This is a genomic window from Legionella sp. 39-23 (assembly GCF_001897665.1).
Taxonomy (GTDB): Bacteria; Pseudomonadota; Gammaproteobacteria; order Legionellales; family Legionellaceae; genus Legionella; species Legionella steelei.
Genome location: NZ_MKTO01000033.1, coordinates 1 through 57,671, shown reverse-complemented (window position 1 = coordinate 57,671; position 57,671 = coordinate 1). Strand labels below are relative to the sequence as shown.

Genomic DNA, 57,671 nt, shown 5'->3' with positions numbered 1-57,671 from the left:
CAAGATATTAAAACCTTAGACACGGTAATAAAAAAGACTTAAATCATTGTATTTTGGATCTTATAGCCTGGGCTCCGCTGCGCGGCCAGGCTACAAAGCTATTTCGTTCGCGATGGCGTATTCTCTGCAAACAAACGTTGTTTTTGTTCTTTAGTGATGCGAATTTGTAACAACCAATCACCGTGCTCATCATGCGATTCATTTAAAACAGAACCTAATGCATAAAGTTGTGCGCGCAATTTTGCCTGTGTCGCTTTAAGCACTACATGCTCAATAAGAACAGCCCCATGTAATTGGGTGCTAATTGCTTCTTTGAGTAAATCCAGCCCCAGATTGGACGCAGCAGAGATCCATACTTTACATTTCTCTTCCTGATAATCCACCTTAGGCTCATACCCTTCTTTTAAGTCAATTTTATTGAATACCAGAATGACAGGAATATCATGTACTCCTAACTCATCTAAAACCTGTTGCACTGAAAAAACGTTGTCTCGCCAATGCGGATCAGAAATATCGATCACGTGCAGCAATAAATCCGCCTGCTGTGTCTCTTCCAAAGTTGCCCGAAATGCTTCGACCAATTGATGGGGCAAATCACGAATAAATCCCACGGTATCAGTTAAAATCACGGAGGAAGAACCCGGTAAATTAAGTTGGCGCATCGTAGGATCTAAAGTAGCAAACAACTGATCCGCCACATAAATGCTTTCACCAGTCAACACATTAAATAAAGTGGATTTCCCCGCATTGGTATAACCAACTAAAGACACCGTGAGCAAAGAGGCTTTGCGTCTCGCCTGGCGGTTTTGATCACGATTGCTACGTACTTTTTCCAAGCGTTTATTAATGTATTTGATGCGTTCTCGCAGTAAACGACGGTCTGTTTCCAATTGAGTTTCACCGGGGCCTCGTAGTCCAATCCCTCCTTTTTGGCGCTCCAAATGCGTCCAGCCTCGGATTAGGCGCGTTGATAAATGCTGCAATTGAGCCAACTCAACTTGCAATTTTCCCTCAAACGTACGTGCACGCTGGGCAAATATATCGAGAATCAAACCACTTCGGTCAACCACACGGCATTCAAATAAACGCTCCAGATTTCGTTCTTGTGAGGGGGATAATTCATGATTGACGAGAACCAACTCTGCATCAAGTGTTTTAACAAGCTGTGCAATCTCCTCTGCTTTACCTTTACCGAGATAATATTTAGCATCTGGGGTTGCACGTGTACCTAAAACACAATCCAAAATCTCCGCATTCGCGGAAAGCGCTAACTCTTCAAATTCTTGCAATGCTTTATCTGCATCAACTCCCGGTAGTGCTAATTGCACCAATACTGCACGCTCACCGCCTTGAGGACGTTCAAACACTAACTTATTCTCCGAAAAAATATGTTTTTATTAGAGCCTAATTACATTTCTACTATTCTGGCAAAACTGTACCCCGTCATCCCGAGCATAGCGAGGGATCTCGCATCACAACACAGTGTAAGCGCGTAGAAACCCCTATTTATAAGGCTAAAAACTACAGAAGCCAGTTTATGTCAAAAGAAGAAAAAAAAACACTATAGTTAGAATAGATGAGCCCCAAATGTTGGTCTGTTGAAACAAAAACGCGATGACCATTGAGGTGATTCTGAGAAAGATCTATTTCCATCCAGCCCAATTAACGCCTTCATCAATTTTGAGTCAATATGAACTATCTATGATGATTAATAGCTAGTATAGCCCATCGTGGTTCATGATGTGCTACCCTTCGGCAAAGACCACATAAACAAGCCCGAGTGCAGCAAAAAACAACGCCTATTGATTTTCTGCAAACCACACTCAGGCCTATAATAGAATTCCACTGCTTCTAACTCTCCACAGCTCCATCGTTTCCAGAGTTTTCGTCTTCAGCCGGCATTTTTATTGCACGTGATGGCACAACCGTAGAAATCGCATGCTTATAAACCATTTGTGTAATTGAGTTTTTCAGCATGACCACATACTGATCAAAAGAATCCACAATACCGTGCAATTTAATTCCATTGACCAAAAAAATTGATACAGGCACCTTTTCTTTGCGTAATTCATTTAAAAAGGGGTCTTGTAGTAAATGAGTTTTAGACATTGCCCACTCCTTATTGTTATTGTATTTTTTTAAGGCAAAACATGCATCTGATCAGTTATTCGACACTTTTTCGTAAAACTTTAGATTAATTTCATGACAGTTCGATTTTAATCCGTTAAAATAGTGTGCAAATTTAACTCTGTAGTCGATAAAAGGAATTTCGGTTATGCCGAAAGAGGACAAAGGAGATAATGCTTATATTTTTTGGGAGAAACTCCTTTGTATAATTGTTCAGTACCTTTCTCACCTTAATTAAGGAGGATTAAATGGTATTTACTTATGAAGAAATAATTGCACTAGAAAATCCCTATGAGCAGCTGAGCGACGGTGATGCCTTAGCTGAGAACGCAAAAGTGCTTAATGCATTAAGCACTAAAGAACAATTGGCGCTTGCAACTAAGATAATTGCTGCTTGTCCGGAATCAAAATTCAAACAATACAGTAACCACATTAAAGCTTTAGACAACTTCGCTAAAAATGGGGGAACGTTCCACGAGGTACTCCGCACAGCGCATTTGGTAAGACAGCATATCAATTCGTTACATGATTTGCGCAATAAATCACCACATGCTTTATTTCTAGCAAAAGAATTTGACCCTGCACCTTTTCATCGCTTTAGCGATCTGGCCACACAGGTATTAGAAAGTAATGAGTCAGCTATTGCCGAACGATTAGCCTTGTGTACGCCAGAAAAGGAACGCAGCAAAATCGCGCATACTCTAAGTACGGTATTTCCTAAGAGTATTCTCGCAGCAAAAATTCAGCTTGCGTTTACGTTGCGTCGAAATATAGAGACATTATTATTAAGTGACAATCCAGAGAAATTTTTTACCAGCCGCGATTATAAAGCTGAAACCTGCAAAACGTTCGTCAATATGTTCAGTACCTTATTACAAGGTCATGAAACATCCATTGCAGGAAAGTTGTCTACTTTAGAATCTACTCACCAAGCATCAATCCAACATGAATTAGAGCTCCTACACTCTGAAGCATTTGATGAAACCAATCCGTTTAGAGTTATTGCCGATTCTATTAGTGCCAAAGAAAGTACTGAGACAAAGAAAACCGGTTCTCAAGCCAGCAATCCAAGTGGCTTTTTATATAAAAAATCGCCAACACCTCTCCTACGTGTAAAATCGCTGCCTTTAGAAGAATTTGAATCAGGTAGTGATGCTGATGATGAGCTTTCTCAAGGTAAAACACCTAAGAATAAAGAGGAAGAAGAATATCTTGAAGACTCACCCTCTTTCACGCCACATTAAACTGAAACACACCCGCCCTTACTTTGTAAGGGCACTTTATTTTGATCCTTAATTTCAAGAGAGATATTAATGACGCATGAAAAACTTACTGTTGCATTAGTGCAAGAAAAATGGCATGAAAACCCCAAAGAACATCAAGACAAACTGGCGTCCGGAATTACTGCCGCGGCACAACAAGGAGCGGCCCTTGTTTGTTTGCAAGAGCTGACACTAAGCCCTTATTTCTGTACTCGCCCAGATGTTGATCCCACCCCATTTATGGAAGATATCCATACCGGCCCTACAACTCAGTTTGTCAGTAAAATGGCAAAAGCGTATAATGTGAGCATCACCGCTTCACTCTTTGAAAAAGCAGGTTACAATACTGCCGTGGCTTATAACAATAAAGGTGAGCTTATTGCCATAACCCGCAAACAGCACATTCCCAGCGGGGAAAAATACCATGAGAATTTCTACTTTAAACCTGGAGACTCTGATTACCCAGTCCACCAAATTGCAGGACATAAATTGGGTTTGCCTACCTGCTATGATCAATGGTTTTCAGAATTGTCACGAATTTATGGTTTAAAGGGCACCGAAATTTTGGTTTATCCCACTGCAATTGGCGGCGAACCAACTGCTCCTGAAGTCAATACACAACCCATGTGGCAAAAAGTTATGGTTGCCCAGGGAATCATGAGTAATACATTTATCATTGCAACCAACAGAATTGGTTGTGAAGACGGATTAGAGTTTTATGGTAGCAGCTTCATAAGTACACCTATGGGAGAAATTTTAGCACAAGCATCTCGAGACAAACCTGCCGTATTAGTCGCCGAATTAGACTTTGGGCAACGCGCATTATGGGGAAGATTGTTTCCTTTTGCACAGCAGCGAGAGCCTTCTACCTACCATGACCTTGTAAAACCACGTTAAGTCCTTTGGAATATCGATATATGAACAACAGTACACTACATGAAGAAAATTTATATAACATCAACAACTGGGGTGAGGGATACTTCAGTATTAACCCCCGAGGGAATATTGAAATAAGCAAAGCACCAGGTAAACCAGGTGTTGAGCTACAGGCTATTGTTAATGAGGCGAGCAGAACAGGACTCCATTTGCCGCTGCTCATTCGTTGTTCTGATATTTTACATGACCGCGTGCATCGCATTTACGAAGCATTCACGCAAGCCATAGCAGAAAATGACTATACAGGGCAATATAAGCTGGTTTACCCCATTAAAGTAAACCAAGAACAAAGTGTTGTGCGTGAACTATTGAAATCACCCAATCATACGATAGGGCTAGAAGCCGGTTCAAAACCCGAGCTCATGGCGGTAATTGGCATGCTGAGTAATCACCAACACGGCACCATTGTTTGTAATGGTTATAAAGACAGTTATTACATACGTACAGCCTTAATTGCCCAGCAAATGGGACATAAGGTCTTCATTGTTGTTGAAAAAATATCCGAGTTGGACATTATTTTAAAAGAGTCTGCGCGCTTAAAAGTAAAACCAACTCTAGGGGTTCGTATCCGTTTAATCACGAAAAGTGCCGGCAAATGGGAGCACACTGGTGGTGTCAAATCCAAGTTTGGTCTTACTGCAAAACAAGTGCTCGAGTTGGTGAATCAATTAAAAGCCCATAATATGCTCGATTGCCTACAACTCATGCATTGTCATTTGGGCTCACAAATTGCCAACATTCACGATATTCGCCATTGCATGCAGGAAGTATCTCGATACTATGTCGAGTTACGGCAATTAAATGCGCCCATAGATACCATTGACGTGGGTGGTGGACTCAGTGTGGATTATGAAGGAACGCATTCAAATCAAGGCTGCTCTATGAATTACAGCATCCATGAATATGCCACCCACATTCTTCTCGCCATTCAATATCTTTGCCAGGAAGCCAATGTTCCTGAGCCCAACATTATTTCAGAATCAGGAAGAGCATTAACGGCTCACCATGCGGTTTTAATTTCTGATATTAGTGATATAGAAATAATGAATAAATCACCGTCTCTTCCGGAAATTACTGAAGAAGACTCACATGTGATTCGTGATATATATGACACATATCACTCAATAACTGCAAGTGCACCTATTGAGATATACAACTATGCAGAACATTCTTTGAATGAAGCACATTCTTTGTTTAAGCATGGGGTTATTAGTTTGCAGGAGAAGGCGAAAGTAGAAGCATTCTATACCAATATATGTCTGGAACTTAAAGAACGCCTCAACGAGGAAAATCCCACTGAAGAAACTTTATTGGCAAAAATTAATGAAGATATGGCCGTTAAAGTATTTTGCAATATTTCATTTTTTCAATCGATTCCTGATGCTTGGGCTATAGGGCAAATCTTTCCGATCGCGCCGATTTCACAGCTTACACAAACACCGGCAATGCACAGTGTTTTGCAAGATTTAACCTGCGATTCAGATGGTACTATTAAAGAATATCTTGGTAGTTCTTGTGTGAACTCGACGCTAATGCTGCCACAGTATGATGATAACAAACCATATTCATTAGGATTTTTCTTGGTAGGTGCATACCAAGAGATCCTAGGTAATTTGCATAATTTATTTGGCGATACCAATTCCTTAGACGTCAAGCTCTCTGACGATGGGCAGTTTGAACTTAATGATTTGGTTAGTGGCGATACCGTGACTAACGTTCTGAATCTCGCTCATTTTGATACCAAAAAATTAGTGCAATCCTATGAGAAGCAATTAATCCATGCGGAATTACCTAAGGAAACTGCACTTTTGTATTTGAATGAATTAAGAAGCATTTTTTCTCAATTAACCTATTTAGATGAACATATTCGGAGATAATAAGATGACACCAAAACAAAGCGGATTTTTTATGCCTGCTGAGTGGCATCCTCATGAGCGCTGTTGGATGGCATGGCCTTGTCATCTCGACACTTGGTCTAAAGTCGGCCTGCAAAAAGCACGTGTAGCTTATGCGCGGGTTGCACATGCCATAGCGCAATATGAGCCGGTAACTATGTTAGTCAATCCCGGGGATGAAGAATCAGCCAAAAGCCTATGTGGTGATGAAATTTCATTGTTTACTCTGGCAATTAATGACTCATGGACCCGAGATACAGGGCCTACTTTTTTGTTAAACCAGCAGCAACAATTGGCTGGGGTTGATTGGATTCATAATGCTTGGGGTGGCAACTATAAAGATTGTGCGCTGGATAACCAAATTGCGGCAGCCATCTTGAAACGAACCCACGCCGTGGCCTTTTCAGCACCTTTAGTTATGGAAGGTGGCTCATTTCATGTAGATGGTGAAGGAACCGTGCTCACCTCACGCGAATGCTTGCTTAATGAGAATCGCAATCCCCAACTCAGTCAACAAGAAATTGAACATTATTTGTATGATTTTCTTGGTGCTCAAAAAATTATCTGGTTAAACAAGGGCTTATTAGGGGATGAAACAGATGGACATATTGATGAAATCGCCTGTTTTATTGCACCAGGAAAAGTACTTTGTCTTATCACTCATGATAAGGAAGACCCTAACTACGCAACCTTGCATGAAAACCTGGAAATTCTTAAATCAACAACTGATGCTAAAGGACGAAAGTTAGAGGTGTACACGGTAGAACAACCACCAGCAACCTATCTTGATGGAGAACGGTTGACCTTATCCTATATTAATTTTTATTTAGCAAATAAAGGAATTGTCATGCCTGCTTTTGGTTATGAACAGCATGACAAAGCTGCCTACCAATTATTCACGCAGCTATATCCTGATTATCATATTACACAAATTGATGCGCTGGATGTGTTTGCTGGAGGTGGTGGAATTCATTGCATTACACAACAGGAGCCTAAGACAACGCACGCTTCTCTTTGAGATATTTCTTACGCATTGTTGCTCTATCTGCGCAATGACAACAACAGCCAAAAGGCTATACTGTAACTCAAAGGGATGACACGGATTCGTCTGACAGGAAGTCAAACTAAGGGACAAGTACATGGGATGTACTTCGCTGCAAGGATGCAGCACACTAAACGCTTAATGTATCTTATTTCTCCATAAGAAAAAATCTCTCTTCCTGCCATGGCTGGTGCGAAGAGAGATCCCCTATTCTAAGCATTGTTGTGGCGTCCGAGAATTTGCAATTTATTACTTATTGCTAGGCCAAGGCTCAACCTACGATGCTCCCAAGAATAACAGCGTCTTGAAGGATTATGATAATTCTAAGCTCTCCTAGGGTTTAAACGGTGCGGTAATTTCTTCTGCTTCCCGTACAGAAAACTCCCGAACATATTTTCCTTTAAAATCCCCAAACACACCACTAAAATGCCCTTCAAATCTGCGTGGTTGAAATAAGGTTCCGGCAATAAGATGGCTTTTCGCGATGAGTTCTTGTGCATTGGGTGAAGGTTTTTTGTCCTCTAGCGAACCAACCTGTTGTGCCGCTAGTTTTTGATCGACTTCAACGATAATTTCATCAGCCGCAGCATCTAAAATAAGATATTGCCCATCTAATCCATCTCTATTTTCATTAATCACGTAGACATCTGCCCCCATAGAACTACTGGCGGTATATTTTAGGAAGCCAGGGCCAACATTTTTTTGTTCCTGCGCTGTACTCTCTTCACGCTTTCGTTCGCGCTCTTTCATATCGCGCTTGATACGACGCTCAATGATATCTAAATAATTGTCAGTTGCGACATTTGCGGTGACGACAGGCAGCTCAGATGACCAGTAGTGCTTATAGAAATATTGCGCAAATATCCCCTCTAGAATAATCACATCAGATGGATGCACCGTCTCTTCACCGATACGTTTGTTCGTTTTGAAATCAAAAATAGGTTTAGTGATTGATAGGCCCTCATGCAATGCAACAATATGCTGTTTTAATAAATCTAAGTGCAGCATATCCGGTGTATCAAAATTAGTTTTTTTACGAAATTCCGCAATATCAACACCTACTGGAATTTCACGATAATAATCATCCATATTTAATATTTGTGCGCTTGTTCCAGCTTGTTTTAATTTTGTTAATAAATGTTGGGATAACCCTGTCTTTCCGGAGCCTGATGCTCCACCAATAACTACAAAAATCATATTCGCCTCAAAGATATGTCAAATTTAGATTCACAAAGCGTGCGGATTATACATATATGTTGTTGGGCACTCAATCAAAAACTCGTACCGATTCAAGACATGTGTCATGGAAACGCCACAAAATGATTACAGCTTGTATCGAGTTAAAATAACGTTTTTAAGAAGAACAGCTTTTGGTTGAGTCTTAAGCTCAACCAAAAGTGGATTTACTTATTGAAGTGGTGGAATCTTTATCAGTTGGTAATTTGGTAAATCTGGGATCAAGCTACCAAGCTCTGGAGAGCCTAAACCTGTTACATAATCATAGCCATCTTGTGCTGTACAGTAATAACCACAAGTTCCATTACTTCCAGTATTAATGTCGTTAAAATTATAATAGTAATTTCCAGTACTTGGATTACCCGCAGCATAAACTAAGTTAGCGAAGCTACCGCCGTAGACGACAGCATTCATGGAGTTAGCCACTGCAACAATTGCTGCCCACTGTGGTGCCCCTGCGCTAGTGCCCCCTACCACCGACCAACCCACACCGCCATCACCTGGAACTGAACTGTACACTGAAAATCCAGTCTCTGGATCAGCATTATATGCTACATCAGGAACTCCGCGCATGTTGTTGGCTTGAGGAATAGGCAGATTTTTTTGACTATCTGGCCAAGCTTCCACCGTACTTACTCCACCACCACTTCCCGACCATGCAGCTTCACCCTGATAATTCCCGTATGAGTCCACATATAAAGTAGTTCCCCCAACAGCCAAAACATATGGGGAAGCCGCAGGATAAATTGTTCCTGCACCACTGTCGCCAGAAGAGGCAGTAAAGGTTACGTTTGGATTATTAAATATAGCGTCATAGGAGGTTTGTCCAGCAAACTCACCAGCACCCCAACTCATTGAAACAACTGTAGCACCGCTATTTACCGCAACTTGTACTGCTTTGAATAAATTATCCATGCTGTCATCTGCTGCTTCGACCAAAATAATTTTAGCAGCAGGAGCCATGGCGTGCGCCCACTCCACATCCAGAGCGATCTCGCCCGCCCATCCAGCATCGGTCTTTGGTTTTTTACCGCTTGCATAAATCTTTTTAAAGCATCCATTTGCAGTAGTACATGCAGGTAAACCAAATTGTTTTGAAAATACACGCAAGTCCGCCTCAATCTTAGGATCATCAAATGCATCTACAATGGCAATAACTTGTCCTTGGCCTTGAGCACTAATTGAATTAAACCCGTAGGCTACACTGACCTGATTTGGTGTTAATCCTGAAGGCAAGAAATGGGGGGTATTTGGTTTATAGTGGATGGGATGATGTGCTATCCCTGGAGCTTTCGGTAGTGCATAAGCCTGGAGGCTCAATAAACCTAAAACAACTGGTGTAACTAGAAGTTTAAATGGCAACCCATTCAATTTTAATTTCATAACGTTTCCTTATATAGTTAAATCCTTTACAACCATAAAGCGCAACGATGTTAGCTGAGTACAAAACAGCAGTGTAGTTACTTAAATTACTTCATTATATTGACTCGGTTTGAAAGAGGCCTTTACATTCTAAACTGTACGGCTAGTAGGTATTTTCTAGTGATAGATATCCTGTCATAGGTGATATCATTTGTCCAGAAATGTTTTAAAGAATCATATGTGTTTGATTTAAAATAATTTTTCTTTTTAAAAGGTGTTTTTGCTCACGGTTTACTTTGAGGGGTGGATGTTGCATGATCATTCAAGTCGAATGATCATGCAAGATGCTTTATACGTCTATATTTTCTGCTTCTAAAGCATTACTTTCGATAAACTCTCTTCGAGGCTCAACATTATCACCCATTAACGTGGTAAAAATAGCATCTGCCGCAACCGCATCTTCAATGCTCACTTGCAGCATTCGCCGCACGGCTGGATCCATTGTTGTCTCCCAGAGTTGATCGGGGTTCATTTCTCCCAGACCTTTATAACGCTGAATAGTCTGGCCTCTTTTCGCTTCATCCATTAACCAGCCTAATGCCTGCTCAAAATTTTCGACAACTAACTCTTTATCGCCGCGTTTGATATAAGCTCCTTCTTCCACCAAACTTGCTAACTTAGAGCCTAGATTAACTAACTCTTTATAGTCTTTAGAAGAGAAGAACTCTACATTCATCGGGATGTAGTTTTGCATTCCATGCTGGGTAACAATTATTCTAGGTATAAACTGATTGCTATCCTCGAGTGAGTGAACCTCAACCTGATATTGCTCTGTCTTACTTCCAAGTTGTTGCAGGCTCAAATGCAATTGTTTGCACCAACTTGCAATTTTTTCTTGCTGACTAAAATCTTCGTTCTGCAATATGGGTAAGTAGGCTACACGCTTCAAAATATCACTTGGATATCTTCTTTTATAGCGTTTGATAATCTTCTCAGCGCGACGATACTGGTGAACCAGCTCTTCCAAAGCCATAGCAGTAATTGGTGGAATATCTTTTCCAGGATAGAAAGCTGCACCATCCAAAGCACTTTGTGTTAAATATTCAAACAAGGCCTCATCATCTTTCACATACTGCTCTTGTTTTCCGCGCTTCACTTTATACAATGGTGGTTGTGCGATATAAATATAACCGCGCTCCAACAACTCCGTTGTCTGCCTGTAGAAGAAAGTAAGAAGCAGCGTTCTGATATGCGATCCATCCACATCGGCATCAGTCATAATGATGATACGATGATAACGTACTTTATCTGGATCATATTCATCAGGTCCTATACCACAACCTAATGCAGTAATTAGTGTAGCAACCTCTTGCGATGAAAGCATTTTATCAAAACGTGCTTTTTCAACGTTTAATATTTTTCCCTTGAGCGGTAAAATCGCTTGGAATTTTCTATCTCGCCCTTGTTTTGCCGAGCCTCCTGCTGAGTCTCCCTCTACGAGATAGAGTTCTGATAAAGCAGGGTCTTTTTCTTGGCAGTCTGCAAGCTTTCCAGGCAAGCCAGCGATATCTAAGGCGCCCTTACGCCTTGTCATTTCTCGAGCACGTCGCGCTGCCTCTCTCGCGCGCGCTGCATCAATGATTTTACCAACAATGGCTTTTGCACAGGATGGATTTTCCAGGAGGAAATCATTAAATTTTTCGGCAACACCAGATTCAACAACCGCTTTTACTTCAGAAGAAACAAGTTTATCTTTTGTCTGTGAAGAGAATTTAGGATCGGGTACTTTTACAGAAAGTACTGCCGTTAATCCTTCACGAGCGTCATCTCCCGTTGGTGATACTTTAGCTTTTTTAGCGTACCCTTCACTCTCGATGTAATTATTTAGAGTTCGGGTTAAGGCGGCTCTGAAACCAGCCATATGTGTTCCGCCATCGCGCTGCGGAATATTATTTGTGAAGCAATAAAGAGTTTCTTGATAAGAGTCATTCCACTGCATTGAGAGTTCAACAACAATGTTATCTTTTTCAGTGATCATGGAAAAAACGGTCGGAATAATGACGTTTTTATTTTTATTGAGATGCTCTACAAACGCTGTTATTCCACCCTCATAATGGAAAGTATCTTGTCTTTGTGAGCGCTCATCATATAAGTGAATACACACACCGGAGTTTAAATAAGATAACTCTCTTAGCCGCTTTGCTAAAATATCGTAGTGAAATTCAATATTAGAGAAAGTTTCAGCACTCGGTTTGAACCAAATTTGCGTTCCGGTGGTAGTTGCATCACCTGTTTCTGCCATAGGCGCGTCTGGAACCCCATGCCGATAGTGTTGCTCATGTACTCTGCCATTTCGACGCACCGTCATATGCAATTCTTCGGATAACGCATTAACTACTGACACGCCCACACCATGTAGTCCACCAGATACCTTATAGGAGTTATCATCAAACTTACCCCCGGCATGCAGAACCGTCATGATTACTTCGGCAGCAGATTTCCCTTCTTCTTTATGAATATCTACGGGAATTCCTCGTCCATCATCCTTAACAGTGATTGATTCATCAGAATGGATGGTTACAAAAATCTCTTTGCAATAGCCCGCCAGTGCTTCATCTATAGAGTTATCTACAACCTCAAAAACCATGTGGTGCAGACCGGTGCCATCATCAGTATCACCGATATACATTCCCGGTCGCTTTCTTACTGCATCTAAACCCTTTAGGACTTTAATATTATTTGAATCGTAACTGGCATCAACGCTCATTAGGTGGCCTCTTAACACTTTTATGGTGTTCTATTCTAAATGCTTAATCATAGCATATTTTGTGCTACGTTTATATGTCATCAAGAATCTTTACATGAATATGAACGATGCTAAGCGAAATTAATTATTTGCTGCACTTTAAACGTGGATTTTCTGTTTTTTATTCACTTTAGGCTGGCATTTTTCTTTTTTTGTTTCACGTGGAACATTTATTATTGTTTTAACCTAAAAAGTAATTGTGTAGCGAAATCCGGACATGTCAGCGCCTTAGATTTACCCGGGCCCTGCTACGCAGTACTCAGGCTAGGTAACTATATTTTCTAGGTTTAAGATACCTTCATTAATACGAACGATTGAATGCTCTTGTTTACTAATTATGGCCACTAGCGATGCTGGATAGGCTGTAGAAGTAATGACATATTGCCCAGCCCTTTTTGTCAAATAAGCCATTAGTTTACTTTGATGCTCCTCATCAAGTTCTGCAGGTAGATCGTCAATCAAATAGAGGCAATCTTGTTGGAGCAAGTTTGCCTGAGCCAAACGCAATGCAAATAAAATAATTTTTTGTTGGCCACGTGATAAGACTTGTTTGGCTTTGTTTTCATGGACCTCAATCAAAATATCTGCTTGGTGCGCACCAAATTGCGTGTAAGTTTTTTGATTATCACTGATAAAACTTTCTTTTAATATGTGCTCTAGGTCCTTTCCAAGATTTTTTTTATCCCAACCTTTATAATAAACTATCTTACAAGCAAGTGTACTTAGCTCTTTAAGTACATCGCTAAATGCATGCTCCCATTGTGCAAAGTACTCTTCTCTAAGCAAATGCAGCTGGCTTGCTAATTGGCTTAATTGTTTATCCCAGGGGATAAAATGCTCATAAGCAGCATGCTGCCGCAAAAGAGCATTACGCTGTTTCAGCACTCTTTTATATTCTTTCCAAAGCGCAAGATAATTATGTTTCACGTGAAACAATCCCCAATCCAATAGGCTGCGGCGTATTGAAGGTCCTGCATCGATAATTTGAAAGATATCGGAATAAAAAACCTGACAAGGTAAAGCATAGGCCAATTGGCTAGTGGTAGAACAAAATTGATTATTCAGTTTAATTTGCGTTGGCTCAGAATAAGATTTTTGAATACTGATTGTTTCTTGTTGTTGTGCGCGTGCAAAAACCGTCAGTGAAGGTTGTTCATAGGAGATAATTGGCGAGATTTCGCGAGAGCGGAATGAATGGCCGCAACTTAAAAGGTATAGACCTTCGAGAATGGATGTTTTACCACTTCCATTTGGCCCACAGATAAAATTAAATCTGGGGCTTAAAGCAAGATGCACTGATGAAAGATTACGTAGATGATGAATTTTTAATTCAGAGAGGATCATATCTTCATAGGCATAATAATGTATTGATAATTATCATCATCTAATGATTCAATTAAAATACTACTGTCCGTATTCGATAAAGATAAACGGATTTGTCCGTCCCCAAAATGTGAAAGCACATCAAGCAAGTATGTGGCATTCAAACCAATTTTTAACTCATCCCCCTGAGTTTCGGCAATTAAAGACTCAACCGCTTCTTCTTGTTCATTGTTGTTCGCAATTAAAGTGAGCATACCAGCTTGTAGATGCAACATTACTGCTCGTGATTTTTCATGCGCCAAAATAACGATTCGAGACAATGAGCGTTTAAACACAGAACAATCAATAATGATCTGTTTATCCTGATTTTTGGGAATTGCTTTATTATAAGGCGGAAAACGTGCCTCAATTAATTTCGATAAAAACACAAACTGACGCGACACTAATTTAAAATGTGATTTACCTGCCGCTAATAAAACTTCCTCATCTTCAATGCTATTAAGAAGTCGTAGCAGCTCTTGAATCCCTTTTTTGGGTAGCAATAGTTTTTTTTCATTAGAATTAGCGCACTGATGACGACAAATCGCCATTCGGTGCCCATCCGTCGCAACGGCAGAAATAAGATTAGGTTCAAAATCAAGAAATAAACCATTAAGGAATACACGCACATCTTGTTGTGCCATTGCAAAATGAGTCGATTGCAACAACTTGAGTAAAACCAAACGAGGAATAGTTAACTCAACTTCATTGCACTCATCCTCACTAAGAGGGTAACTATCCGCAGGTAAAGTTGCAAGCTTAAACGAACTACGTCCTTGCTTAATGGTTAGAAGACTATTATTCACAATTACATTAGGACTGGCTTCATCGTCTAAAGAACGAATAATATCAATAAATTTTTTAGCAGGTACCGTAATACTTCCAGTCTGTTCTCCGGATTCACAGGCAACTTGGGCGGAGATTTCAATTTCTAAATCGGTAGCAGTAATTGTCAATAAGCCCTCGGCTAATTTAAAATAAAAATTTGACAAAATAGCTAAAGATTGTTTTTTATCCACAGCACCAGCTACTGTAAGTATTGGGGCAAGTAAGTCCTCTTTTTTAATCGCGAATTCAAACAAGATAGAACTCCATATTCACCTAAAATAACGAAAAAGTAATCGCGCACAACCTCGTTATCTTGAGGAGTTTAACGACAAAGGATCACTTGAGAGATCCTTCTATTTTACCATAATGCTCATACCACACGTCTGGAAATCCCTCACCAAGTTCGGGATGAGTTTTCAACAAACGATCTCATCTCATCAAGAAGACAAAATACGCATTAAATTTTTATAATCTTCAGCAAAATCACTATCGTCCTGAATCAACTCTCTAACCTTTCTGCATGCATGAATAACCGTTGTATGATCACGGCCACCAAAATGATCACCAATTTCTGGCAAACTGTGATTGGTTAGCTCTTTACTTAACGCCATAGCCATTTGCCTAGGCCTTGCAATAGAACGGCTACGTCGCTTTGACAATATATCTGCCACCTTGACCTTATAATACTCAGCAACCGTCTTTTGAATATTTTCGATAGTAACCAATTTATCCTGTAGGGCCAAAAGATCACGTAAAGCTTCATGCACAAACTCAATAGTAATTGGCTTTCCCGTAAAATGCGCATTAGCAATAACACGGCGTAATGCACCTTCTAGCTCTCTAACGTTGGAGCGAATCCGTTTGGCAATAAAGAACGCGACCTCATAAGGCAATTCTATATTCGACTGTTCGGCCTTACTGATTAAAATAGCAACTCGTGTTTCAAGCTCCGGTGGCTCAACGGCAACAGTTAATCCCCAGCCAAAGCGAGATTTTAAACGCTCTTCCATCCCTTCAATTTCTTTAGGATAACGATCACTTGTTAAAATAATTTGCTGTTGCCCTTCCAATAAGGCATTAAAGGTATGGAAAAACTCCTCTTGCGATCGGTCTTTCCCCGCAAAAAACTGTATGTCATCAATAAGCAAAGCATTTAATGAACGATAGAAACGTTTAAACTCATTGATTGAATTAGTCTGTATTGCCTTAACCATATCGGCAACAAACCGCTCAGAATGCAGATAAAGAATTTTGGCATCCGGATTATTCTTTAAGATAGAGTTACCTATAGCATGCATCAGATGTGTCTTTCCTAAACCCACTCCGCCATATATGAATAAAGGATTGTATGCATCACCAGGTCGCTCCGCTACTTGCATGGAGGCCGCTCGAGCAAGCTGGTTAGAGTTACCTTCAACAAAACTCTCAAAAACAAATTTTTTATTCAAGTGGCTGCTCTTATAATCAACCGCTTTTTTAGGTGCCGCCTTAATCGCTGCAGCGCTTGTTGGCGCCGAGGGTTTTGTTTCAGTTGTAAATGAACCTGAAGAACTTGAATCAGAGTCAGTGCTGGAAGTCTTGCTACCAATTTCAATAGAAATTGATTTAATCTCATCACCGCAAAATTGTTTAATCAATTCTTCAATTCGAGAAAAGAAATGCTTTTTTACCCAATCAACAACAAATCGGTTCGGTGCAAATAAAATGAAACGTTGCTCATCTGTATGAGCCTGTAAAGGACGCAGCCAGGTATTAAATTGTTGAGCAGAATACTCATCTTGTAACAGTCCTAAACATTTTTGCCAAACAGATGCTGACACAACATAACTCCTCATCAAAGAAGGGTGGTAAAAAGAATATTAAAACTAATTATCCACAGCATTTAAATATGCCACTGAAAGTACTTGGTCAGCAAGATAATTAAGCATGAAATTACTTCGCATGAAATAAAGAAGTAGAAACTTCTTCAGTTCACTAAGGTGCGGCTGCAAGCAAATTATACTCAGGCTTTAGAATAAAGAAAAGTTATCCACAGAAAAAAGTGTGGATATTTCAAAAGCCAAGCCAATAAAATGGGATTACTTCGGCAATACGCTTCAATTATAAGCGTGATGTAGTACATTCACAACAATGAAATAAGCAGTATGACACATATCATCTGCAAAGTTGCAAAATACATTTGGATTGAATCAACCGCCATATGCGATAGCGGCATGTAAGAATATGGCAGGGGCCCTAAGGCCCCTGCGCGATTTATAAACAAATTATGAATTTGGCGGTGGGGTATTAATAGTTTGTGTATTGGCAACTACAACACCACTACACCAAGGCTGATCTGCTGCAGCACAGCTGATATCTGATCCTCCTGTGGTTAACGGTGCAGGAGAATTAAGCGTGAAGTGGTACAGTTTATTTTGTGAATCTTCTAGAGTAATTTCACAAGGAAAAGAACTGCTTGGAAGCTGGAATGTAAATACGCCGCTGAGTGGACCCGATGAGGCGGTATGCGAGCATACTCCATACTGTGTATAGACAACCGTAGAGCCAGCCCCGGGACTAACAGTGATCACCTTTTGTGGATCATATTGCTGGGAATTTGGTAAACCCGTTGCACCGCCAACGGTGATAACCAGGCCATCACCTATAGCATTTATAAATCCGACCACATCATTTACAGAGTAAGCATAAACATTCATTTGCAGCGTTTGGTGTATCAGCTCAACATAAGGATTAAAATCTTGCGCATAGCTTGAATAATTTTTGTAGTTATTCTGTAACGCGGTATATGCATCGAATCCAGCACCACTGCTAGGTAGTCGTTGCGCATCACAGAAAGTCAAATAACCGTATAAATTTGCCATAGGCAGAGCAGATGGTCCGCTCAGAGGCGTACCACTATTACAAGCGGCGTAATTTGCACTAAACATATTAAATACTGCATTACAATTGGTATAATCTGGACTGGCCACATTATTGCAATTATTCCAGTATGTAGTAAGTGCCGCAGTTTGCGCGGTAGTGCTTGTTAGTTGTGGGTTTCCTATGACTACATTATAGGCTCCAGGAATCCGCGGATAAGGAAGTCCTGCATAGGTAGGCCACAGTGTTCCAGCTAAAAAGGTATTCAGACCATTTCTAAAGCTCGTTAGATCCTCAACTGTTCCAGTATATCCAACTAAATTCGAACCATAGGGCTCCATTGCTACTGGCAGATAAACCTGGTCAACAGCAGAATAATCATAGTTTACTGTAGTACGATTAATTGGATATGGAGGCGGATCAGCAGTAGTCACGTCTGCAAAAGTGTATTCTGTTAGCTGCTGAGGATCATTAGTGGGCATTATAGTATTTGCACTATAGACGCTTGTTTGTGAACAACCACTAATACAGGTTGGACCAGGAGTATATAAAGTAACTGGACTAACGCCATCTTCAATCTGAGTTTGGATTAAATAAGATTGCACATCGTAGATATAGACACGCATTGAAGACCACCAATCTACGAGTTGGTCAGGATAATGCCCTCCCATCGGGTTAGGAACCAAATAGCTGTAAAATGGTACGGATACTAGTGCAGATTGCATTGGAGGAATACCGTTAGTTCCATTCACATAAACTCGGTGCAATTTTGTTGCTGCAAAAGTATTATAAACGACATCAACTACTCCAAACTGTGCCTGCAGCCATGGATCAACAGTCAGGATTGGTGCTTCGATAACAGGATAAATCGTTTCCGAAGTATTATTGTAAAAAGAAAGTATCTTGATTGGCACATTAGATACTTGCACAGTAATTGGCGTGCCAACCACTGGGGCGGCATCATCCGCGGTAGCGGTTATCGTGATCACTGTGGAGCTATTTACTCCAGTTAAAGTGAAGGTTCCAGTTTGCGTGCCAACAATAGTTCCTGGTCCACTTATCGCAAATGTATACCTAATTTGATGACCTGAACTATCAGTAGCATTGGCAATAAAGCTACCAGCACCATTTCCTCTACTGTCTGCTTGCGCAGAACCACCGTTATAACCAGGCCAGGTAATCGTTGCCGAGGGTTGCGGAGAAACTGCTGTTGTCGTTATATCAGGAAGGTTGAGGTAATATATGGAGCCATCAAACACTTGCAGATGAAATGTCTGTGTCCCTGTTTTTAACGGATTAATATTGACCATAAATTGGCAGCTTTGACCTGAAGCAACTTTTTGGGTTGCACAACTTCCAGTCACGCTGGTGCCAATTGAATTTCCCAGTACTACACCTGCCAATTGGATGGCTGGAAAATGCATAGGGTTCCTATTTTGACATGTATAAGTATTGGCATAAGCCTGACCAACCTCAGGCCGCTCAGGAATTCCAGTATTCGTAATATCACAAACAATCTTATCCACCGCGTGACCAGTCATCGACAAAAAAAATAAGATGTTGAAAATAAAATAACGTATGTATTGTGTCACAGTCTTATCCTTAAATAATTTTAAAAATTTCGCCAATATTGAACATTTCAATCAGTAATTAATTAAAGAAATATGTTCCCTTTACAACAACAGCATTCGAATTCAGATTATTTTCAAGACGGTCATTACTCAGTGTGCCTTCACCATAACCTGTCTTGGCTTTTCCATAATAAGCCAGCTCATAGCCAACACTAATTTGACTGTTGTAATTAAGCCAATAATCAAGGCCTGCACCAAAAGTACCAGCAAATTGTGTTGTCGTTGCAGAAGTAAAACCATAACGCCGATTCATCAGGGTAGCTCCAGGAATGGGGCTATCAGAATAATTAGAAGCACGGTTTAATACAGCGCCTATACCACCTGAAATATAAGGCATGAATTGTTTCCATTGGTATACATCTAACTTCAGTTTTGCCATGAATAATTGTTGTGAAATATCATACTTATAAGTGAAGTTATCCGTATCTGGCAGGTCATTAACAAATATATGGCCATCGATACTTAAAGGAAACGTATAGGTATATTCAAAGCTTAAACTGGTTGCCGGAAGCCAAAGTGCTGGACGTCGCCATTGATAGCCGAGAAAACCGGAAATTTGTCCCGCACTACCTGAACTTTTGCTAGCATAGCGGTCATCTGGAAACCCAGGCATTCCTGAAGTAGCAAAGTTATCAGTATTCGTCCCAAAAGGATCCATCCATCCTCCGCCCACACCAATAAACCAGTGATTTGCTGGAGGAACACCATCCTTATCTTTATAAACAGCGGCTTTTTTGGTTACGACAACACGTTCAGAATTTTGCACCACTGGCACAGGATGATGTGCTGTTTTCGTTTGAGTTAGAGACACGTTATGGCGAGCTTGTACAACAGGTAAGCCACCACCAAATTTTTGACCAGCAGCTCTTACTTCAGTTGCAGAATGTAGTGGACCAAGTAACAGTTGGTAGTAACCATTTTTTTTCTTTAACAACACAGGATAGCTTGTTTTCTTTTGTGCTCGCGATTTTGCACGTAACGCATAGGATTTATTTTTATAACTCGCGAGTTGAATATAAAAATCACCAGCTGCATTACTTCTAAATTGCTGGGCCTGATGTAATCCATATATGAGCTGGGCTGACGACGAGGAAAAACTAATGAGCGAAAATCCAACAGCTATTGAAAGTTTTGAGTAACAATTCCACTTCATATTTCATCCTTAAATTATTAGGAAAATCCGTAAACAGAAAACCACACTGAGACTGAATTCTAACAAGCTTTTATAGATGAGGAAACCTTAAAGTTATTTTATGTCAATAACATCATCAACTTACTCGTCGCATTTAGCTTAATGACATGCAGAGTTGTCTTTCCTTGTCTTGTTGCGTTTGCTTGACTTGCTCCTTAGCAGATTGTGGCTTTTTAGCTGTTTCAAAAAACATATCTCGGAACAGATTATAAAAACTCTTTAACACGAGCGCATTTCTAACGGTCACATCATTATCGGCACGCTTTTGCGCAATGGAGGGAACTTTTTGTAGATATGCATAGCGAACCCGAGCTTCCATATCACCCTTTAAATCTTTTTCCCAACATGGATTTGCTGTAATTTGTCTGTCGCAACCCAATACCGTTAACTTTGATTTTTTAAGCGTTACACCGGGATTTAAAATATAGTGACGCATATCAGCAGATAACTTTTTTACCAACTCCGGTTGGTTTTGCCAAAAAGAAGTGGTGAGTAATGGTGAATTTGCACCATGGGCAAGCGTTACTCGCGGAACATGATAACTGCTAGAACAAAGAACTAAATTTGGTGAGCGCGATAAGTTGTAAGTTTTGCAAAAATTAGCCCAGTGCATATCGAGAAAGCGACTCAATCCAAGAACCTGCCCTAGAGTATTGTCAAACGGAATCCCGTCAATAATAATTAGCGCGGCAGGATACCCATTGTACTCTCCTTTTGCTTTTAATATTTTTCGCAGCTCATCATTTTGTCGCTGAACCCCATTAAAATAAACAAAAACAGGTTTATTAATGCCGTGGTTGCGATTGTTTTGTGTGCATTGTTTTGCAATGTTAACGCCATAATCCATCCGCCGAATCGTATCGGTCTCATCGTATTCCTTTTCACATAAAACGAATTTATCTGCTGCCTCCAAATAGGTCCCTGCAAAGCCGCTGCGACCAGAAAGAATCACAACCATATCCGTATCTTCTAAGGACACATGTTGCGCTCCAATCGCCTCAGCAAGTGCATACTCTGTTGTCAGCTCATTGGCATCAATAGGAAACTCGTTTGCTGAGGCAGTGGACTTCCCTAGTGCGCTCAAAATTGCTTTTGTAGATAGTGCCATGCTCGTGTTTTAGTTTGTTTTTTAATAGCTGAACTGTACCAGAAGAGATGAATAGATTATATGTTTTCGAGCAAAAGGATTTTCAAGCGTGGCTCGGGCCAAAGCCCGACCTATACCTCTGTTTCGATTGTTGTCTTAAATGAGTTTTGGAAATTCTTCTATACACCTATCATTCTCACCTTGGTATATGATTCTACCTTTAGTGATATTAACCTCATAACTTTTGGTGCCCGCTGAAGCAATACGTGCAAGAAAAGTAGGATAATCAATCGCTTGCTGTTGTATTTCCTTTATCGCATTTTTAACCTCTGACGGATCAAAGAAACTGAAGTTATATTGTTTATAAGTTGCAGGTAAAGTTTCTGTATGAATATTATTATCTGCAAAATGGTAGATGACCTTAGATTGAAGTATGTCGACTATATAGCGTGTTACACCGACATCGGCAATCGTTTTAACATGCTCAGGAAAAGTCGTCTGCCCTTTAAAACCAGCATGTAATGATTTTTTAATGACAGCAATAGTATTGGGTTGCACATGAAACATAACATTTTCTCCTTAATCATTTTTTGATAAAGGAACTATGCCACTTTATTTGCATCCAATATTGGAAAAACGCGACAATTTTATATTTATAGCATCACCCACTAAGATTACTCGGCTTAATCCACGAATATATATACTCTTGTAGCTAAATCTTAGTGGACAATGCTATATGTGCAGCATGAAACTGGCCAGGCGTAAATCCCGAGAACTGTTTAAAGCTATTAATAATATGGGCTTGATCATAATAATTGAGATGATCAATGAGATACTCCCAATGGGCTCCATTTTGTATCTGTTGAAGTGTTTGTCGAAATTGACTCAAGCGCAAAAACTGTTTAGGACTTATGCCAATCATGCTCTTCAATTTCCGCTCTAAGCTACGCTTGCTCATTGCATATTTTTTAGCAAGCTGCTCAACAGAGAGCGTGGTATCAAGGCATGGAAATTGTTGAACTAAATTTATAATGGCCGGAGGAGGCAATTGTGCTTTATTTGTTTTCAGTAAGTTAAGTAAAAACCTTTGCACCATACACGCCAATTCACTGGGTTCTGTAATTGGGTTGAGTTGCTCTTCTACATCTAATACAGGTGAACGTTTTATTATTTCTGTTAACCCTAATGCCTGATTGGTGAACTGATAAGCATCTTCTCTAAAAAATGCATTGATGCTCCAAGGATAAAGTGTAACTAAAACCGTTTTTGTATCAACAGTTTCTGGTTGAAATATCCGATATTGTGTTTGCATCCCACTTATCCCACAGTGGAATAGTTGGCGTTTTGTATCTTGTTCCAAAATATAAAGTGAACCACCGCATTGAAAGCCTAATACGACAAAGAAATCAGGTAAAACTCTATAAGACAAAGCATCTGCGGTTGTATTTGGGTTAAATAATTCAATGTCTATGCTTTTTACATATGGAGTGAGTGCAGGATGAATGGGTAAATTTTGGTGAGATTTAATCACTTGGCAAATCCTACTGTACTGAAAAACCATCACAGACAAAAAGTTCCCTCTAAAACACTTGAGGAACTTACCTTCGTCTAAAACGTTTAATATTTAAGCAATAAACTTAAATTGTACTGAAACATGCTGTCCCAAAACAAGTGATACCTACACATCAGGAAGAAGAATTTTTATCTGCTCTTTCAAGCAAAACTTCATTTTCCACTACAATAAATTTAAGAACATCAAAAAGGAACTTATATGTTAATGAGAACCAAGCGGTTTTTTCTACTTTCTTCCCTTACTTTTTTTACCTTATATCTACCTGCAATAACTTATGCGGAGGATAATTACAGCTCTAAGTTCATTAACGAAAGTAATAAAGGAGCGGAAAAATATACGCTTATTAAAACAAGAATGTGGCCAGAATCGGGATGTATTATTGAAAGTGGGCCAGACAAAATTTTACCGGGAGAGAATACACAATTGGTGATTGCCAAAAAACAAGGTTGCGATCAAGCCGGTATCGGCTACTCCTTGTACAAAGCAACCGACACCAAACAAGAGCATGTACTCGGCTATGTTTCTCACCGTTTTCGCGATGGCACGTTTAGTTTGCAAGTTTCGATTTTTTGTAAAAACAAACAGTGTGTATTTAGAGATCTGAATCCAGATCAAGACCGAAATTAACCTATATAATAAGCTATTAAATGTAGGTTAGGTCTTGACCCAACTTGCTTCAAAGTGAGATTACAAATCTGGATGAATGGTTAAAACAGTTTAATAGTGAGTCCTTTCTCCAAAACCAAGAAGTTCTCCCCGCTGGTTTGTTAATTCAAATTGCTCCGCTGTAAAACGGATTGCTACCGTTGATAATCCGGAACACATTTGTCGGACCAAGGCCCGACCTACTCGGGTCGGGCTCCTGCTTAACGGATATTTTTAACCCATTATTTCCATTTTAACATAATCTGTATACCCTTTTTCAGCGCCTCCATAGAACGTTGCAGGATCTGGAATAGCTAGAGGAAAATCTTTTGCAAAACGCTCGGGTAAATCGGGATTAGCAATAAATTTACTACCGAAAGAAACTGCATCAGCGAGGCCATCATTAATTGCCGCTTCGGCTGTTTGCTGATTGTAGCCCGCATTAAGTACCAGGAATCCAGAGAATAATTTTCTTATTGCCGGTGCTAATGGTTCTACTCCCTCAGGAAGTTGTGCGGATTCAACGAGATGTAACATTCCCAGATGCAGCTTTTCCAACTGTTCAACAAGGTAAAGATATATCTCTTTTGGGTTAGAATCTTGCATTCCATTGAATGGGTTATTGGGTGATATACGGACAGAAACGCGTTCTGATCCCCATACGTCAATCACTGCCTGCGTTAACTCAATTAAAAAACGGGCACGATTAATTACGGATCCCCCATACTCATCCGTTCTTTTGTTGGTGCCATCTTCCAAGAACTGTGCTGGCAAATATCCATTAGCGCCGTGAATTTCTACCCCATCAAAACCCGAGTCTTTAGCCAGTTGTGCCGATCTTTTAAAATCCGCAATAATTTCTTTAATTTCATACAGTTCTAAGGCTCTTGGCGTCACCACATCCTTAGGCCCTGAAAGAGTAAAAGACTGGCCTGAAAAGCCGATAGCAGAAGGCGCGACAGGCAGCGCGCCACCATGAAAGTCAGGATGAGAAACCCTACCTACATGCCAAAGTTGTAAATAAATTTTACCTCCTTGGGCATGAACTTTTTGAGTGACTTTTTGCCAGCCTGAAACCTGTTCCTGACTGTGGATTCCCGGGGTAAATATATAGCCTACACCCTGCGGACTTACTTGCGTTGCCTCTGTAAAAATAAGTCCTGCTGATGCTCTTTGGGCATAATAGTCAGCCATCAAATCAATAGGTATTTGCTGTGTGGCACGTGAGCGTGTCATGGGCGCCATAAAAACCCGGTTTTTAAATATCAGCGTTCCTTTGGTGAGCGGCTTTGAGAGTATTAAACTGTTCATAATAAATTACCTTCCATATCTAATTTGCAAATTTTAGGGCAATGTACCAAAATATATTTGCCGACCAACTAATTACAAATATAGTTGGTCGACCAAGTATTTGTCAAGACCAATAACCGGGGAGCCTCAATTGGTTAATATGAAAGGGAAAGCTGAAGAAGAAAAAAGTTCCTGCACAGATGAAGACGTTTTACGCTTTCCAAATGCGGTCAAAGGTAATGAGCTCAGTTACCTGATTTTTCTGCTTGCCAGAACGCATAGGGGAATGGCTAGCGAACTGTTACGACCTCTTAATCTCTATCCCGGACAAGAGCTTTTGCTCATGCAATTATGGGACCGCGATGGGCAAAGTCAGATTGAACTCATTTGCAGGCTTGGCCTGGATGCCTCCACAGTTACTAAAATGGTACAAAGATTAGAGGGGCAGGGGCATATCACCAGAATACCATCTAGCACCGACAAAAGAGTAATGCAGGTCAATCTCACTGCTACAGGAAAAAAATTAAGAGTAGAAGTTGAAAAAATGTGGGCAGCTCTAAATTCTGCGGTAACGCAAATCCTTGATGAAGAGGAGCAAGAACAAATAAGCACCCTTTTAAAAAAAATCGTATTAGGCATGCCCAAAGGGATTAAATAAAACAGAGAATGGCTGGAGGTTTATGGAAATTGAGGAACAAATTTCTGACATGCAAAAATGGAAACGAGTCTTAATCCTTATTGCGCATTAAACTTTTACCTCTCCCCTATTACGCTTTTTTTTCACACCAACACAAACTTACTCATCTCCACTTTGCCCAACTAAGACTCATTTGCGTTTCTAAAATCGAAAGTCTAAACAGGTTTTTCGTGTGAAAGAATATATTTGTTTAAGCGCATGCGTTGCCTAAAATATACTTTATAGCAAAATATAGCATTTAATATCAAAATACTATATTCTTCCTTTTTTTTGGAGAACAATATGGGTATCGTAAAAATTTCTGATGAATTACACGAGGCAACAAAACTGATGGCAAGAGCAATGAGCCGCTCAATTAACTCGCAAGCAGAATATTGGATAAGAATAGGGAAACTGGCAGAAGAAAATCCATCCATTACTTATGCTGAAATGCTCAAAATTTTAATCAACCAAGCATCATTAGGTGAGATACACGATGTTAGTGAAGACGCCTGAAGAAATAGAAAAAATGCGGGTTGCCGGTAATTTAGCGGCATCAGTACTGCACATGATAGAAACCTATGTTGTTGCTGGGATCAGTACCAGTAGGCTGGAGCAAATTTGTCGTGAATACATCATTAACGATTTGGGTGCAATCCCCTCAACATTAAACCATTATGGTTTTCCTGCATGCATTTGCACCTCGATAAATCATGTGGTCTGCCATGGCATACCTTCTGATAAAATACTTAAAAATGGCGATATTATTAACATTGATGTGACGGTACAAAAGGATGGTTATATCGGCGATACGAGTAAAATGTTTCTCGTTGGTCCTGTAAAACCTTTTGCTAAAAAATTAGTAGACACTACCCAAGAGTGTCTCTATAAAGCCATTTCAATAGTGCGTCCAGGAGTGCGGCTTGGTGATATAGGAAACATAATCCAAACACATGCTGAACAAAATGGATATTCAGTAGTGCGTGAGTATGGTGGTCATGGCATTGGTCGTTCAATGTGGGAAGAACCTGATGTGATGCATTTTGGCAAGGCAAATACCGGATTACCATTACATGCAGGAATGACGTTTACCATTGAACCAATGCTCAATTTAGGTCGCAAAGAAGTGAAAACTTTAGGAGATGGTTGGACTGTTGTTACCAAAGATCGCAAATTATCCGCACAATGGGAACATACTATTTTAGTCACTGCAAATGGATATGAGGTGCTTACCTTAAGACCAGATGAGTCATTATGAGAACAAGCCAGGTTGCAAGCAACCAGGATTCCTATTTAATCAGCCATTCTTCCAGCTCGCACAGAAAAAGCGCCATAGTCAGCAAGCTGCATTTGTGTCATTCCCGCCTGCGCGGGAATGACACACGATTTTTTTCAACAACGCCCACTAGTGGGAGAGGGTTAGAATAAGGGGGAAATTTGCCATTTTTATTTCTAGTTCGACAACCCCGACAAGTGATGCTTGCCCCTACAGAGTAGCTATTTGTTTCGTTTAATAACAGTGAGGAATATGTAATCTCATAAGCGAAAAATGGTTTGGCCACACTCTATTTTTTGCATAGGCGGCTCTTGTGGTTTTGCAATAGTAATAAAATGCCTCATCATGTAACCACTGAATTTATAATAACCAGGGGAGGCCATTATATCCTTTTGTAAGTCCCTAATATCAGGTAGGGTCACTTCTAAGCCCTTTTCAATCAGTGAAGTTAACCGTTCATCAGTATGATGTGGACATAATTTGCCAAACTCTTCTTTAATCCTTGATGTTATAGGTGCTTTAATTTGTTCCCAAATTACCGAGATTCCTTTAAATCGGATACAATTCAATATTGGCATCACCATCATGCACGCATCTGCAGTTTTTGGTGAGGCTAAATTTTTTAAATATTTCATGGCCTCTTCTACAACAATGGCACGCATTTTGGTGAATACTTCATCGCTGAGGAGTATTTCTGTTATTGCATCATTAAAAGAAATAAAATCTTCTTTTTTCTGGCTATAAATCAACATTTCCCCTGACTCAAAATCATAAAACCAGGCATGTAGTTTAAGCTGTTTATTCGCAAGCTTCCTAATGACAGCAGGGTGTGTTTGCAAATGTTCTATTTGCATTAAAACGTTCTCTTTAGTCGTGCAAACCAAAGAATGTTCCGTACACTCGGGAAATTTTATTTTAAGTTTTTCTAGCGTAGGTTTTGCATAAATTAACCATGAAGCAACGGCTGGTAATTCTTTATCTAGATGAGGATTCATTAATCCTTTCATTGCCCCACAATGGGAGTGACCGCAGACAATAATGTCTTTAACGCCCAATACATCTACTGCATACTCCACTGCGGCTGCCTCTCCAGAGGGCGTGGACGAATAAAAAGGTACAAGATTACCAACATTGCGAGTAACAAATAGCTCGCCAGGATCAGTATCCGTAATGAGTGAGGGAATCACTCGCGAATCAGAACAAGAAAACAAAAGCGCTTTGGGATGCTGTCCTTGTGCTAAAGATTGAAATAGTTCCTTCTTTTTAGGGAAGTCATTTTTTCTAAAATGTAGCACGCCATCTAATAGTTTACTCGTCAACAAGGCATTGCTATCTACTAAAGAGTGGTTTAGCTGCTCGATAGGTAAAAATTGGCTTGTCGCTTGGTCATGGGCTAGTATTTGCCCAGTTTCAAATTCATAAATCCAACCATGAATGCTTAACTTACCCTTTTCAAGTTGTTCGATGACAGCAGGATGTGTTTTTAAGTTTGCAATTTGTGTTAGAACATTTTTTTCTGTAATACATGCTAAAGAATGATGATGTAAATCATCCTGCACATTCAGCATAGATTTTGTTTCTGCTAACCAGTCAGCAACAGCAGGTAAAGTCTCTTCAAGATTAGAGGTTTGCAAGGCCCCCATGGCTCCGCAACGAGAATGACCACATACAACTATTTCTTGTACGCCCAGTACTTTAACTGAAAATTCAATAGCTGCTGCAGTACTTGAAGGATCTGTGGAGTACGGATTAATAATATTACCAACATTACGGGTAATAAATATGTCTCCAGGTCCTGTATGCGTAACAAGAGCTGGAATGATGCGTGAATCAGAACAGGCAAAGAGAAGAGTCGTAGGGCGTTGTCCATTTGCCAAAGTAGTAAATAACTCTTTCCGTTTTTGATATTCTTGAGTTTGAAAACGCTGTACTCCTTCCATGAGCTTTAGATACATAGTTTCATCCCTGTTCAATGTGAGTAACCATAAAATATATAACCTAACTTATGCTTCATTACAAAATGAAAATTAGGATGCGTTTTTATAAAATCCGTTGCATAAGGTAAAAAACAAATGATAGAAAGTAAATCATTTTGTAGCAAATTACTTATGAATAACCCCGATCGAATAACGGGAATAAGCTGATGATAAAGCAATGAATAAATCAAAAAATAAAAATACTTACAATTAGATCACAGGCTTCAAAAGAGTTTACAAACAAAGTTATATTTAAATTAACTATTTGATTAATAATAAAATAAATAAGTTATTCACAAGAAACAAGATACATAATAATAACAAAAAATTAAAAAAATATATTTAATGAATTTATTAATAGGCCACTAAGATTTTTTTTAACCTGCCAGCAATATCAGTTTTTTTTGGGGGGGGGCCGGTAACATTCATTCTTATTACTGCTTTCACAAACAATGGGTAGTCCTTGGGAAATATTTCTCGGTAATTGGGCTCGATTTACTTTGAGTGAGAGAATACATGAGCTGCCTTTATGCGGTACAACAAAAGGATTGCCACAAATGCCGGTACCAGTGGTCACCTGAGTAATCATAAGAGAATGTGATTTATTAGACTGATTCGTCCTAATGAAATTAATAAACTTTTTTAAAACCAAACTAATACTTTATTTATTTCTTAAAAAGGCAATCAACATTCTTTGGCCTCTTTTACGCTAGTGTAAAGGGGGGAAATAAAACAATAACTGTGATTAAAAAAGCTTTTAACTCATTTCGGCACATCAAGAAGCCAATAAAATGGCGGAATTTAAATCACCTTGTGTCAAGTTACTTATGAATAACCCCGATCGAATAACGGGAATAAGCTGATAATAAAACAATGAATAAATCAAAAAATAAAAATACTTACAATTAGATCACAGGCTTCAAAAGAGTTTACAAACAAAGTTACATTTAAATTAACTAGTTGATTAATAATCAAATATATAAGTTATTCACAAAGAATAAGGAACATAATAATAATAAAAAATTTAAAAAATAAATTTAATGAAGTTATTAGCAAACAAGTAAATCAACATGAAAAAAGATAAAATATACAAAAAATAATCAAAATCCAAAATTGACAGTAGAAAAAAAGTTCTCTATCATTGCCAACCTCATAATTTTATTAGCAGGTTCATCATGAAACGTACCTTTCAACCCAGTAATTTAAAACGCAAACGTGATCATGGTTTTCGTGAGCGTATGGCTACTCGTGCAGGTAGATTAGTAATTAAACGTCGTCGTGCTAAAGGCCGTAAACGTTTGACTGCGTAAGTGTCTGCATTTAAAAAAACACAAAGATTATTAACAAAAAAAGATTATAATCATGTGTTTGAACAAGCAAAAAAAATAGTAACATCCGACTTTGTCATTCTCTTTAGAGAGAATCATTTAGGTTATGCAAGACTTGGGCTGGCGTTATCAAAAAAATTGATAGCAAAAGCCCATGATCGAAATCGTATCAAACGGCTGTTAAGAGAAAGCTTTCGACAAGAAGAATTACCTGCAGTAGATGTGGTTTTTTTAGCAAGACAAGGCGTAGCAAAACAAACAAATGCGATTATAAACGCTAGAATGGGCAAAACATGGAAAAAATTAATCTCATGTTACGAAAAATAGTTTGTTTACCCATCAAACTATATCAATATTTGATTAGCCCCTTGTTAAAACCAAGTTGCCGATATTACCCAAGTTGTTCACAATATGCCGAAAGTGCTATCCAACAATGTGGCATAACCAAAGGTTTGTGGATGGCTTTAAAAAGAGTATTGCGTTGCCACCCATGGTCACGTGGTGGTTACGATCCGGTACTCCCCAACAACGAGAATCATTGATGGATATACGACGTATTGTTTTATATATGGCGCTTGCGCTAGTTGGTTTATCACTTTGGAATGCCTGGCAGGTAGATTATCCTCCTAAGCATTTGCCAATTGAAAATGCAGTTAGCCAAGAGAATAATGCACAACCATTGTTACCCCAAGTAGCTCCGTCCAACAATACGAGTACTCCTACATCAACTCCCGCATCTCCTACTGTAGAACAAACTAAAAACAGTAATGCACCGTTAGTTCGTGTTAAAACAGATGTTTTAGATGTGAGCATTGATTTACAACATGGCGACGTAGTTTCTGGACAACTCCTTGATTATCCTCAAAGTGTAGACGAAAAAAATAAACCGTTTCTTCTATTACAAAATCAGCCTGGTGAGCGTTATGTTGCTAACAGCAGTCTTTTTGTTCCTTCAGGACAAAATGTGCAAATGCTCAATTTGAATTTCACAACACCGCAACAACAATACGAATTGACTCCTGATCAGAAGCAATTGGTCGTCACGTTAAGCGGAAAAACTGATCAAGGGCTCGAAGTAAAAAAAGAACTTATTTTTACTAAAGGCAGCTACCTCATTGATGTCCATTACAAAATTGTTAATAAAAGCAGTACCGACTGGACTGGCTATTTGAACACGCAACTGTTACGTAGCTCACCCAAAGAAGACAAATCAAGTGTATTTCATGTTGGCTCATATACAGGTGCTTCCTATTCTGAACCAGGAAAACACCGCTATCAAAAAGTAAGCTTTAGCGATATGAATAAAGCCAATCTGGATGTAGATAGTAAAGGTGGTTGGATTGCCATGCAGCAACACTACTTTTTAAGTGCCTGGATTCCAGATGCGAATTCGAATAATAAGTTTTACACTCGCTCTGTGAATAACGATTATACCATTGGTGCTGTTGGACAACCGATTACCCTGAAGCCTGAAGAGCAAAAAACAGTTAGTGCTCAATTGTATCTAGGTCCAGAAATCACCAGCGTATTAAAAAGCATTGCCCCCTCGCTTGATCTGACTGTGGATTATGGAATTTTATGGTTTTTATCGTCCTTATTATTCTCGTTGATGAAAGCAATTTATAATGTTGTTGGTAACTGGGGCTGGTCTATCGTTTTAGTTACAGTCTTAATTAAATTAGCATTTTATCGATTGTCTGCTACCAGCTATAAATCAATGGCTGGGATGCGTAAGTTACAACCTAAATTACAAGCTTTGCGCGAACGTTATGGTGATGATAAAGCCAAAATCAGCCAGGCTACTATGGAGTTATACAAGCAAGAAAAAGTAAATCCTTTAGGTGGTTGTTTACCTATCGTGATTCAAATTCCTGTCTTTATTGCTCTGTATTGGGTTTTATTAGAAAGTGTTGAGTTAAGACAAGCACCATTTATTTTCTGGATTAAAGATTTGGCTTCGGCTGATCCCTATCATGTATTGCCATTAATTATGGGCGCGACGATGCTGGTTCAACAAAAATTAAATCCAGCGCCTCCAGATCCGATGCAAGCAAAGATCATGATGTTTTTACCGGTGTTATTTACAGGCTTGTTTTGGAGTTTTCCAGCTGGTTTGGTATTGTACTGGATTGTGAATAATACTTTATCCATATTGCAACAATGGTACATTACACGTAAGTACTCTGATGAAAAACCTGCAAAAAAACTTGTTCCTGCTAAATAAATGTCTACAGAAACTATAGTTGCTATAGCTACCCCACCTGGAAGAGGTGGGGTAGGAATTATCCGCTTATCAGGACCAAAAGCATACTCCACTGCTGTTTCTCTTAATGGCAATAAGACATTAAAACCTCGTTTGGCGACTTTTTGTTCCTTTTATTCATTGTCAAAGAAAGAAGAATCCCAACAATTCGATGCTTTAATTGATCAAGGGATAATGATTTATTTCAAAGCACCACATTCTTTTACTGGCGAGGATGTTGTTGAAATTCAAGCGCATGGTTCTCCTGTGGTTCTCGATATGCTCACCAAAGCCTGCATTCAACTTGGAGCACGCTTGGCGCGACCAGGGGAGTTTTCTGAACGCGCTTTTTTAAATGATAAAATTGATTTGACGCAAGCTGAAGCAATCGCTGATTTAATTCAAGCCAGTTCGCAAACGGCAGCACGCATGGCTTTAAAATCATTACAAGGTGAATTTTCAAATAAAATTAATCAATTAAATGAAAAAATTATCTATTTACGCTTGTATGTAGAGGCTGCAATTGATTTTCCAGAGGAAGAAATTGATTTCCTCAATGACGGTAAAGTTGCACATTTGTTACATGCTGTTTTAACTGAATTAGAAGCAATACGTGCTCAAGCAAATCAAGGTGTTATCCTTCGCGAAGGTTTATCAGTAGTGATTGCAGGGAAACCTAATGCGGGTAAATCAACTTTAATCAACTGTTTGGCCGGACGTGACATAGCCATAGTGACTGAAATTGCAGGTACTACGCGTGATGTGATGCGTGAACATATTCTATTGGATGACATCCCGCTACACATTATTGATACTGCGGGCTTGCGTGAGTCTAATGACGTAGTCGAAAAAGAGGGAATTAAACGAGCGTGGCAAGAGTTAAAGAAAGCCGATTGTGTATTACTTGTTGTTGATGTGAATGATTTGGAACAGCATCATCATTTAACTAAAGAAATTAAGTCTGCACTACCTTCGGAAGTTCCTATTATTACCGTGTTCAATAAAATTGATACCTTAGGACACACTACGCAAATACAGGATCATAGCGTCTATATCTCTGCAAAATCAGGAGAAGGAGTTGATGGACTGAAACAACTAATAAAACAAGTTGTAGGTTATCAACCGAGCGAAGGACACTTTCTTGCAAGAAGACGTCACTTACAAGCATTAGATGAGGCAAAAAATATACTATCTATTGGCCAACAACAACTGCTTGAACATCGTGCTGGAGAATTATTAGCAGAAGATTTACGCCAAGCACATCAATGTTTGTGTGAAATCACCGGCGAATTCAGTTCCGATGATTTATTAGGACGCATCTTTTCCAGTTTTTGTATTGGTAAATAAATTTATTGATATTGAGAGGCCCTCAATGGGAGCTGAATGTATTGATAAATTCAGGGTGTTTATTATTTGTGCTATTCTTAATGTAGGTGCTTATAAAAGAGGTATTTATTATGGCCCAGATAGCCGAAGGAGTAGCCACACAATTAGCCGATGATGCTGAAAATATGGTGAAAAGTGCTGAAAATTTGCTACAAAAACAAGGAGATGACCAATCTTCTGATGATGACCAAAGTTTATCAATGAGTGCTCCTTCTGAATCAGATTTAGATCCTATGCAGATAGCCACATCTATGTTGCCCGACGAGGTAAATGATGTTTTTCAAAGCCATGGAAATGGTGGACAACAGAATCAGGATCAGAGTCAGAATCAAATGGGATCACTAGTAGATGAAGGTGAAGATATGCTTGACCAAGGCATAAATATGGGAATGTCTTTGTTAAATAAAGGCTAATTCGTTTTAATTCCATCGAACTTAGTGTGATAAATTGTTACACGATTTAAATCACATCCTGTACCATCAAAAGAGTATGAGTTCAATCTCTGTTTCTTTGTGCCATCAATAAATGCCTCATCAGTTTTAAAAGTAAGTTATTGTTCAATAAATAATTTTTTAATCCACCTCTTAATCCTACGCACTGCTTCGCCATAACGTTCAGTACATGGACGCACACTTCGTAGAGCCTCCTTTTTTTTAATCAAAAAATTGATTGATGCATTACTACTTACCACTTCTTTACTTTTTTGAAACATTTTTACCGTTTTGAAACATTGTGATAAAAAAACAAACAAAAAATTCTTGTCAAAAGAAAAACCAAATGATACCGTATCGTAGAAATAAAACTCCCTGTGTATTTTTTGTGAGGTTGCCATGGCTTATTCAAAACAAAATGAGGCGGTTAGTAATGATAAGTTTCAGTTTTTTACGCAACTTCATGATAAACAGTTTAAAAATCTTGGGGACCTTGAAAGACGAGCAGATGGACTTGGTTATTCTTTTTTATTAGAAAACCAAAAAGCGCTTGAGGCAGAATTCAGCCAAATGTTTGCTGTGCTGGAACGACAGAGAGATAAAAATAATAAAGCGTTTTGGATCTATTGTTACTATTGTGCGACTCTTTTGGAAAACTTTTATAAAGCGTATTCACATCAGGCTAAAGAAAAGGAATATAAGGATGCGAAGGCAGAAATTAAGAAACACATAGTAAAAAAGCAAGAAGAAACTAAGAAAAAAGCGAAAGAAGAGGCTAAGAAGGAAGACGATTTTATCGAATCGTTAAAAAAGAGTTTTGCCAAGGGGTTTGAGAATTTATGGACTGCGCCCGCACATTTATCGCGAATTCGTGATTATGTGGCTTATGCAAACTTATGTCGTGTGTATTGGGTTTTTTGCCGTCTCACCCTAACTACGGGTTTTACTTTAGCAAAAGAGCTACAAATTCTTGAAAAGTTGGATGCAATTCTCGGGACACATACCGATGCTCAGAAAATAATTGATTTTATTAAAGCACCGAATGGTGTACTGAATTATTTTAGTGTGGGCTTGTTTTTAATGCGCTTTGCGATAGATTTCGGTCATTTAGTTCGCCACACTTGGTTTCCAACAGAGGCAGAGGAAAAGGATAAAACTACAGCGCTTGAGCGGTTTAAATTTGAACTCTATAAGCGTCATTGTAATTTTGCGAATGACTTAGTATGGGCAACAGTAAACTTTATTACTAATTTTAATCACATTACGCATATCCCAGATCCTACTGCGGGGATTATAACTGCCATCTTTTTAGGCTTTGACGTTTGCATGACTTTATATAAATGTCATTTAGCAAAACAGGAGTATTTAACAAAGAAAGAGCAATACGACAATGAGTTGCGAGAACTCAAAAAGCACCCAGAGAAGTTCAAAGGGCTGGATATAGAGCAGCATAAAAAAATGCTCGAACTGCAACTTAAAGAACTGGAAATTGGCTGGCAGACAAAACAGGCAACTTTTTATTTTACCGCGGCTGCAGCGGCTTTATTGATGCTTGGATTTACTGCCTCGCTATTGTTTACAGGGCCAGGAATCGCTGTTGCCTGCTTTTTTGTTTGTACTCTTGCTGTCGCGATGTATCTTTCTTCGGATGCTTATTCGAAACTCCAAGAAAAAAGCTTACGCTTAGATGATGCTAAAAGCACTGGAAAAGATCTGCAATTCGCACTTAAAGAGTACGAAGCAGCGTATAATGATTTTATTTTTACGATGGTCAAAAATACGGTTATGCCTACCCTTATCATTGCCACTTTTGCGGTATGTTGGCCGGCGGCGATTGTTTTAACTGCGCTGTATCTAGGTTATGAAATTTATCATGCTTATGATCAGCATAAGAGCAAAAAAGAAGCGCAGTTAGCTTTAGAAAAGCCTGATGAAGATGGTTCTATTATAGAGGGTACAGTAGTCTACAAGGATGAGGCAATTGAGGTTAATGAAAGAAGCTGTTGTTTTGCGTAATTAATGTAGTTACGCCATCTCGAGTGCCACAAGGGATCTGTCATCGCAGTACTTTAGCAAGTGTAGGCTGGGCTGTTAAGCCCAGCGTTTGCTGAGTTAATTCTTACTCTTCAAAATGCTCATCATGAAAGCCATCACGATAATCTCAATTTGGCAAGTAACTTACTCATTATATTCATAAATTGACATTGTTACATGCTGGGCTTAGCAGCCCAGCCTACGGTTATTGAACTATTTTTGTCAACGAATTACCTAATACTTAAAATCCCAAGTGTGATGAGGGGTCTCTCCATTACAGTACTGTATCCTGGATTAGCCTAGCGTAATCTGGGATACAAGGCGCCTAAGCTACGTTGATTTGTTTTTTATCGCTAAAGCTTTTTCATACAATTCGTTTTTACTGCCATCACTGAGCTTACAGGCAATAGTTACTGCTTGTTTCAGAGGTAACTCACTCAGCAACACGGAAAGTAGTTTTTCATGAGCATCTGGTTCAGCTACCACGGGACGAGGAGGGATGAGCACAACAAACTCACCTTTAACATGTGCTGGCTCTGCCAACAGCCAATTTTTAACGTCCATTATCGTACCTGTAATAAAACGTTCAAACGTTTTGGTTAATTCTTTGGCGAGAACCATCTCACCTGTTTCACCAAAAACGTCACTTAAGTCTGTGATGCATTCAAGAATACGATGTGTTGATTCATAAAAAACCAAAGTATGTGGTTCGGTGCGCAAGGCGTGCAATTTGCTTTTCCGTGCTTGCTGTTTTGCCGGAAGAAATCCTAAAAAAAGAAAAGAATCACAAGGAATGCCTGCTGCACAAAGTGCAGTAATTAATGCACAAGCCCCAGGAATAGGCACAACTGGAATGTGTTGTTGCCTGGCTAATTTAACTAATAAAAATCCAGGGTCACTAATTAATGGGGTGCCTGCATCACTAATTAAGGCAATCGATTTTCCTGCTAAAAGCTCATCGATAATGTGTTTACTTTTGTCATTTTCATTATGCGCATGCAGTGATTCAAGATTTTTTTTTATTCCTAAAGCACTGAGTAGCTGTATGGAATGGCGGGTGTCCTCCGCTAAAATAAAATCAACTGATTTAAGTACTTCTAATGCTCTAAAGGTAATGTCCTCACGGTTTCCTATTGGAGTTGCAACGATATAGAGAGTTCCTATGCCTGTTGCTAGTGAGTTTGTCATGGTTTATCCTCTTGCGTTATTGCTTATTCAATGTCTAAAAATATGTTTATTAAAACAATAAAAATTCGCGCATTTTTTTTACTGACATCAACCCTTTTTCTTTGTCAATGTACTACAGCAGTTAACCCGCCTGAAATGGCAACACCTATACCCGTAACTGCACCAAAAGTAGAGAAGAAAAAAATAGCAAGCCCATATTCTAAATCTACCGCAAGTTACCTGATACAAGCCAAAAATCAAGAAGGCAGTGACAAGCAACAATCGTTACTCCTCGCAGCGGGTCATTTGATTTCAGAAGGTCAATGGCGACAAGGTGCTGCTATTTTAGCACAGACTACAGATTTAACACCGGCACTTAAGAATGAAAAAAATCTTTTGTTGGCACAAATTGATCTCATTCGCGACCGCCCACAAACGGCATTAAATAAATTAGCCAGTATTACGGAGCGTGATGACTTTGTTCTATACCAAAAGATTCAATTTCATGAGTTATTGGCACAAGCTTATCGTGGTACTGATAAGCCAATGGAGTCCATTAATGAGCGTATCAAACTTGAGTCATTGCTGGTTGATGACGAGAGTCAAGCCAATAATCGCCGTATACTTTGGTTAACTTTAACGCATATGCCACAAACTGAATTAAATTCTTTGGCTACTAAAGCATCTGATCAATCTGTGTTACAAGGCTGGCTACAGCTCGCGTTAATTTCACGCAAGTATCGAGATAATCCACAATCTTTGCTTGCTGCTTTAGATCAGTGGCAATCTCATTTTAATGAGCATCCGGCAAATCATATTTTGCCTAATCCATTAGACTCAATTGCAAATAAAATACGTGCTCAGCCGAAACAGGTTGCGCTTTTGCTTCCTTTAAGTGGCGCGTTACAAGGACCAGGAACCGCAGTACGCGATGGATTTATGGCAGCATATAAGAATAATAACAAGACCTCCATGCAGGTAAAAACTTATGATACCAGTAAAGGTGATGTGGCTTCTTTGTATCAAACTGCGCTTAATGAAGGGGCGGATTATGTTGTGGGACCATTAACAAAATCACAGGTAGCAGTAGTTGCGGCATTAGCCCACCCTGTCCCTACCCTGTTATTAAATGATGCGGATGCCAATATCCAGGAAAACTCTTATTCATTTGGCCTTTCACCGGTAAATGAAGCGATTCAGGTTGCGCTCAGAGCAAAAAATAAAGGATATAGTCGTGCATTGATTATTGCGCCTGGTACTGATTGGGGAAAGGAAGTCACTCACGCGTTTACGCAACAATGGCAAAAGAGTGGTGGACGTGTTGTGGATACTTTTTCATATGCTGCAAATGATGATTTGAATAAAAAAATGAAAGATTTTCTGCAAATCAGCAACAGCCAGCAACGTGAGAAAAAAATAAGAGAATTATTAGGACTGAAAATCCAACCGGTTATTAGTCGCAGGCAAGATTTTGATATGATTTTTCTGTTAGCCTATCCGTCTAAAGCACGGCAAATTATGCCGCTGCTCAATTATTATTATGCGGGGGATGTTCCTGTCTATGCTACGGCCAGTGTGTATGGTGGTAGTGCTAATCCATTGAAAGATAAAGATCTTGATGGAATCATTTTCTGTGACATCCCCTGGGTTTTCGCACATCAGGCCGGTACACGCAATTGGCCAGAACAATTTAACAGTTATAATCGATTGTATGCTTTAGGAATAGACAGTTATACTTTGGCAACCCAATTGAACCAATTGATGTTATTCCCAGCAGATCAATCGCATAATGGAGATGGTATTTTATATCTCAAACCATCGCAACAGGTGGCACGTGTATTGGAGTGGGGACAGTTCAAACAAGGACTTGTCCATTCTTTGGGTGAGACCGTGTAATTGATAACTCAAGAGAAAGGACGCATTGCTGAGGAAAAGGCTTTAGCATACTTAAAAAAGCAAGGACTTAAGTTAATGACGCAAAATTACAGTTGCCGCCTGGGCGAAATTGATTTAATTATGCGTGATCAGGAAGAACTGGTTTTTATAGAGGTTCGTTCACGGGTATCCGCCCAGTTTGGTGGCGGCATTGCCAGTGTTACTTATGCAAAAAAGCAGAAAATACTCAAGACGGCTACATACTATTTGCTGGAACATAAAAAGTATGACCAATTTGCCCTTCGTTTTGATGTTGTAAGTATTGATGGCACATCAGCGACCATTAATTGGATAAAGGATGCGTTTGGTGCAGATTATTGATTAACAGAGTAAATATTTTTGTAGTCTGGGTGAAGGTGTGGAGAAAATGTACCAGGAAGCCCCGGGTTCTGCTTTGCTTCACCCAGGCTACAAAAAATAAGTGATAGAGGTTTGATATGACGGTACAACTGGAAGAACGAGTAAGGCATTTATTTGGTATGAGCATAGAAGCCAAAATAGCCCTCGCTGATTCTTTATCTGATGCGATTGCCAAAGCTGGGCAACGTTTAGTGAATTGTTTGCTTGCGGATGGAAAGATATTATTGTGTGGAAATGGGGGCTCAAGTGCTAACTGCATGCATTTTGCCAGTGCTATGTTGAATCAATTTGAAGTAGAAAGACCCGCGCTTCCCGTAATTAATTTGAGTACCGACGCAACCAGTTTAAGCACTTCTGCAAATGACAATCATTACAGCCAAGTCTTTGCACGGCAAATTCAGGCATTTGGACAAGAAAATGATGTATTACTTTTATTAACTACATCAGGTAATTCAGACAGCATGTTGCATGCGCTTCATGCCGCAAATGAACGCGGAATGGATACGGTTGCCTTAAGTGGCCGAGATGGAGGGGTGCTTGCCAATCATTTGGGTCCCGAGGATATTGAGCTGCGTGTTGCATCCGATAATTCGGCGCGAATTAGGGAAATGCACCTGTTCATTTTACATTGCTTTTGTGATTTAATTGACCAATCATTGTTTGGTCAGGTTTTGGGGTAAAAAAATGAGTTTTAAATTTAGATTAAAATCGATTGCTTTTCTTTTGGTCGCCTCCCTGTTAACAGGATGTGTTGCTGCTGTTGTAACAGGTGCTGTTGCTGGAATGGTTTATGATCGACGCGGCGTAATTACAATGGAAGCCGACGCTCGATTATTTCATGTCATTCATAAATCAATAGTAACTAACCGTCAGTTTAGTGATTCCCGCGTTATTGTGACTAGTTTTAACCGTGTTGTATTGCTTGTCGGACAAACGCCTACGCCGTCTTTACGTAATTTGGCTGAAAAAATTGCACGCGGGGGCCCAGGTGTGCATCGTGTTTACAATGAAATATCGGTTGGCTACCCCATACCTCTGACCGCCCGTTCAAAAGACAGTCTGATTACCAGTCAGGTTCGTACTGCATTGCTGGCTAAAAAAGGACTTGAATCAGGCTCTATCCGCGTGGTCACAGAAAATAGAGTGGTTTATCTCATGGGCATCGTCAATGATCACCAGGCAGCGCTTGCTGTTGATGCGGCACGCCGAGTTAATGGTGTAAATAAAGTGGTTAAAATTTTCCAGTATATTCATTAAATAAAATGTTAAAACATGGATGTTTTGCTGTTCTACTTACATTGGTTCTATTGTGTCTGTCTGGCTGCATAAGCAGCTTATGGACAGGTGCCACTATGGTTTATGATAGACACGATGTGTATAAAAAATTAGATGATTACAATTTATATCTCAAAGTAAATAACGCGATCACGATTGATAATAAATTTAAAAATAACAATTGTGTGATTGATATTGCGGTGTTTAATGGAGATGTTTTATTAGCTGGCCATGTACCCACTCCTGAAATGCGTGTCGAATTAAAACGACGATTGGCTTTAGTAAAAGGCTATAGACGGATGTTTAATCAGGTAGGAGTAAGTACCTCAGGATCAAATTCAGTGCAAGACGGTTGGATTACAGCGAAGATCCGCAGCCAAATTTTTGCTGATGGCTCTATTGATCCGAACGCATTTAAGGTAGTAACTTCTGATCGAGTGGTTTATTTAATGGGAGATGTGCATCAAGAACAAGCTGAAAAAGTAGTTAATATGGCAAGACAAACAAGTGATGTGACGCAAGTAGTAAAAATTCTTAAATATTTTACGTATCAAAATAATTCTTTTGGATAACCCTAGAAAAGCAATTGATGCAAGGGTAAAAACATCCAACTGCTTTTCCTAGGATGCATGTTGTTAATGGAAATGTCCTTTGTCAGGTCGTTTACGTATTTTCCTTAATTTAAATTGACGTAATAATCCCGTAGAACCAGTTAATCCATCTTCTTCATTTAAGCCATTACTTTGATTACATGGGTGGGATCTACAGTGTTGTCGATATTCTAGGTGATGTTTGTTATGTTTATGAGATAATCCATCGCTATAACGAGCGAGCATTTTTTGCTGCATACTGGCTGCAGTGTGTTGGATCTTATCAGGCATGTTCTTTCCTTTTGCGAGGTTAATAACATTACTTATTACCTGAGTTGTGATAATAAGTTCCACACTATAATTATAGACGTTAAAATCTATTGTAAGCGGCATTAACGGGATATAAATGCCAATAATAAAGGAGAAAAGGGATGAATTATTTACATACGATGGTGCGAATATCTAATTTAGATGAGTCACTGGACTTTTTTTGCAATAAATTGGGACTGGTTGAGGTCAAACGCACGCCGAATGAAAAAGGCCGCTATACTTTGATATTTCTTGCGTCACCGGGTGATTTAGAGCACAAAAGCCACACAAATACACCTATGCTCGAGCTTACTTATAATTGGGATCCCGAAGAATATAAAGAAGGTCGTAATTTTGGCCATTTAGCGTATCAAGTAGATGACATCTATGCGACATGCCAACGATTAAAAAATGCAGGGGTAGTCATTAACAGGCCTCCTCGAGATGGCCATATGGCGTTTATTCGTTCGCCAGATAATATCTCTATCGAATTGCTGCAAAAAGGCGAACCTTTACCTATTCAAGAACCCTGGGCATCAGCGTCTAATATAGGTCATTGGTAGTAAATAATCACGCATGTATAAAAAATGGCATTGATTATTTATACCAGTTACTTTATAATTCGCGCGGTGAAACTTAGGTGAATATGTGAACAAACAGCTAAGTAAGCGCGGCATTGTACGACTATGGTGTGTACAATCTGGCGTTACATTGGTCTTCGCAGCTTTATGTGCACTAGTATATGATACTAATGCGGCAAGCTCAGCTTTGCTTGGTGGCATCGTTTGTATTGTTCCTAACGCGTTTTTTGCAAGCAAACTGTTTAAGTATCAAGGTGCTCGCTCGGCCAAGCAGATCGTAAATAGTTTCTACAAGGGCGAAGCGTTAAAGATAGTGATATCCATATTCCTATTCACCGCGGTGTTTTTACTATTTAAAATTACGCCGCTAGCGTTTTTTGCATCATATATTATGATACAGATGACGCATTGGTTTACCCCGTTGATTATTATAAATAAACAGAATAGGCCTGAAAGTGACTGAAATGGTATCTAGCACAAACTACATCAAACATCATTTAACGTATCTTACTTATAACGTTAGTGATATGAAATTGGGTTCGGGTGGTTTCTGGACATTGAATCTCGACACACTGTTTTTCTCAGTTGTTTTAGGAGTTATTGTTTGTGCGCTGATGTATTTTGGTGCACGCAGAGTTACGACAGGCATTCCTGGTAAGATGCAGAACTTTGCAGAGATTATGCTGCAGTTTGCAGATAATCAGGTAAAAGATTGCTTCCATGGTAAAAATAATTTAATAGGTCCGCTGGCACTCACAATATTTTTGTGGGTTTTCTTAATGAATTTTATGGACATATTACCCGTAGACATATTACCTGCAATTGCTCAGACGGGAGGTATTCATTACCTTAAAGTGGTACCAACAAACGATTTGAATTTAACGTTTGGTTTATCAATTTCTGTATTTATCCTCATCATTTTTTACAGTATTAAGATAAAAGGCCCCAAAAAGTTCATAAAAGAGCTCACATTACAGCCTTTTAATCATCCCGGATTCATACCTTTTAACCTGTTGCTGGAAGTGGTTGGTCTTATTGCGAAACCCATTTCATTAGCACTGCGGTTATTTGGAAACTTATATGCAGGCGAATTGATATTCATATTGATCGCTCTGTTAACCTTAAATGCTGCAACATCATCAACTCTGGGTACCGTGACTTTGGGCTCAGCACAATTTATTTTGGCGCTGGCTTGGTCAATATTCCACATATTGGTAATTACATTGCAAGCATTTATTTTCATGGTGCTAACGATTGTTTACTTGAGTTTAGCACACGAAGATCATTAACCGATTTAATTTTCATCCATTGTAAAGGGGATAAATATGCAAGCCGCTAGTTTAATAGCACAAGTTCAAAGTATGACCGTTGTTGCGGTTGCCTTGTTAATTGGTTTGGGTGCATTGGGCACAGCGATAGGATTTGGTTTGCTTGGTGGCAAATTCCTTGAGGGCTCAGCGCGTCAGCCAGAAATGGTTCCAATGTTACAAGTAAAAATGTTCATCGTTGCTGGTTTGTTAGACGCCGTAACCATGATTGGAGTGGGTATCGCATTGTTCTTTACTTTCGCAAACCCTTTCCTAAGCAACCTGGGTTCTTGATAACACATGATCGGGGCGCTAAGCGCCCTAATTGTTACAGGAGATTAAACGGTGGAAATTAATTTAACACTAATTGTACAAATGCTCGTTTTTGCAGCGTTTGTTTTGTTTACCATGAAATTAGTATGGCCTCCATTGGCAAAGGCAATGGAAGAAAGACAAGACAAAATTGCTGATGGTCTTGCTGCTGCTGAACGAGGTCGAAAAGAATTGGAATTGGCACAACATCGTGTAAAAGATGAATTAAAGCAAGCCAAAGTTCAATCAGCTGATATCATTGAAAAAGCAAATAAGCGTGCTGCGCAAATAATCGAAGAAGCTAAAGAAACAGCAAAACTTGAAGCGCAAACACAAGTGAAATTGGCACAAGAGCAATTACAGCAACAAATCAACCATGCAAAAGATGAGTTGCGTAAACAAGTAGCAAACTTGGCTATAACTGGTGCTGAGAGAATTTTAATGCGCGAAGTAGATGCTAAGGCAAACACTGCATTGTTAGATAACTTGATAGAAGAGATTTAAAATGTCTGATAGTACCACCATAGCCAGACCCTACGCTAAAGCAATTTTTGAATATGCCTTAGGGGAAAAAAAATTAGCTGAGTGGTCAGCACATTTGAGAAATCTTGCACAAGCTGTGTTGACGCCAGAGGCTGAGCATTTTATTACGAATCCAGCAACAACCGTCGTGCAGCACATTGAGCTGTTGCAAGCAGCAATTGGTGCAAAATCAAATGAAAATATGCCATTAAACAATTTAATTAATTTACTGGCTACAAATAAAAGATTGATGTTGCTACCTGATATTTATGCACTCTATGAAGCACATCGTGCAGAGCAAGAAAAAACGCTGCATGTTGATGTAAGCAGTTACTCAGATTTATCTAGTGCACAACAACAACGATTAATCGAATCATTAAGTCAGCGCTTACAGCGTAAGGTCTCGTTAAAAATCAGTATTGATCCTTCCTTGCTTGGTGGAGCAATAATTCGGGCGGGCGATTTAGTTATAGATGGTTCAGTTCGTGGCAAGCTTAATAAGCTTAGCACTGAATTGGCCGCATAATTTAGAGGATAGTTTCCATGTCAGAACAAGTAGCATTAAATCCTTCTGAAATCAGTGAATTAATCAGAAAGAAAATAGAACACTTTAGTGTAGTATCTGAAGCACGAAATGAAGGTACTATTGTTAGCTTAAAAGACGGTATCGTGAGCTTACATGGCCTTGAAGACGTAATGGCTGGTGAAATGATTGAATTCCCTGGCGGCGTTTATGGTCTGGCTCTTAACCTCGAAAGAGATTCAGTGGGCGCGGTTGTTCTTGGTGAATATTCTTCTTTAGCTGAAGGCCAAAAAGGTAAATGTACTGGTCGTATTCTTGAAGTTCCAGTAGGTAAAGGACTTTTAGGCCGAGTTGTTGATGCCTTAGGAAATCCAATTGATGGTAAAGGACCAATTGATGCTGCAGGCATGTCACCAATTGAAAAAGTGGCTCCTGGCGTTATTGCGCGTAAATCAGTAGATCAGCCCGTACAAACCGGATTAAAAGCTATTGATGCGATGATTCCAGTTGGACGTGGTCAACGTGAGCTTATTATTGGCGACCGTCAAACAGGAAAAACTGCGATTGCTATTGATGCGATCATCAACCAGAAAGGTACTGGCGTTAAATGTATCTACGTAGCAATAGGACAAAAAGCTTCTTCTGTTGCGGCAATCGTTCGTAAACTGGAAGAACATGGTGCTTTAGAGCATACCATCGTCGTCGTAGCAGGAGCTTCTGATTCGGCTGCATTACAGTTTATTGCTCCTTATGCTGGATGTACCATGGGTGAATACTTCATGGAACACGGTGAAGATGCATTGATTGTTTATGATGATTTAACCAAACAAGCTTGGGCATATCGTCAAATATCTTTGTTGTTGCGCAGACCACCAGGTCGTGAAGCATACCCTGGGGATATTTTCTATTTACATTCACGCTTATTAGAAAGAGCTGCACGAATCAATGCTGATGAAGTTGAAAAGCTGACTAAGGGCGAAGTAAAAGGTAAAACAGGTTCATTAACTGCATTACCAATTATTGAAACTCAAGCGGGTGACGTATCTGCGTTCGTACCAACTAACGTTATTTCCATTACAGATGGTCAGATATTCCTTGATGTGGATTTGTTTAACTCAGGTGTTCGACCTGCTATTAACTCAGGTCTTTCTGTATCTCGTGTGGGTGGTGCGGCACAAACGAAAATCATGAAAAAGTTAGGTGGTGGTACTCGTTTAGCACTTGCTCAGTTCCGTGAATTAGAAGCGTTCTCGCAATTTGCTTCAGATCTTGATGACGCGACTCGTAAGCAATTAGAGCGTGGACAACGAATCACTGAACTCATGAAACAAAAACAATACTCTCCATTATCTGTTGCTGAAATGGGTACAGCATTGTTTGTGGTTGAAAAAGGTTATTTGGATGATGTACCTGTAAATGAAGTTGCTGCATTTGAAGCGTCGTTACATGACTATATGCGCAGCACACATCCTGATCTGTTACAACTGATCAATGAAGCAGGTGCTTACGATAATGACATTGAAGCAAAATTGAAAAAAGCTGTAGAAGACTTTAAGCGTACAGCAAGTTGGTAAGTCAATTTAAGGCGAAGTGATATTATGGCTGGAGCAAAAGAAATCCGTTCGAAAATTTCGAGTATTAATAAAACTCGAAAGATAACTCGTGCAATGGAGATGGTGGCAGCAAGTAAGATGCGCAAAACTCAAGAAAGAATGCGCGCATCTAAACCTTATGCTAGTAAGATCTACAGCGTAGTAAAGCACATTGCTCGCGCGCACTCAGAATACAGACATCCGTTTATGAGTCATCGTGAGGTTAATCGTATCGGTCTTATCGTTGTTACTACAGATCGTGGATTATGTGGTGGTTTAAACGTAAACCTACTACGTGAAACAGTGCGTACTATTCGTCACTGGAAAGAACAAGGCAAAGAGGTTGATCTTGCAGTCATTGGCCGTAAAGGACAAGCGTTCTTTAAGCGTGTTGGCAGTAATGTTCTTGGTTCTGTAGACCATCTTGGTGATACGCCAAGTATTAATGACATTATTGGTATCGTTAAGGTAATGCTTGATGCTTTTAACAAAGGCACTATTGACGCGCTACATGTGGTATACAACGAATTTGTTAACACCATGACGCAAAAGCCTGTGGTGAAACAATTACTACCATTGCCAAAATCAGAAGAAGACAGCAAGACAATGGGGCATCATTGGGACTATATATATGAACCTGATGCTAAGGAATTGCTGGATAATCTTTTAGAACGTTTTATCGAATTACAAATTTACCAAGCAGTGGTTGAAAATATTGCTTGTGAACAAGCGGCGAAAATGATTGCAATGAAAAATGCAACGGATAATGCCGGTGATTTGATTAAAGAATTTCAATTGGCTTATAACAAAGCTCGACAAGCTGCAATTACACAAGAATTGGCAGAAATTGTCGGTGGCGCAGCCGCTTTATAAGAGGGTATAAAATGAGCTTAGGAACTGTAGTAGAAATTATTGGCGCGGTTGTGGATGTGGAGTTTCCCCGTGATAATGTCCCTAAAATCAATGATGCATTAAAACTTGTTGATGGTGATTTGGTTTTTGAAGTACAGCAACAACTTGGTGATGGCGTAGTACGTACTATTGCTATGGGAACAACAGAAGGACTGAAGCGTGGTCTGAAAGCTGAAAATACAGAGAATCCTATTCAAGTGCCTGTTGGTAAGAAAACCTTAGGTCGAATTATGGATGTTCTAGGTCGTCCAGTTGATGATGCTGGCCCCATCGGCGCAGAAGAACATTGGTCAATTCATCGTAAGCCACCAAGTTATGAAGAGCAAGCAGGCAGCCAAGAGTTGCTTGAAACAGGTATTAAAGTTATTGACTTGCTTTGTCCTTTTGCTAAAGGGGGTAAAGTCGGACTGTTCGGTGGTGCCGGTGTGGGTAAGACCGTTAACATGATGGAATTAATTCGTAACATCGCGATTGAGCACAGTGGATACTCAGTATTTGCGGGTGTGGGTGAGCGTACTCGTGAAGGAAACGACTTCTATCATGAAATGAAAGACTCTAATGTATTGGATAAAGTATCATTAGTTTATGGTCAGATGAATGAGCCACCAGGTAACCGTTTACGCGTTGCATTAACTGGCTTGACTATGGCTGAGAAATTCCGTGACGAAGGCCGTGACGTATTATTATTTGTTGATAACATTTATCGTTATACTCTAGCAGGGGTTGAGGTATCAGCGCTGTTAGGCCGTATGCCTTCGGCGGTAGGATATCAACCAACGCTGGCTGAAGAAATGGGTATGTTGCAAGAGCGTATTACTTCAACCAAAACAGGTTCTATTACTTCAATTCAAGCAGTATACGTACCTGCTGACGACTTAACTGACCCATCTCCAGCAACGACGTTTGCTCACTTGGATGCGACAGTTGTATTGTCACGACAAATTGCTGAATTAGGTATTTATCCTGCGGTTGATCCTTTAGATTCAACTTCACGACAATTGGACCCGCTTATTGTAGGCCAAGAGCATTACGATACGGCTCGTCGTGTACAGCAAACATTGCAACGTTACAAAGAATTAAAAGATATTATCGCGATTCTTGGTATGGACGAGTTATCTGAAGAAGATAAACGTGTTGTTACCCGTGCGCGTAAAATCCAAAGATTCTTGTCACAACCATTCTTCGTTGCTGAAGTCTTTACTGGTTCTCCAGGAAAATACGTATCATTAAAAGATACAATTAAAGGCTTCCAAGGCATTCTCGCTGGTGAATATGATGATTTACCTGAGCAAGCATTTTATATGGTTGGTAGCATTGAGGAAGCAGTTGCGAAAGCTAAGACCTTGTGAGGTAAGCAAATATGACTAGAACAACGCACTTAGATATTGTTAGTGCTGAACATGAAATATTCTCTGGCTTAGTCGAAATGGTTGTTGCAACCGGAGAATTAGGTGAAGTAGGCGTTACAGCAGGTCATGCACCTTTACTTACCGTTCTAAAACCAGGCGAAGTAAGACTTACCTTGCCTGGTGGTCAGCAAGAAATTTACTACGTTCAAGGTGGTATGCTGGAAGTTCAACCTAACAGCGTTACTGTCCTTGCAGATGTAGTTGAACGAGCTGAGCATCTAGATGAGTCGGCTGCCCTTGCTGCAAAAGCGCAAGCTGAGGCGGCAATGTCTAGTAAAGGCGGTGAAATGGATTATTCGGTTGCTGCTGCAGAGCTCGCTCGAGCTGTTGCACAGATTCGCCTGATTCAAAAAGTTAGAAAAAATATCAAATAGTAATTGCAAATTTAATTGTTAGAACTTCTTACTTTGTTAAGAAAGAAGTTCTATATCTCTTTGAAACCACCAAATTTTCTTTAAACGTATACTTGCAGTGCAGTGTAACCCGGGCTTGCGTTCCTACGGACTTTACGACTCACATTAGCTTATTATCAGAAGACTTGTTGTATTCATTCCTTTTCCCATTGCCACGATACTTTTTCTTTTCAAGATCTGAAAATAAAACCACCTGATTTCTGCCATTAGCTTTTGCAAAATACAATGCTTTGTCTGCTGATTCGATTAATTCTTCTGGGGTACGTCCGTGCGTCGGGAAAACGGAAATACCAATAGATGCGGTAATAGGACCTACGACTTGGGCGCCATATTTTATTTGCAGGCGTGAAATTTCATGTCTAATGCTCTCAGCGCGTGTTTTAATTGTTTCTGCATCGGTACTATAAAAGACAACAAGAAACTCTTCACCGCCATAGCGCGCGGCAATATCACCAACGCGAATATCATCTTGCAATACTTTACCTAACTCTTTTAAAGCTGCATCACCTGCATCATGACCATAGGTATCATTTATTTTTTTGAAGTGATCTAGATCGAGCATTAAAACGGAAAGTGGTGATTTTGTACGTTCTGCTTGATGAATTTGTTTTAAGAGAAAATCTTCTAGATATCGACGGTTATATAAGCCGGTTAAAGGATCACGCATCGATTGATACCTGAGGTTTTCTCTTAGGCGTACATTTGCAAAGGCTAAAGCAGTTAATTCAGAGAACGCATTAATGAATAGTTGTTGATTCTCAGAAAATGCAACGGGAGTTTCCTGGGTAATTTCCAAATACAATAAACCATAAATATCATTCTGAGCCATTAGGGGAACGCAAAGATAGACTGTGTTTTGCTCATTGGTGATGTGCACGTGATTGCAAATTAGTTCGTTGTGGGATGGACGTACATGATGAACCCTTCCCAAGCGAATTGCCCAACATTCATCAGGAGAAAAAGTATTTCCCTGGTCGTTGGGGGTACCCCAGGTTGTCGCAATTTCCAAATAGTTTTTTGAGGGATGCATGACATATAAATAACCACTCGCAAAATTCAGCATGCGCTGACAGTATTTTGTCATGACATGACTTAACTCATCTTGAGAGCTGCATGCAAGCATAATGTCACTCATCTCCACAAGAAGAGTGATTTGTTCGTTTTTATCTTGCAACGCGAGCATTCCGGCATTGAGCTTTTCATAAGATTCTTTAAGTTCGATTTGCTCTGCAATTTGCTTGGTAATATTACGAATAATATGCACTGCCCCACTAATTTCGTTATTTTCATTTTTAATTAAGCTGGAAGTAATTTCATAGACGTTATGCTGCTTATGTGCTTCAAATTCAATATTTCTTACAAACTCCCCGCCTTTTAGTGACTCTTTCCATATCTCCACTAACTTACTTTTTGCACTGGAGATATCAGCAAAAGCAGCATCTATATTCATGCCTATGGTTATATGTCGGCCAAATAAACGTTTAAATTCACGTTGATATGCTTCATTGAAGATAAGATAGCAATGATTATTATCCACAGCAGCGATCATGTCTGTTGCACTCTCTAAAATACTTCTTAATTGAGTCCCAACATATTTCCTATCACGTTCTGCTTTTAAACTGCGAGATAATTCTTTGTTCGCGAGGATGAAGGCTAAAATTAAACCAACTATACTCACAATGCTTCCACAGATAATAATAAAGTTTGCAAAATTCGCGTTAGCAAGTACGATGTCATTTCTTCCATTTAGCAGTACTAATTCAACTGATTTTATTTCTTGGCCTGCGTCTTTAATTTGATTTGAAAGGTCTGCCTCTTGACGGAAAAAATCCATCCCCTCTTGTGTATTGAGCTTGTTATTCATTTTTAATTGAATGGTTTGATTTAATTGGCTAAGCCTTTGATTGATTGAATCAATAAAATGAGCTATTCGTTCCTTCTGTGGCGGGTTATCTTTTGTCAGCTCAAATAAATTATCAAAATTTTGTTTCAAGCCGCTTTTTATTTTATCAATAGATGATATGAACTGGTCATCACCAGAAATCAGATAGCCTCTTTGTAAGGAATTAATATTAACAATGGAGAATAGTACCTGATCAACGGATTGAATCACTTCATAAGTATGGGTTACCCAACTGTTCGCCTCGACCAGTTTATCTACTTGACGATAAGAGGAAATACTAATAATTAATACGAGTGCAAGCGCTGGTATGAAAATGAAATACAATAAAAATTTACTGAATCGTGAAGTCGAGTAAGTAAATAGCGAGTCTTGATTTCTCTTTTTGCTGTCATCCATAACAGGCCATTAATCATGTTTTTCTTTATTTAATTATATATCATTATCCGTGTAATTCATGGCAACAGGCAGTTGGCGGGAAGAAACGCCAGTGATTTTTATGTTATTTACAATGACTTAATATTTTTATTCAAGCATAATACACAAAGTTATCCACAGGGCGAAAATGATTTAAAAAACAGCATATTTTAAAATCATTTAATTTTCAATAAGTTAGGAAATATCCTGTCATTGTTAGAGCAAGCAGAACAAAGTTATTCACAATATATAGGCTGTTTCTATATATGCACTAAGCGAACTTTGCTAAAATTACTTTGCAACAGAGCATCCCAGTGGTTAAATAGTACTTATTATTTTCATGAATAAAAAAACGATGAATGACGTTACAGAACGAAAAGCATTAACTGAGTTTACAGAAAAGGCGTATCTTGATTATTCAATGTACGTTATTTTAGATAGAGCCTTACCTCATATTGCCGATGGATTAAAACCAGTGCAGCGGCGCATTATTTATGCGATGTCTGAACTTGGTTTGAAAGCAACAGCCAAATATAAAAAGTCAGCGCGTACGGTTGGGGATGTGTTGGGTAAGTTCCATCCGCATGGCGACAGCGCATGTTATGAAGCCATGGTATTAATGGCGCAACCATTTTCTTATCGTTATCCTTTTGTTGATGGCCAGGGAAACTGGGGCTCTCCTGATGATCCTAAGTCTTTTGCGGCCATGAGGTACACTGAAGCTCGATTATCTCCTTACGCGGAAGTACTCCTTTCTGAGTTATTACAAGGTACCGTCGATTGGGTCGACAACTTTGATGGAACGCTACAAGAGCCTTCATTATTGCCAGCGCGTCTGCCTAATATATTATTAAATGGCGCAACTGGTATTGCGGTGGGCATGGCGTCGGATATTCTCCCGCATAACCTCACCGAAGTAGCCAACGCCTGCGTGCATTTACTGGATAATCCGCAAGCCGATTTAGCTGCAATTACTCAGTACGTTAAAGGGCCTGATTTTCCGACTGAGGCTGAAATCATTACACCACCTGAAGCAATTGCTACTTTGTATGAGACAGGTAATGGTTCCGTTAAAATGCGAGCGGTATACCGTCAGGAAAAGCAAAATATTGTGATTACTGCCCTGCCTTACCAGGTATCTGGTGCCAAAATAATCGAGCAAATTGCATTGCAAATGCAACAGAAAAAATTGCCTATGGTCGAGGATTTGCGCGATGAGTCTGATCATGAGCATCCAACCCGTTTGGTCATTATCCCGCGTTCAAATCGAGTGGATGTGGAAGGCTTAATGTCGCATTTATTTGCTACCACCGATTTGGAGCGAAGTTATCGAGTTAACTTCAATATGATAGGACTTGATGGCAAACCCAAAGTAAAAAATTTACTGGATATCCTAACCGAGTGGCTGTCTTATCGAATCACGGTCGTAAGACGACGTTTGGAATATCGTTTGCTCAAAGTACTGGATCGCATTCATGTGCTTGAAGGATTACTGATTGCCTATCTGAACATTGATGAAGTCATAGCCATTATTCGTGAACACGAACACCCTAAACAAGGATTAATGGCCCGGTTTAATCTCAGCGATCGCCAGGCGGAAGCCATTTTAGAAATGAAATTGCGCCATTTGGCCAAATTGGAAGAGATAAAGATACGTGGTGAGCTGGATGAGCTTTGTGCTGAACGCGATAATCTGCAGAGCATCCTCGCCTCAGAACAACGCCTAAAAGCGTTGGTTAAGGACGAAATTATTAAGGATAGAGATGAGTTTGGTGATGCGCGTCGTTCACCAATTATTGTCCGCCAAGAATCACAGGCATTAAAAGAAGAAGATATTTTACCCAATGAGCCGATTACGGTTGTGCTTTCCAAAAAAGGTTGGGTAAGAGCCGCTAAAGGTTTTGATGTCCTTGGAAGTGAGCTCAGTTATAAAGCAGGTGATGAGTTCAAAGCACAGGCCATGGCGCGCTCAAACCAGCAAATTCTCTTTTTTGATAGTGAAGGTAAGGTCTATTCTTTGCCTGGCCATGTTTTACCCTCTGCGCGCGGACAAGGTGAGCCTTTGACCGGTAAACTTAATCCTGCCGAAGGTGCATTGTTTGAAGCGGTAGTTGGCGGTGAGCCAGAACAATTGGTGTTATTAGCTTGTGATGCAGGATATGGCTTTATTGCTAAAATCGCCGATCTTTATGTAAAAAATCGCAATGGAAAAGCATGTATTAGGCTGCCTGATGCCAGTAATATTTTACCACCGCGAATACTCCCTAAACATGATGAGTTGTTTGTTGCCTGTGCTACCAGCGCTGGTCGCTTACTCATTTTTTCGGCCAAAGAGGTGCCTGAATTATCTCGCGGCAAGGGAAATAAGTTGATCAGTATCCCTTCTGCTAAAGCCGCAGCACGTGAAGAGTATGTGATTGATTTGCAAGTACTTTCTGCAGATGACTCTCTTACTGTACATGCTGGCAAACGTCATTTTACTTTGAAAGGGGCTGATCTGGAGCATTACAAAGGTGAGCGTGGGCGTCGAGGCAATCGATTGCCGCGTGGCTTGCAAAACGTGACTCAATTGCAAGTTATTACCTCAGAATAATTGAAGTAGAAAATAATCTTTGTAGCCTGGGTGAAGGCGAAGCCGTAACCCGGGATTTCTCGACGTGAATAAGCCACTTAATCCGATATTTAACCTAGTGATCTATCAAATAATTCTGAGTAATGATACAGTTCTGAGAAGTAATAATGGCTAATCATTGCCAATAATGGAAAATAGTTTAGATAGGGAAATCTTAGCACTCATGTTAAAAATTTTTACCTTTGTTGCTTGTCTGCTGCTTAGTGCCTGTTTTATGGTTGGTCCTAATTATAAAGAGCCCAGAAAACCGGTTGCAGCACATTGGCCGAAAAAAGATGCAACAGTAAAAGAAACCCCATTCAGAACCGCCAAATGGTGGCATGTATTTCATGATCCTGTGCTTACTTCATTAATTGATCAAGGATATCACAGCAATCTGACGGTGCAGATTGCCGGGGTACGGGTTTTACAAACTCGAGCTCTTTTGGCGCAATCAGTTGGTATGTTGTATCCGCAACAACAGGCCGCAGTTGGTAATTTCACCTATTATCAACTTGGTGGTAGTGAGCTGCAAACGCTTTTGCCTTCCACTTTTGAAACTGCCACAATGGGTTTTTCCGCGAATTGGGAACTTGACTTCTGGGGTAAATATCGTCGAGCAATTCAGGCTAATGATGCTACATTTTTATCTTCGCTTGCTGCTTATGATAATGCCTTAGTCACACTTACTGCAGATGTTGCCAGCACCTACATCCAAATTCGTACCTATGAAGCACAAATCAAGGTAACAAAAGCCAACATCGTAGTGCAGAAGGAAGGATTAAAAATAGCCAAAGCCCGATATAATGCGGGTCAAACCAACTTAATTGATGTGGAGCAAGCCCAGACTGAGCTTTCACAAACAGAAGCCTCTTTACCGCCACTGGCAAATAGTTTGGAGCAACAAAAAAATGCCATGGCACTTTTATTAGGTACGGTGCCCAATGGTGTTGATGGACAGCTAAAGAAAAGCAAGGGAATTCCCAAAGCGCCTTCATCGGTAGCAGTTGGCATCCCTAAAGAGACATTAGCGCGTCGGCCAGACATCCATCAAGCCCGTTTAGATGCTATAGCACAATCTGCTAAAATCGGGGCAACAAAAGCGAATCTCTTCCCATCTTTTGCCTTAAATGGAACGTTTGTTTTTTCTTCAAACAATATCGGCTCAAACTCGCTTTCAGAGCTATTTAATTGGTCGAATCGCTCAATCACTGCTGGCCCGACCCTGTCTTGGCCCATCCTCAATTATGGCCAAATCACCAACGCGGTACGCGCACAAGATGCCGTCTTCCAGCAGTCTGTATTAAATTACGTTAATTTAGTGTTAAAAGCACAGCAAGAAGTGCAAAACAACATTACGGCTTATATTGAAGCAAAAAAAGCAGAGCATGCCTTAACTAAAGCGAATACCGCTGCAACTAAAACATTAAAACTGGCAATAATTCGTTATATTAACGGAGAAACAGACTTTACGCCGGTACTCAATGCTGAGCAGCAGCAGCTGAGTGTACAGACTTCATTAGTCAATGCACAAGCGAATATTCCACAGGCATTAGTCGCTCTTTATCGAGCACTTGGCGGTGGCTGGGAAATACGTGGTATTAATGATGTGGTGCCACTACAAATTAAAGCAGAAATGGCAGCACGAACAAATTGGGGTACTTTGCTCAAGCAGCAAAATCATGAAGCACCTCTAACTAAAAAGGAAAGAATAAAGGAACTTTATTTACCTAAATGGTAAGGAAAAAATAGGATTGGATGAGGCATATACCCTCACCTTTAAAGAAAAGGAAATTTGGGAAATAAATAAAATGGTAGCGGGTATGAACTTTAATAAAGATTCAAAGTCAGTCAAAATGGTAGGGATAGCAGTTGCTATTTTACTTCTCATCTATTTGATGGTGCATTTTTTTGGCAAAAGCAAAGTGCCAACGATCCCTCCGCCTGCGGTGGTGGTGCAAAAACCAATCCGTGCAGAAATGGCTGAATATGTTACCCAAACAGGGAATACGGTTGCTTATAACTCAGTGAACTTGGTTGCACGTGTTGAAGGCTTTCTTGATTCAATTGAGTTTGTTGATGGTAGCTTTGTAAAAAAAGGCAAAGAACTCTTTGTAATTCAGCCCGAACCTTATTTTGAAAAACTTAGGGCCGCTAAGGCGACTGTAACTGCTGCAAAGGCCTCGCTTGTTTATAACAAATCGGAGTATGCACGCCAACAGCGTATGTATAAAGAGCATGCTACCTCCCTAAATGAAGTCGAAAAATGGTATGCCAAAACGCTAGAGATTGCTGCAGAATTAGATAAATCAGAGGCCGATGAAGTAAATGCGGCCATTAATTACAGTTATACCCATATTTCAGCCCCATTTGATGGCCGCATTGGTCGACATCTGGTTGATATTGGTAATCTCGTCGGTCACGGTGAAGCTACGAATTTAGCAACCATACAGCAAATTGATCCCATCTATGTTTACTTTAATCTGAATGAAATTGATTTAATCAGATTACGTGCGGCAGCTCGTGCAAGTGGGTTTAAGCCAGAAGATATTAAACAAATTCCTGTCGAAATTGGCTTACAAGGTGATACGGATTTCAAATACAAAGCGACACTTGATTTTGTGAATACAGGCCTTAATGCATCTACAGGCACCATGGAGTTGCGTGCACTACTGCAAAATAAAGATTATGTTTTTGTACCAGGACTTTTTGTGCAAGTACGCGTGGCGATATCTAGACCTAAAGAGCAGTTAACCGTGCCTGATTCCGCTATTCTTTATGATCAAATCGGTGCTTATGTATTGACTGTAGACAACAACAATGTCGTCGTGTTGAAAAGAGTCACTTTGAGTAGTGTAGAGAATGGAATGCGCGGGGTAACTTCGGGACTTACTGCGCAAGACAGAGTCATTATTGATGGCCTGCAAAACGCGACTCCTGGCAATAAGGTTGAGCCACGAGAGCAGACTACACTGCCAAAAGACAATAAAGACAATAAAGACAATAAAGACAATAAAGACAATAAAGACAATAAAGACAATAAAGACAATAAAG

The 57,671-nt window shown here is 39.7% G+C and carries 53 protein-coding genes (1 of these 53 running past the window's edge); 34 read left to right on the top strand and 19 right to left on the bottom strand.

Translation table 11 applies throughout. The annotated features are described in order from the left end of the window. Positions 1-42: the end of a TlpA disulfide reductase family protein gene (locus BGO44_RS12060; protein WP_058511422.1), read on the top strand. 420 nt of this gene lie to the left of the window's left edge; the window shows 42 of its 462 coding nt (coding positions 421-462); the start codon falls outside the window, past its left edge; its stop codon occupies positions 40-42. A 56-nt stretch (positions 43-98) separates the two neighbouring features. Here BGO44_RS12060 and hflX read toward each other — a convergent pair whose 3' ends face one another. Further along, a complete protein-coding gene (hflX, locus tag BGO44_RS12055; protein WP_273201004.1) occupies positions 99-1,367 on the bottom strand; it encodes a ribosome rescue GTPase HflX in 1,269 nt (422 codons plus the stop codon). Positions 1,368-1,851: 484 nt separating this feature from the next. Further along, the gene (gene hfq, locus BGO44_RS12050; RefSeq protein WP_058511420.1) at positions 1,852-2,109 is read right to left on the bottom strand and encodes an RNA chaperone Hfq; all 258 of its coding nucleotides are present in this window, start codon (positions 2,107-2,109) and stop codon (positions 1,852-1,854) included. Positions 2,110-2,375: 266 nt separating this feature from the next. On the opposite strand from hfq, the gene BGO44_RS12045 reads away from it, so the two are divergent. The 4 genes from BGO44_RS12045 (at position 2,376) to BGO44_RS12030 (ending at position 7,238) form a co-directional block, all read left to right on the top strand. Beyond that, a complete protein-coding gene (locus BGO44_RS12045; RefSeq protein ID WP_273201006.1) occupies positions 2,376-3,371 on the top strand; it encodes a lpg0008 family Dot/Icm T4SS effector in 996 nt (331 codons plus the stop codon). Between the two features lie 69 nt (positions 3,372-3,440). After that, complete coding sequence (locus BGO44_RS12040; RefSeq protein ID WP_273201007.1) at positions 3,441-4,286, top strand: carbon-nitrogen hydrolase; 846 nt, start codon at positions 3,441-3,443, stop codon at positions 4,284-4,286. A gap of 20 nt (positions 4,287-4,306) precedes the next feature. Further along, positions 4,307-6,202, top strand: coding sequence for a biosynthetic arginine decarboxylase (gene speA, locus BGO44_RS12035; RefSeq protein ID WP_273201009.1), 1,896 nt, complete (start codon positions 4,307-4,309; stop codon positions 6,200-6,202). Positions 6,203-6,206: 4 nt separating this feature from the next. Beyond that, positions 6,207-7,238, top strand: a complete 1,032-nt coding sequence (locus tag BGO44_RS12030) for an agmatine deiminase family protein (RefSeq protein WP_273201011.1) — start codon at positions 6,207-6,209, stop codon at positions 7,236-7,238. A gap of 357 nt (positions 7,239-7,595) precedes the next feature. Here the strand turns inward: BGO44_RS12030 and BGO44_RS12025 are convergent, their stop codons facing one another. The 11 genes from BGO44_RS12025 to BGO44_RS11975 all read right to left on the bottom strand — a co-directional run bounded on the left by BGO44_RS12025 (position 7,596) and on the right by BGO44_RS11975 (position 23,156). Next, positions 7,596-8,459 carry a uridine kinase family protein gene (locus tag BGO44_RS12025; RefSeq protein WP_273201013.1) on the bottom strand — a complete coding sequence of 288 codons (864 nt, stop codon included), beginning with the start codon at positions 8,457-8,459 and terminating at the stop codon, positions 7,596-7,598. Positions 8,460-8,669: 210 nt separating this feature from the next. After that, positions 8,670-9,881 (bottom strand): S53 family peptidase, encoded by a 1,212-nt coding sequence (locus BGO44_RS12020; protein WP_273201015.1) that lies wholly within the window; start codon positions 9,879-9,881, stop codon positions 8,670-8,672. Positions 9,882-10,209: 328 nt separating this feature from the next. After that, the gene (gyrB, locus tag BGO44_RS12015; RefSeq protein ID WP_058511414.1) at positions 10,210-12,627 is read right to left on the bottom strand and encodes a DNA topoisomerase (ATP-hydrolyzing) subunit B; all 2,418 of its coding nucleotides are present in this window, start codon (positions 12,625-12,627) and stop codon (positions 10,210-10,212) included. Positions 12,628-12,930: 303 nt separating this feature from the next. Then, a complete protein-coding gene (gene recF, locus BGO44_RS12010) occupies positions 12,931-14,010 on the bottom strand; it encodes a DNA replication/repair protein RecF (RefSeq protein WP_058511413.1) in 1,080 nt (359 codons plus the stop codon). Further along, positions 14,007-15,110, bottom strand: coding sequence for a DNA polymerase III subunit beta (dnaN, locus tag BGO44_RS12005; protein WP_058511412.1), 1,104 nt, complete (start codon positions 15,108-15,110; stop codon positions 14,007-14,009). Before dnaN ends, recF begins: the two co-directional genes overlap by 4 nt. A gap of 183 nt (positions 15,111-15,293) precedes the next feature. Next, a complete protein-coding gene (dnaA, locus tag BGO44_RS12000; RefSeq protein WP_058511411.1) occupies positions 15,294-16,676 on the bottom strand; it encodes a chromosomal replication initiator protein DnaA in 1,383 nt (460 codons plus the stop codon). A 444-nt stretch (positions 16,677-17,120) separates the two neighbouring features. Then, a complete protein-coding gene (locus BGO44_RS11995) occupies positions 17,121-19,307 on the bottom strand; it encodes a hypothetical protein (protein ID WP_273201020.1) in 2,187 nt (728 codons plus the stop codon). A 58-nt stretch (positions 19,308-19,365) separates the two neighbouring features. Next, positions 19,366-20,499: an SPOR domain-containing protein gene (locus tag BGO44_RS11990; protein WP_273201021.1), complete on the bottom strand. Its 1,134-nt coding sequence runs from the start codon at positions 20,497-20,499 to the stop codon at positions 19,366-19,368. 133 nt (positions 20,500-20,632) lie between these two features. Further along, the gene (locus BGO44_RS11985; RefSeq protein ID WP_058511408.1) at positions 20,633-21,646 is read right to left on the bottom strand and encodes a hypothetical protein; all 1,014 of its coding nucleotides are present in this window, start codon (positions 21,644-21,646) and stop codon (positions 20,633-20,635) included. 135 nt (positions 21,647-21,781) lie between these two features. Next, positions 21,782-22,192, bottom strand: a complete 411-nt coding sequence (locus tag BGO44_RS11980) for a DUF1398 family protein (RefSeq protein ID WP_058511407.1) — start codon at positions 22,190-22,192, stop codon at positions 21,782-21,784. A gap of 145 nt (positions 22,193-22,337) precedes the next feature. Further along, complete coding sequence (locus BGO44_RS11975) at positions 22,338-23,156, bottom strand: helix-turn-helix domain-containing protein (RefSeq protein ID WP_273201023.1); 819 nt, start codon at positions 23,154-23,156, stop codon at positions 22,338-22,340. 240 nt (positions 23,157-23,396) lie between these two features. Here BGO44_RS11975 and BGO44_RS11970 point away from each other — a divergent pair, with 240 nt between their 5' ends. After that, positions 23,397-23,825 (top strand): hypothetical protein, encoded by a 429-nt coding sequence (locus BGO44_RS11970; protein ID WP_058511405.1) that lies wholly within the window; start codon positions 23,397-23,399, stop codon positions 23,823-23,825. Between the two features lie 252 nt (positions 23,826-24,077). Here BGO44_RS11970 and BGO44_RS11965 read toward each other — a convergent pair whose 3' ends face one another. After that, positions 24,078-25,154 carry an alkene reductase gene (locus BGO44_RS11965; RefSeq protein ID WP_273201026.1) on the bottom strand — a complete coding sequence of 359 codons (1,077 nt, stop codon included), beginning with the start codon at positions 25,152-25,154 and terminating at the stop codon, positions 24,078-24,080. Between the two features lie 139 nt (positions 25,155-25,293). Between BGO44_RS11965 and BGO44_RS11960 the strand changes: the two genes are divergently transcribed. From BGO44_RS11960 to map, 3 genes are all read left to right on the top strand, one after another. Beyond that, the gene (locus BGO44_RS11960) at positions 25,294-25,791 is read left to right on the top strand and encodes a MarR family winged helix-turn-helix transcriptional regulator (RefSeq protein WP_273201058.1); all 498 of its coding nucleotides are present in this window, start codon (positions 25,294-25,296) and stop codon (positions 25,789-25,791) included. A 321-nt stretch (positions 25,792-26,112) separates the two neighbouring features. Next, positions 26,113-26,325, top strand: coding sequence for a ParD-like family protein (locus BGO44_RS11955; protein WP_058511403.1), 213 nt, complete (start codon positions 26,113-26,115; stop codon positions 26,323-26,325). Next, positions 26,306-27,067 carry a type I methionyl aminopeptidase gene (map, locus tag BGO44_RS11950; protein WP_058511402.1) on the top strand — a complete coding sequence of 254 codons (762 nt, stop codon included), beginning with the start codon at positions 26,306-26,308 and terminating at the stop codon, positions 27,065-27,067. The genes BGO44_RS11955 and map overlap by 20 nt, the downstream gene beginning before the upstream one ends. Positions 27,068-27,345: 278 nt before the next feature. On the opposite strand, the gene BGO44_RS11945 is transcribed toward map, so the two are convergent. After that, positions 27,346-29,040, bottom strand: a complete 1,695-nt coding sequence (locus BGO44_RS11945) for a carbonic anhydrase (RefSeq protein WP_273201029.1) — start codon at positions 29,038-29,040, stop codon at positions 27,346-27,348. Between the two features lie 1,196 nt (positions 29,041-30,236). On the opposite strand from BGO44_RS11945, the gene rpmH reads away from it, so the two are divergent. From rpmH to BGO44_RS11915, 6 genes are all read left to right on the top strand, one after another. After that, the gene (gene rpmH / locus BGO44_RS11940) at positions 30,237-30,371 is read left to right on the top strand and encodes a 50S ribosomal protein L34 (protein ID WP_019232681.1); all 135 of its coding nucleotides are present in this window, start codon (positions 30,237-30,239) and stop codon (positions 30,369-30,371) included. Further along, positions 30,372-30,716: a ribonuclease P protein component gene (gene rnpA / locus BGO44_RS11935; RefSeq protein WP_058511400.1), complete on the top strand. Its 345-nt coding sequence runs from the start codon at positions 30,372-30,374 to the stop codon at positions 30,714-30,716. Continuing rightward, on the top strand, positions 30,683-30,931 hold the full coding sequence (gene yidD, locus BGO44_RS11930; protein ID WP_082650793.1) for a membrane protein insertion efficiency factor YidD: 249 nt from the start codon (positions 30,683-30,685) through the stop codon (positions 30,929-30,931). The genes rnpA and yidD overlap by 34 nt, the downstream gene beginning before the upstream one ends. Beyond that, the gene (gene yidC, locus BGO44_RS11925; protein ID WP_058511738.1) at positions 30,931-32,613 is read left to right on the top strand and encodes a membrane protein insertase YidC; all 1,683 of its coding nucleotides are present in this window, start codon (positions 30,931-30,933) and stop codon (positions 32,611-32,613) included. Before yidD ends, yidC begins: the two co-directional genes overlap by 1 nt. Beyond that, positions 32,614-33,978: a tRNA uridine-5-carboxymethylaminomethyl(34) synthesis GTPase MnmE gene (gene mnmE / locus BGO44_RS11920; RefSeq protein WP_273201037.1), complete on the top strand. Its 1,365-nt coding sequence runs from the start codon at positions 32,614-32,616 to the stop codon at positions 33,976-33,978. A gap of 110 nt (positions 33,979-34,088) precedes the next feature. Then, positions 34,089-34,430: a hypothetical protein gene (locus tag BGO44_RS11915; RefSeq protein ID WP_058511398.1), complete on the top strand. Its 342-nt coding sequence runs from the start codon at positions 34,089-34,091 to the stop codon at positions 34,428-34,430. A 137-nt stretch (positions 34,431-34,567) separates the two neighbouring features. Here BGO44_RS11915 and BGO44_RS11910 read toward each other — a convergent pair whose 3' ends face one another. Beyond that, complete coding sequence (locus BGO44_RS11910; protein ID WP_273201039.1) at positions 34,568-34,849, bottom strand: hypothetical protein; 282 nt, start codon at positions 34,847-34,849, stop codon at positions 34,568-34,570. On the opposite strand from BGO44_RS11910, the gene BGO44_RS11905 reads away from it, so the two are divergent. Further along, the gene (locus BGO44_RS11905; protein WP_273201041.1) at positions 34,848-36,464 is read left to right on the top strand and encodes a hypothetical protein; all 1,617 of its coding nucleotides are present in this window, start codon (positions 34,848-34,850) and stop codon (positions 36,462-36,464) included. The two genes, BGO44_RS11910 and BGO44_RS11905, sit on opposite strands and share 2 nt — an antisense overlap. Before the next feature lie 348 nt (positions 36,465-36,812). On the opposite strand, the gene rsmI is transcribed toward BGO44_RS11905, so the two are convergent. Continuing rightward, positions 36,813-37,670, bottom strand: a complete 858-nt coding sequence (gene rsmI / locus BGO44_RS11900; RefSeq protein ID WP_058511395.1) for a 16S rRNA (cytidine(1402)-2'-O)-methyltransferase — start codon at positions 37,668-37,670, stop codon at positions 36,813-36,815. Positions 37,671-37,700: 30 nt separating this feature from the next. On the opposite strand from rsmI, the gene BGO44_RS11895 reads away from it, so the two are divergent. The 5 genes from BGO44_RS11895 (at position 37,701) to BGO44_RS11875 (ending at position 41,791) form a co-directional block, all read left to right on the top strand. After that, entirely contained in the window at positions 37,701-39,545 is a 1,845-nt protein-coding gene (locus BGO44_RS11895) for a penicillin-binding protein activator (RefSeq protein WP_273201043.1), read from the top strand. A 3-nt stretch (positions 39,546-39,548) separates the two neighbouring features. Continuing rightward, on the top strand, positions 39,549-39,905 hold the full coding sequence (locus BGO44_RS11890; protein WP_273201059.1) for a YraN family protein: 357 nt from the start codon (positions 39,549-39,551) through the stop codon (positions 39,903-39,905). Positions 39,906-40,021: 116 nt separating this feature from the next. Further along, on the top strand, positions 40,022-40,624 hold the full coding sequence (locus BGO44_RS11885; RefSeq protein ID WP_058511394.1) for a D-sedoheptulose-7-phosphate isomerase: 603 nt from the start codon (positions 40,022-40,024) through the stop codon (positions 40,622-40,624). Between the two features lie 4 nt (positions 40,625-40,628). Next, on the top strand, positions 40,629-41,201 hold the full coding sequence (locus tag BGO44_RS11880) for a BON domain-containing protein (RefSeq protein ID WP_058511393.1): 573 nt from the start codon (positions 40,629-40,631) through the stop codon (positions 41,199-41,201). Positions 41,202-41,206: 5 nt separating this feature from the next. Then, entirely contained in the window at positions 41,207-41,791 is a 585-nt protein-coding gene (locus BGO44_RS11875; protein ID WP_273201045.1) for a BON domain-containing protein, read from the top strand. Positions 41,792-41,854: 63 nt separating this feature from the next. On the opposite strand, the gene BGO44_RS11870 is transcribed toward BGO44_RS11875, so the two are convergent. Further along, a complete protein-coding gene (locus BGO44_RS11870; protein ID WP_058511391.1) occupies positions 41,855-42,100 on the bottom strand; it encodes a hypothetical protein in 246 nt (81 codons plus the stop codon). Between the two features lie 140 nt (positions 42,101-42,240). Here BGO44_RS11870 and BGO44_RS11865 point away from each other — a divergent pair, with 140 nt between their 5' ends. The 10 genes from BGO44_RS11865 (at position 42,241) to BGO44_RS11820 (ending at position 49,650) form a co-directional block, all read left to right on the top strand. Continuing rightward, a complete protein-coding gene (locus tag BGO44_RS11865; RefSeq protein ID WP_058511390.1) occupies positions 42,241-42,681 on the top strand; it encodes a VOC family protein in 441 nt (146 codons plus the stop codon). 85 nt (positions 42,682-42,766) lie between these two features. Next, the gene (locus BGO44_RS11860; protein WP_058511389.1) at positions 42,767-43,162 is read left to right on the top strand and encodes a F0F1 ATP synthase subunit I; all 396 of its coding nucleotides are present in this window, start codon (positions 42,767-42,769) and stop codon (positions 43,160-43,162) included. Between the two features lies 1 nt (position 43,163). Then, positions 43,164-43,988 carry a F0F1 ATP synthase subunit A gene (atpB, locus tag BGO44_RS11855; protein ID WP_083503965.1) on the top strand — a complete coding sequence of 275 codons (825 nt, stop codon included), beginning with the start codon at positions 43,164-43,166 and terminating at the stop codon, positions 43,986-43,988. 36 nt (positions 43,989-44,024) lie between these two features. Continuing rightward, positions 44,025-44,300: a F0F1 ATP synthase subunit C gene (gene atpE, locus BGO44_RS11850; RefSeq protein ID WP_006869493.1), complete on the top strand. Its 276-nt coding sequence runs from the start codon at positions 44,025-44,027 to the stop codon at positions 44,298-44,300. 51 nt (positions 44,301-44,351) lie between these two features. Continuing rightward, positions 44,352-44,822, top strand: coding sequence for a F0F1 ATP synthase subunit B (locus tag BGO44_RS11845; RefSeq protein WP_273201050.1), 471 nt, complete (start codon positions 44,352-44,354; stop codon positions 44,820-44,822). Position 44,823: 1 nt separating this feature from the next. Further along, the gene (locus BGO44_RS11840; RefSeq protein WP_273201051.1) at positions 44,824-45,366 is read left to right on the top strand and encodes a F0F1 ATP synthase subunit delta; all 543 of its coding nucleotides are present in this window, start codon (positions 44,824-44,826) and stop codon (positions 45,364-45,366) included. Between the two features lie 17 nt (positions 45,367-45,383). After that, complete coding sequence (gene atpA, locus BGO44_RS11835; RefSeq protein WP_273201052.1) at positions 45,384-46,937, top strand: F0F1 ATP synthase subunit alpha; 1,554 nt, start codon at positions 45,384-45,386, stop codon at positions 46,935-46,937. A gap of 24 nt (positions 46,938-46,961) precedes the next feature. After that, entirely contained in the window at positions 46,962-47,828 is an 867-nt protein-coding gene (gene atpG, locus BGO44_RS11830) for a F0F1 ATP synthase subunit gamma (protein WP_058511385.1), read from the top strand. 11 nt (positions 47,829-47,839) lie between these two features. After that, positions 47,840-49,216 (top strand): F0F1 ATP synthase subunit beta, encoded by a 1,377-nt coding sequence (atpD, locus tag BGO44_RS11825; RefSeq protein WP_058511384.1) that lies wholly within the window; start codon positions 47,840-47,842, stop codon positions 49,214-49,216. 11 nt (positions 49,217-49,227) lie between these two features. Then, the gene (locus BGO44_RS11820) at positions 49,228-49,650 is read left to right on the top strand and encodes a F0F1 ATP synthase subunit epsilon (protein WP_058511383.1); all 423 of its coding nucleotides are present in this window, start codon (positions 49,228-49,230) and stop codon (positions 49,648-49,650) included. Between the two features lie 139 nt (positions 49,651-49,789). Here the strand turns inward: BGO44_RS11820 and BGO44_RS11815 are convergent, their stop codons facing one another. Then, the gene (locus tag BGO44_RS11815; RefSeq protein ID WP_273201053.1) at positions 49,790-51,988 is read right to left on the bottom strand and encodes a diguanylate cyclase; all 2,199 of its coding nucleotides are present in this window, start codon (positions 51,986-51,988) and stop codon (positions 49,790-49,792) included. 373 nt (positions 51,989-52,361) lie between these two features. On the opposite strand from BGO44_RS11815, the gene parC reads away from it, so the two are divergent. The 3 genes from parC to BGO44_RS11800 form a co-directional block, all read left to right on the top strand. Then, the gene (parC, locus tag BGO44_RS11810) at positions 52,362-54,599 is read left to right on the top strand and encodes a DNA topoisomerase IV subunit A (RefSeq protein ID WP_286823144.1); all 2,238 of its coding nucleotides are present in this window, start codon (positions 52,362-52,364) and stop codon (positions 54,597-54,599) included. Positions 54,600-54,801: 202 nt separating this feature from the next. Continuing rightward, positions 54,802-56,358, top strand: coding sequence for an efflux transporter outer membrane subunit (locus BGO44_RS11805; protein ID WP_273201055.1), 1,557 nt, complete (start codon positions 54,802-54,804; stop codon positions 56,356-56,358). Positions 56,359-56,440: 82 nt separating this feature from the next. Next, a partial coding sequence (locus BGO44_RS11800; RefSeq protein ID WP_286823143.1) for an efflux RND transporter periplasmic adaptor subunit occupies positions 56,441-57,671 on the top strand: 1,231 nt, incomplete at its 3' end.

Bases quoted from the DNA above. Each gene is read 5' to 3' on its own strand.
- BGO44_RS11895 (WP_273201043.1), top strand. From the start codon at position 37,701: ATGTCTAAAAATATGTTTATTAAAACAATAAAAATTCGCGCATTTTTT.
- BGO44_RS12020 (WP_273201015.1), bottom strand. From the start codon at position 9,881: ATGAAATTAAAATTGAATGGGTTGCCATTTAAACTTCTAGTTACACCA.
- BGO44_RS12045 (WP_273201006.1), top strand. From the start codon at position 2,376: ATGGTATTTACTTATGAAGAAATAATTGCACTAGAAAATCCCTATGAG.
- BGO44_RS11865 (WP_058511390.1), top strand. From the start codon at position 42,241: ATGAATTATTTACATACGATGGTGCGAATATCTAATTTAGATGAGTCA.
- speA (WP_273201009.1), top strand. From the start codon at position 4,307: ATGAACAACAGTACACTACATGAAGAAAATTTATATAACATCAACAAC.
- BGO44_RS11880 (WP_058511393.1), top strand. From the start codon at position 40,629: ATGAGTTTTAAATTTAGATTAAAATCGATTGCTTTTCTTTTGGTCGCC.
- BGO44_RS11820 (WP_058511383.1), top strand. From the start codon at position 49,228: ATGACTAGAACAACGCACTTAGATATTGTTAGTGCTGAACATGAAATA.
- BGO44_RS11970 (WP_058511405.1), top strand. From the start codon at position 23,397: ATGTTAATGAGAACCAAGCGGTTTTTTCTACTTTCTTCCCTTACTTTT.
- atpB (WP_083503965.1), top strand. From the start codon at position 43,164: ATGGTATCTAGCACAAACTACATCAAACATCATTTAACGTATCTTACT.
- BGO44_RS12025 (WP_273201013.1), bottom strand. From the start codon at position 8,459: ATGATTTTTGTAGTTATTGGTGGAGCATCAGGCTCCGGAAAGACAGGG.
- yidC (WP_058511738.1), top strand. From the start codon at position 30,931: ATGGATATACGACGTATTGTTTTATATATGGCGCTTGCGCTAGTTGGT.
- recF (WP_058511413.1), bottom strand. From the start codon at position 14,010: ATGATCCTCTCTGAATTAAAAATTCATCATCTACGTAATCTTTCATCA.
- BGO44_RS11875 (WP_273201045.1), top strand. From the start codon at position 41,207: ATGTTAAAACATGGATGTTTTGCTGTTCTACTTACATTGGTTCTATTG.
- rsmI (WP_058511395.1), bottom strand. From the start codon at position 37,670: ATGACAAACTCACTAGCAACAGGCATAGGAACTCTCTATATCGTTGCA.
- BGO44_RS11985 (WP_058511408.1), bottom strand. From the start codon at position 21,646: ATGGCACTATCTACAAAAGCAATTTTGAGCGCACTAGGGAAGTCCACT.
- gyrB (WP_058511414.1), bottom strand. From the start codon at position 12,627: ATGAGCGTTGATGCCAGTTACGATTCAAATAATATTAAAGTCCTAAAG.
- hfq (WP_058511420.1), bottom strand. From the start codon at position 2,109: ATGTCTAAAACTCATTTACTACAAGACCCCTTTTTAAATGAATTACGC.
- BGO44_RS11990 (WP_273201021.1), bottom strand. From the start codon at position 20,499: ATGAAGTGGAATTGTTACTCAAAACTTTCAATAGCTGTTGGATTTTCG.
- BGO44_RS11945 (WP_273201029.1), bottom strand. From the start codon at position 29,040: ATGTATCTAAAGCTCATGGAAGGAGTACAGCGTTTTCAAACTCAAGAA.
- BGO44_RS11885 (WP_058511394.1), top strand. From the start codon at position 40,022: ATGACGGTACAACTGGAAGAACGAGTAAGGCATTTATTTGGTATGAGC.
- BGO44_RS11805 (WP_273201055.1), top strand. From the start codon at position 54,802: ATGTTAAAAATTTTTACCTTTGTTGCTTGTCTGCTGCTTAGTGCCTGT.
- atpA (WP_273201052.1), top strand. From the start codon at position 45,384: ATGTCAGAACAAGTAGCATTAAATCCTTCTGAAATCAGTGAATTAATC.
- BGO44_RS11915 (WP_058511398.1), top strand. From the start codon at position 34,089: ATGGCCCAGATAGCCGAAGGAGTAGCCACACAATTAGCCGATGATGCT.
- atpG (WP_058511385.1), top strand. From the start codon at position 46,962: ATGGCTGGAGCAAAAGAAATCCGTTCGAAAATTTCGAGTATTAATAAA.
- parC (WP_286823144.1), top strand. From the start codon at position 52,362: ATGAATGACGTTACAGAACGAAAAGCATTAACTGAGTTTACAGAAAAG.
- BGO44_RS11910 (WP_273201039.1), bottom strand. From the start codon at position 34,849: ATGGCAACCTCACAAAAAATACACAGGGAGTTTTATTTCTACGATACG.
- BGO44_RS11905 (WP_273201041.1), top strand. From the start codon at position 34,848: ATGGCTTATTCAAAACAAAATGAGGCGGTTAGTAATGATAAGTTTCAG.
- BGO44_RS11815 (WP_273201053.1), bottom strand. From the start codon at position 51,988: ATGGATGACAGCAAAAAGAGAAATCAAGACTCGCTATTTACTTACTCG.
- BGO44_RS11840 (WP_273201051.1), top strand. From the start codon at position 44,824: ATGTCTGATAGTACCACCATAGCCAGACCCTACGCTAAAGCAATTTTT.
- BGO44_RS11955 (WP_058511403.1), top strand. From the start codon at position 26,113: ATGGGTATCGTAAAAATTTCTGATGAATTACACGAGGCAACAAAACTG.
- mnmE (WP_273201037.1), top strand. From the start codon at position 32,614: ATGTCTACAGAAACTATAGTTGCTATAGCTACCCCACCTGGAAGAGGT.
- rpmH (WP_019232681.1), top strand. From the start codon at position 30,237: ATGAAACGTACCTTTCAACCCAGTAATTTAAAACGCAAACGTGATCAT.
- BGO44_RS11980 (WP_058511407.1), bottom strand. From the start codon at position 22,192: ATGTTTCATGTGCAACCCAATACTATTGCTGTCATTAAAAAATCATTA.
- BGO44_RS11965 (WP_273201026.1), bottom strand. From the start codon at position 25,154: ATGAACAGTTTAATACTCTCAAAGCCGCTCACCAAAGGAACGCTGATA.
- atpD (WP_058511384.1), top strand. From the start codon at position 47,840: ATGAGCTTAGGAACTGTAGTAGAAATTATTGGCGCGGTTGTGGATGTG.
- atpE (WP_006869493.1), top strand. From the start codon at position 44,025: ATGCAAGCCGCTAGTTTAATAGCACAAGTTCAAAGTATGACCGTTGTT.
- BGO44_RS12030 (WP_273201011.1), top strand. From the start codon at position 6,207: ATGACACCAAAACAAAGCGGATTTTTTATGCCTGCTGAGTGGCATCCT.
- yidD (WP_082650793.1), top strand. From the start codon at position 30,683: ATGGAAAAAATTAATCTCATGTTACGAAAAATAGTTTGTTTACCCATC.
- BGO44_RS12040 (WP_273201007.1), top strand. From the start codon at position 3,441: ATGACGCATGAAAAACTTACTGTTGCATTAGTGCAAGAAAAATGGCAT.
- BGO44_RS11960 (WP_273201058.1), top strand. From the start codon at position 25,294: ATGAAAGGGAAAGCTGAAGAAGAAAAAAGTTCCTGCACAGATGAAGAC.
- BGO44_RS11870 (WP_058511391.1), bottom strand. From the start codon at position 42,100: ATGCCTGATAAGATCCAACACACTGCAGCCAGTATGCAGCAAAAAATG.
- map (WP_058511402.1), top strand. From the start codon at position 26,306: ATGTTAGTGAAGACGCCTGAAGAAATAGAAAAAATGCGGGTTGCCGGT.